A 47,351-nucleotide genomic window follows, 5' to 3' on the forward strand; every position below is an offset into this window, starting at 1 on the left:
GTTCAGGTGCTTAAAAAACCCCTTCAGGCGGCCGGAAGAAAAAATTTTTCATCGTTCCACACCGCTTTTTCGGCCTCCTGACAGGATATTCCGGTTGCCTGAACCCTCGTTTAGTCTGCCTCGCGTGGTTCCGGGTTCCCTTTCGCCATTCCGGCCGCATGATAACCAGTGTGCCACGAGCCTTGATACCGACCATTATTTATATCACTCCTCAAACAGCAGGCCGCGGGGCACCGCAAAGGGCAGTGGCAAGGTATGCCTTATTTACGGGAAATCTGCATACCCGTAAAATTTTTCTCTTGAAACAAACGTATTTGATTTGTATATTAAAGGCAACACACCCGCCACGCCTCTTCCGCTTATGCGAAATGCGCAACCATGGCGGGTTTTCTTTTGGGGTACCGCAAGATGTCGCTCAAACCCTATGACAAACCCCATCTCTCCTATGATGATCAAGTCCAGCTGTTTGTCAAACGCGGCCTCCTGGTGCGCGATCTGAAGGCAGCTGCGGAATTCCTTTCACGTGTAAGCTATTACAGACTGAGCGCCTATCGCTTCCCTTTCTTGCAGCAGAACGACTTGTTTCTACCTGGAACCTCTTTTGAGCAACTCACCAGACTTTACAAGCTCGACGACGCGCTGCGTCAAGCGTTTATCTGCGCGCTTTCTCCCATTGAGATTTACCTCCGCACAAGGGTCACCTATCAACTTACGGCAAAATATGGACCGTTTGTGCAGTACGATCCGTCTGTGTTTAGGTCGACATTTGACCACGCAAAATGGGTTCAAGCGGTGGAAATCGAAATCGTCAGGGGGCATGAGACCTTCTTGGATCATTTCAAGTCAAAATACTCGGGGTTTCCCCGTCTCCCTCTTTGGATGGCCGTCGAAGTGATGAGTTTCGGAAGCATTTCCAAACTGTATGGCGGATTGTTACCCGATCCCCAACGCAGTATCAGCAGCATTTTCGGTATACACCATTCGGTGTTGCACAACTGGATGCACGCACTCACCTACGTTCGAAATGTATGCGCTCATCACAGCCGACTCTGGAACAGGGAGCTGGCAATAAGGCCCGAGATTCCTCGCAAGGCTGCTGAGTGGCAAAAAATTCACATCGACAATACTCGTATCTTTTCTATTGCCGCCGTCGTTGATTGGATAACCACCAAAGCATTGCTCCCGAGTCCTGCAATTGAAAAAATGTTCTCGGTAATCGACGAGATTCAAAAACAAGGCTCACGGTTTCCGGCCTTCATGGGAATTCCATCCGATGTGCAGCTCCGGCCGTTGTGGAAATAGAAGGTGTACTTTCAGGCAAGCCCCCCTCCCCATTCCCCATTAACATCTTGATTACTTGACACTCGGGAACCTGCTCAAATCCGTATGCGGCAGAAACAGCGCCGCCACATAGGCGTCCATGTACCGGTTGTCGGACGACAGGTCGATGTAGGTCATGCGCCTGGCCAGGGCGGCCATCTCGTCGCGCCGCGTCTTTGACAATAGCGAAAGCGTCGCGCCGGTGAGCGAGGAATTGCCCAGGTAGCTGAAGCGGTCGCGCGGGATGTCGGGCAGCATGCCGATGCGCACCGCGTGCTCGATGTTGATGAACCGCCCGAACCCGCCCGCGATTGACACGCGCGAAATGCTCCCGAAGGTGAGGCCGATGTTAGACAGCATGAGGTCGCAGGCGGCGTAGATCGCGCCCTTGGTGCGGATGAGGTTTTCGATGTCGGCCTCGGTGATCACGATCTCCTTGTTCGCGTACGCGGCCGCGGACTTGACAAGGAGGACCCCGCGGGTGCCCTCGACCCGGGGCGCGCGCCATACCGGCACGCGGTCGGTGATCTTGCCGGCCCGGTCGATGAGGCCCTTCGAATACAGCTCGCCGAGCAGCGAAATGAGCCCCGACCCGCAGATGCCCTTGGGCTTTCCGCCGCCGATCACGCCGTATTTCACGTCCTTCATTTTCGGGTCGATGTCGAACGATTCAATGGCGCCGTCGGCCGCGCGCATGCCGCACTTGATGCCCGAGCCCTCGAACGCCGGCCCGGCCGAGCACGCGGCCGCCATGAGGAACTCGGCGTTGCCGATCACGATCTCGCCGTTGGTGCCGATGTCCATGAACAGGCCCACGCCCTTGGCGTCATTGATCATGGGCGCGGCAAGCAGGCCCGACGTGATGTCGCCGCCCACGTAGGAGCCCGCGCCCGGCGCGAACGACACGGCTGCCAGCGGGTGCGCGTTGAGCCCGAGCTCGCGCGCGGTCATGACCGCCGGGCTGTTGACAACCGGAACATACGGGCTTTCGCGGATGGTCTGCGGCGGCAGGCCCAGCAGCAGGTGCACCATGGTGGTGTTGCCCGCGATCGCGACGTTGAACACGGACGATGCCGGCGTTTTTATCTCCTTGAGGCATCCGTCAATGAGGCCGTTGACCGTGGAAAGCACGAGCGTGCGCAGCTCCTCGCGCCGCTTTTCCGTTTTCGCGAACTCGATGCGCGCGATGACGTCGGCGCCGCGGCTGATCTGGGCGTTGTAGTCAGACCTGCTGGCGAGGATCTTGCCGTCCGCCATGTCAACGCAATGCATCGAAATCGTGGTGGTGCCGATGTCGCACGCGATGCCGATGGAGCGCTGCGACTTATCGCCGGGCTCCACCGATTCAACCACAAGACCGGCGCCCTCGTCGCGCGCGCGGACCGTCACCTGCCCGTTCTGGCCGCGCAGCGCCTCGGGCAGCTTTCGCAGTGCGGGAAGGTCGCAGCGGATGGCGCCGGCCTGTTCGGCGGCCTTGCGCAGTTGTTTTTCGAGGCGGCCGAAGTCCGAGGCGTTGTTGTCGGCCGTCGGCGGCTCGACGCTCAGCGAATACGACTTGACAATAGGTGAAATGTCCTTTGGCGCGGGGAACAGTTCGGGCGGGATCGCCATGAGGTCTTTTCCGAGCGCCATTCCCGCCGCCTCTTTTGCACGGTCATGGAGTACGGCGACAACGGCGTCCCCGCACACCGCGGCCTGGCACGACAGGATCTGCAGCGGGCCGTCGGCCGGCGTCACGGAAAACTTCCTGCCCTTGACTTCCACGCATCCCTCGATGAGCTCCACCAGGCATTTGTGGCAGGTGCCCTTGCCCCCGCATTCGAGGTGAAGGCTGGCATCGCCGAGCAGTGCGGCGGCATCGGACAGCCTGGTGCCTTCGGCGATTTCGCCGGATTTTTTGGAAGGGAGAAACGTGATGGTGGGGGGCATGTAGGAAAAATACAAAGCGCCCAAACATTACCTATAGATATTGGTGGGGCAACCACTTCGTGGTTTCCCCTGGCCCCCGGCTTTCCCGCGCCGCGCGACATTCGAGTAGCGAATTTATTAATGAACACGTACTTGTGTTGGGCTTGCCGAGGCATCGAAACGCGGCGCGGGACGATCCGGGGGCACACCCCTTCCTGCAAAGGTGCGCGCGAGTTCGCTCGCTTTACGCTCGCGATGCGTCGCACCTTCGCAACGCAACCGCTGCGGAATACCCCCTCCGCCTACGGCGGTGTCCCCCTTGATAAGGGGGATTATATACTTAACTCCCTTTTCGAAAGAAACGGAGGATAAGGTATTGAACCTTTCACATCCTTCCGCCGACTATAGAAGTATCAAGGAGAGGTCAAAGCGCTTCATTTTCTGAAAATTGAAACAATTTAAAAAAGAGGCAGAATGCGAGCTGCTAACTGGCTTCTAATCGGTCTATTGTTTTTGTTCGGTTACGGCACCACTTCAACAGCGATTCCGATTACCGGTATTACCTTCACTCAAACTTCTTCTACCGTTGTCTCTGGAAACGGCCTGAGTCTCACTCTGTCGATAGACTCGACGAGCTATCAGCCGGGGCAGCAGATTTCTATTACAATTGCTGAAAAGAACACCCTGGCAACGAAAGACAGTATCGAAGCAGCTAATGCATGGTTTGTTCAAGGTCTAAACATGGGCCGCCCTTGCGGGACAAATCATCCTTTTGGAATATCTATCCTGCAAGGAAATTACGATACAACAAACGTGGCTTCCATCACTCCGCTCCACCTTTACGACCCGAATGTAGTGTATTGGTGCCCTCTGCCGCTATCTGTTATTACTGCCTACGATTTTCAACCTTCAAGTGATACAGCTGTCATTTATTCCTATTCCGTGCTGACACCCGACAGCTCATTGCCACCTTGGTCGATGAAAATGATCGGCAAGGTTAGTTCGACAGGATATTGGGCTGGTAATCCCCCAGCAGCGACCTTCATTAACTTTACTCCTGGTATCTACACCGTCGTTGGAGGTGATGAATGGGGTGCACTGGTTATACTCCATTTCACTGTTACACCAGCAACGGCTGTAACATCGCCTCACCAGAAGCTGAATCTTCAGGCAAAAGTAATACCCCAAGGATGCGTTTATAATATTAGAGGAGCGTTGGTATCTTCATCTGGACGGCGAGGACAGATCCCTGGAATTTACTTTATCAAAAGCGGCCGTACTGGACTGTTTACTGTAATCAGGTAATCAAGTATATAATTCCCCTGATAAGGGGGATGTATTTGTCGAATCTCCCGGTATTTAAATTGATATAACAATTGCGGCGGGGAATTTTATTGCCGCGCGTTAGGCAGGACTGGAGGCCGCTATGAAGAGCGGTGCTGCCCGGACCCCGGCGGGCCTCCGCCATCGGGCCGTGGCAGCCCGAGCCGACAGGCGAGACCGGAAGGACGGCCGACCCCCGCGTGTAGGGGCGGTTCGCGAACCGCCCCTACACGCGGGGGGAACGCCCAACTTTTTATTTTTTATTCGCAAACTTCTTCATGAACGGCCCCAGGTCCGACGCCTCCTGGGGCCCCACGAGCACCTCCCAGCCCGGCATCTGCTCCTCGAGCTCGCCGGAGATGGAGGCGACGTAGCCGGGGATGATGATTTTGCGCGAGGCGTATTGCCCGTCAACATCCTTGCTTTTAAGGAAAGCGCCGATCTTCTCGCCGTTGAACTTGCGCGCGGCCCAGGCCGTGAGCACGCTCATGCCCTCGGCGTCCACGATGGCGAGGTGCGCGGGCACGCCCGCGTTCTCGAGCTCGCCGCTCACGATGAAATACGTGAGCGAGAAATTGGTGGTGACCACGAACGGCGCGTCGGGAGCGGGCTCCCCTATCTTATAGATGTTCGCGTCAACCTGGATCGGCTTTTGCGGGTCGGTGAAGATGTTCTGGCGCAGCATGAGCAGGGGAAGGAGAGATTCTTTTTCTGACTTATCAATGACGACGACGGATGCATATTTGCAGATCGCGCTTGACGCATCGGCAACCATATCGGCGGCCGATTGCCTTCCTGTGACGAAATTGATGAGGGGATATCCCATCTGTTTCACCGACGAGGCAATCGCGGCTTTTCGCATTACGGTGTTGTTCTGGATCATGGCCGCGGCATTTTCCGCGGGCACGTCCAGTATGATATTCCTCTGGCCCATGCCGGCGCATTTCTGCGTGAGCTCAAACACACCATCTATTGCGGCGGCGCTGACGCATACCGGCATTTTCGACCGGATTGAAAACGGGACAAGCTCTTCGACGTTTTGATTTGTCACCGCATGCAGAAGCGGCGCGCGCATGGCAACAGCAGTTCCGCATTCAATCAGATTTCTTACGAATTTACTTTTTAGGATGATTGCGCCGGAAAACTTTTGGCTGCAAATCCTGGCCGCATCAACAAACTTTTTAACGTCTCCGCTTTTATTGTTGATGCACAGCATGTCAATGCGGAGCGTCTCGCCCACTCTGACGATTGCGTAGGACTCCATCTCCGCGGCAATTTCTGCCATTTCCTCCTCACTCGCCGAGTCATCCACCTGGACTGCAATAGCGGTCGGGTGCACGAATGTCTTGTCGTGCCGGAACATGACGGTTTCATTCCCCACCGCCGCGGCCTTTTCGCCTGTTCCTATTTTGACAAGTCTGATCGGCGGCTCGCTCGCCGCGCCGATCACGGTTTTGGCTTCTTCCGAAGCGTACGGGCAAGCGGCAAGCTCGGCGTTCTTCTGCGCCAGTTTCATGGCGAACGCCATGCAGGTTGCCACCCCGCATTCCCCGCAATTTGTTTTCGGGAGCAGCTTGAAGATGTCCATGCCCGTGAGTTTCTTAGCCATTAGTAATCCATTTCGTTATTCTAATCAAATTGGGCGTTCCCCCGCTTCGCGGCGGTCGGTTCTCCCTCCGGTCGCCCCTAACGCGGCGGCAGACTTTATCATCTTAAAAAGCCGTTGCTGCGCCGGGCGGGCATTTGTCAATCATCAGTCGACATTCAGATCGCCGGAAATTCCTTCTTTCCAATGCCGCTCGCGGGTGCGCACAACGGAAGAATGAATCGTGCAACTGTCGGTACCCGGCCGCACCCATGAGGGGGAAGACCTCCCCACCATATCACTTATTTTTCATCTTATCAATAATTCTCTTCACTGTCTTGACGGCCTCAGGATAATACATCACCAATAGATTCGTCCCCGCATTAATCAACGCCATTGCGGCACTGATCTCAAGATTCGCCCCTCTTGTCGATGCATCACCCCACATTGAAAATTCCTTACCGCTCGCATTCGCCTCCTTGCATTTTGCCGTCTCGAATCCGATGGTGGAAATGAACGGCATGCCAAGCATCGCGTCGCCGCTAAGCGCGGCCAGCCTGATGCGCTCCATCACCGAATAGCTGTATTCGAGGCCGTAGCCGAGCGCGCCGGTCATGGGGTCGATCACGATTTTTTCAGGCTTCATTCCCATGGTGGTGAGCAGGATGGCGAGCTGCTTGGCCATGTTCACGTCGATGGGAGACTGCGCCACGATGCAATGGCCGTAGCCCATTGCCGCGCCCGCGATGGTCTTGTAGTTGTCGGTCTCGGCCCAGTTGAGCAGCAGGTTTTCACCCGCGAAATCGGCTGCGACCTTCTTCATCACCTCGTTGCGCTTGTCAAAATGCGCGGGCCCGCTCACGATGACGGGAACGCCCACGGCCCTGAGCACGGCGCCGACGGCGTCGGCCGCGTGCTGCGCCGGGCGGTTTCCCTTGTCCGGGTGGCACCCGTCAAGCCGTACGCTTATCGCCTGTGCCCCGAGTTTTTCCACGCAATGGCGCGCCATGGCCGCCGGGTCTGAAAGCATTGTCCCGAAATGATCGCGCAATGCTGTGGGATACTTTTCCGGCGGCGCGTCAAACACCTCCATGGCAATGGCGGGCGGGGCACCCGCTGCGCCTTCCGCGTACCTGAACGGCAATATGCCTTCACCGCCGAGCACGAGGCTCGAGGTGCGCGTGCCGCTGCCTCCCAGGGTCACGCTAACGACTTTTCCGGAAAACGCTTCCTTTGCATGAGAGAACTTTGTCGGCAGAACAATGTCCGGTCCCGCTTGGACTTCTTCTGAAGATGAATCTTTTTCCCGCGTAATGCTTTTTCCCTGCAATGATTCCGCTGAAGCAAGCAGTGATTTTACGGCATCCTGCAATGTCGGATCTGCCGGACCCGACGCGGCCTTGTATGACAAGTCAGCCACCACCGCCCTCAAATAGGCAAGCGACTCATCAACCGAAGCGTTGGGGCCTGGAACCGGCGGAATATCCACAGGCTCCCGGATGTGCGTCTGCTTTCGCGTCGGTGCCCGCTTGTCCGCCACCGGCCTTGAAGCCTCCGCTTTCGGTTCACCCGGTCCAGTTTTTCCGGACTCCCGGCTTGCATCAACTTTTTGCGCCTCGGGGCCCGGCTGCGTAATGTCCCACATGTCAAGAGCAGGGTGCTTTCTCGCCTTGAGAAACGCCATAATCGCGGCGGTATCGGTCCCTACCGTCTCGTCGGCTATCCTGTCGAGCAGGTCCGGCCACTGCGTGCGCTTCGCCGCGATCTCGAGGTCTTCCTTCATCTGCGCCTTCAGTTGCGACGGCATCCATACGATGCGCGAGATCCCGCCTTCGGCGGCAAGAAATTTTTTCGACAGCAGGAAACTCTTGCCGCAGCCGATGAACCCGGGCGTCTGCTGGCCGCCGCCAACGTTGCCGGCGAGCGTGGAGAACTTCATGCCGAGCGGCGTGTCGCCCGGATATTCCCGGTTGACGACGATCACGCCGTTGAGCTCGGGCGAAACGCCGCAGATCGCCTCGAAGCAGCCGCACGAGGTCATGGGGTTCTTCATGATCGAGTACATGGTGATTTCCTCGACCGCCTTGTTGGAATGCTGGTACACGTAGTCGTTGATGTTTCTCCACACGCCGCGCACCGGGTCGAGCAGTTCCCCTTTGGCAAGGGGCTGGTTGGGGCCCGTGGGGTCGATCTCGTAGGCCGCCTTGCCGTCGAGCCAGTTGTAGGCGCCGCACAGGCCGAGCCGCTCGGGCGTGATCACGCACACGTGGTTGGGCGCGAACGACTGGCACAGCAGGCACGAGTAAAAAATGTCGGCGCTTTCGTCGGTCATGGACTCGAGCCGCAAATTGCGCTCGCGGTACACGGCGCGCGCCTTTTTAATGAGCTCCTCCACCGTTGCGGCGTCGGTGTGCAGCGTCACCTGCACCTTGTCGATGATGGCCGGATATTCGGCGAGGAATTTTGCACGGATGATCTCGCCCAGGTGTCTGATGCGGAATCCTTTTGCGAACGCGTCCTTGCTGATGCGCACCCAGATGATGTCGCGCTGGCCCATGTGCCACACGCCCTCCGCGCCGTTGACAAGATGATGTATCTGGCGCTCCAGAATGGGCTCGAAGTCGGGCTGCATCTTGCGTCCCGCGACTTCCACCCAGATGGCGAGCGGAAGCTGCGTTCCGGCGGGAACTTGATCGGCCTCCTTGCCGACCACGGTGATTTTTCCGTCTTCCACCTCTGCGGGTTCCTTCATGGTGCAATATTCAAACGCCGTGGTTTTATTGCCGCCGAACTCCACCTGCACCTGTTCCTTGCGGATGCGCTCCCCCTCGAAAGCGGGGCCGTAGTTCACGGGGATGGGCACCGTGGTGATCTTCACCTTGCAGCCGCGCACTTCGAGCGCTTTCGACACGATCGAGTCGAGCGGCACGTTGCTCACCACGTGCTCGTAGGTGCAGATGCCGGTGGGAAGGATCTGGGGGATCGCCGTGTTTGCAATGGTGGGAAACCCGTAGTTGATGCAGCCGGCCGCGGCCGCGTATTTCTCTTCGTCAACTTCGCCGAGCGCGAGCACGAACGCGAAAACCCTGTTCTTGTTGTAGGCAAGGTTGCGCTTGAAGTCGCCCTTCTTGACGCCGCCGAAAGACAGCGCGGCGCGGCTGGCAAAGCCCAGAGAGTGTATCGCGGCACTGATGTCCTTGCCGAAAGGGACCAGCCGCGTGGGCCAGCCGAGCTCGACGCCCTTTGACGCGAGCTGTTCGGCAAACGATACGCCGTTCACATTACCGGCCATGAATACGTAAAGATTCTTGCCCTGCAGTTCGCGCGCGAGCTTGACAGCCGCGTCTGCGTCACGCGCGGCTCCCACCACGGCGGCAAACCCCGGGGCCGACCCGTCAACAAACTCCACGCCGCGCTCGCGCATGATCACGTCATCCGCCGCGCCGAGCCAGATGCCCTCGGCGGGATCCGGACCGATCACCGTCTTGCATGCCTCAATCACCTCAAAGCCCAGCAGCGTCGCCATGCCCGCGTCAAGCGTGTTTCCGAGGTACGGCAGCCAGTGATGGTCTGCGGGCAGAGGCGGCAGCAGCCTTTCGCATTCGGCAAGCACGGTTCCCATTTGTCCGAGCGTTTTTATCTCAAGGCCGAGCATCGAATACGAGATCGGTAGAAAATACCCGGTGTTGGGAAACGCCACGGCGCATTCGGGCCCCTTGGCCGCAAGCGCCTCCCGCACTTTCTTCCGCGCCTGTTTCACCACGCTATGGGCGCCGCGTATGGCGGATGTGGCGATGAGCTTAGACATCGAGCGCCCTTCTTTCCTTCATGTCAAACAGCATGCGGGCGCGCTTCTTGTTGATGCCGAGCGCTTCGCGCTTTTTGTCGATATGGTCGAGGATGATCTTCACTTGCGTTGACGTGTGCGATCCCCAGGCGAATTTCCCGCCGAAATCTGTTTCGAGCCCGCCGGTAAGGAACGCGTTGAGCTTTTCCCCGCCCGTCACGTGGAGCGGGCTGCCCAGGAGCACGAGCATGCCCGACGCGACAAAGTAATGCCCTATTGCCACCGCCTTCTCGCTCATCCATTCGGGCGCGACGCCGGCCGCGGGCAAATCGCTGATGTCCTCGCCCAGGCCGCCTTCCCTGAGCACGTCGCAGGCCGCGGTGAGGATGCGGCTGTTGTCGACGCATGATCCCATGTGCAGCACCGGCGGCATGCCCACGGCCTCGCACACCTCGGCCAACCCCGGCCCGGCCATGGAGCGCGCGGTCTCGGGCGTGAGCAGCCCGGCCTTGGCGCAGGTGATGGCCGCGCAACCCGTAAGCAGCACCAGCACGTCGTTTTTGATGAGTTCCTTTACAAGCGGCACTATGGTCCCGTCGAGGTCCTTGGTGGGGTTGTTGCAGCCCACCACGCCCGCCATGCCGCGGATGCGGCCGTCGATGATGGCGTCATTGAGCGGCCGGAATGTGGCCCTGAAGTGCCCGCCGAGCATTTCATGGATGGCGCGCACCGAGAACCCCGCGACAAAATCCACCCGGTGGTCGGGGATGGTCACGTTCTTTTTCTTGCGGTTTGCGAAATTGTCGATGGCCATTTTCACGAGGATGCGCGCCTGATCCATGGCGTGCTCCTCGCTGAATTCGAATTTCTCGAACCCATGCGTGTGCGCGAGCGGCGAGGTCGACATCACCCTGGTGTGGAAGCACGACGCCACCTGGCCGAGCGAAGGCATCACGCATTGCACGTCAACCAGCATCATCTCGACAGCGCCGGTCATGAGGGCAAGCTCCTGCTGCAGAAAATTGCCGGCGACCGGCACGCCGTGCCGCATGAGGATCTCGTTGCCCGTGCAGCACATGCCCGAAAGCTGTATGCCGGAGGCGCCCTTGCTTTTTGCGTATGCGGCCATTTCGGCGCTTTCGCACGCGGCGGCCACGCATTCCGAGAGTGTCGGTTCGTGGCCGTGCACGATGATGTTTACCTTGTCTTTTGAGAGCACGCCGAGGTTGACCGAGCAGAGCAGGGGCTTGGGAGTGCCGAACAGGATATCGGACACCGCCGTGGCGATCATGGAGCCGCCCCAGCCGTCGGCGATAGCGGTGGTGAGCGAACCGCATTCAACGTGCTCAAAGGCATGGTCCACGCCCATGTTGGTGCGGTGCAGCAGCTCAACCACCGAATGGTCGATGCCGTGCGGCTGCACGTTGTTCTTTTTCCACAGCGCCCGGCGCTTGAGGGGCGCCTGGTCGAGCGTTTTCATGGGTTCCGCGTTGAACGCGAACTCCTTTTCGAAAACGTTGGCAAGGTCTTTCGCTATGTCAAGCGCCAGCCTGCCGACGGTTTCCACCTTGTACTGCCGCGCCACCTCGAGAAGTTTCTTCTCATCGGTAATTTTGTAGGAATCGGTCCTGCCCTCGGCGACCATCCTGAGCGTGTGCACGAGGTGGCGGCCGTGGTCGGAATGCGCCGAGGTCCCCGCCGCGACCGCGCGGCTCAGGTTGCGCGCCGCGATGGTGTCGGCGTCCGCGCCGCACGTGCCCCGGGGCGTTTTCGCCGAGATCCTGCAAGGCCCCATGTTGCAGATCTTGCAGCACAGACCCTCGACGCCGAATTTACAAACGCTATTCGCGGAGGAGCGGTCCCAGACGGTTTCCAGGCCGCGGTCTTTCGCGGTGTTTCTCATCTGTGAGGTCGCGGGATCGTGCTCACCGCAGGAATTGCATTTTGGAGATCCGGGCATTTATTCCTCTAATAAATAATTTTTCGTAAAAATATAAGAAAGTTGGGCGTTCCCCCGCTTCGCGGGGTCGGTCTCCTTCCGGGCTCGGCTTCGCCTCGTTGCCGGACCGCCCAAAGGCGCCTTCGGCGGAGGATCGGCCGGCAATTCGCTTTAGCTCACCCTCCAGTCCACCTAACGCGTGGCAGAAGAACTATTATCAGTCAACTGTCTGACAATGCGCCACCTGATACCTTTAAAATACCTGGTATATTTTTCTACTTTCAACCTTCAGCTTTCAACTCATTTCTTTTCAACTCTTCAACCATTCAACTTTTCAACTTCTTTATTTGAGGATATCCGCCATTACACCGGACACCGCTTTGTAAATGGCGTTATCCTCTCCTATATCTTTTATGGTTCCGCCTTTTTCATCCATGTCCCTGACTGCTTCATCAAACGGCAGTTGAAACACCTTCTCCATGCCGCATTCCTTCACCGCTTGTTCTTGTTTTTCATTCAAGGATGATCCTTTGTCCATTCGGTTGATGATCAATGCGCGGCGCTTCACCCTCGTCTTTAATTCCTCGACCACCTCGCCCACCCGTCTTGCCGTTTTTAACCCGCGAATTGACGGATCAGACACGACAACGAGCCAGTCCACCTCAAGCAGCGTTCTTCTCGAGAGATGTTCGAGCCCCGCCTCGCAATCCACGACGATAAAGGGGTAACTTTTCGAAATCCGGCCCAGCACGTCGCGCAGCACGTTGTTCGCGAAGCAGTAGCAGCCGGGCCCTTCGGGCCGGCCCATCACGATGAGGTCGAACCCTTCGCTTTCGACAAGCGCCTGGTTGATCCGCGCTTCAAGGAATTGCTGCTTTGCCATGCCGCCGAGCGCGCCCGCCTTTGCGCGCGCGTCCTCGCGCACGCCGCCCACGGTCGCCGCGTATGAAACGCCGAGCGCCTCGTTAAGGTTCGCGTTTGCGTCCGCGTCCACCGCGAGTACGGGCGTTTTCCTATTTGCCAACAACCAGCGCACCATGAGTCCCGCGATGGTGGTTTTCCCCGTGCCGCCTTTGCCGGCGAGAGCGATGGTGGTCATTGATTTTTTCTCTGTGTCTCTGTGGCGGTTTTCATTTTCTTTCCCGCAACGCCTTTGACGTCTCGGCAAGCACCTCGAACACGCGCTCGGCGAGCGGCTCCGCGAGCGATCCGGTCCCGCACGAGGGCGTGAGCATGGACTGCCGGTGGATGAGCCCTTTGTCAACCCCCTTCTCCGCGAGCCTTGCGACGCACGCGTCGTAGCGCGCCACGAGCGACGCCGCCGTCTCGTCCTTTATTTTTTCCGAGGTGGGCACAATGCCCCAGGCGATGATGTTGCCTTCCTCCAGAAAGTCCCCGACATCTTCCGCGTACAAGGCCATGGAGTCTCCAAACCCGTAGGCATCAAAGTTGATGATGTCGACGCCCGCCTCGATGAGGATCGGCCATTCGGTGTTGCCGCAGACGTGGACGCCGCACAGTCCGCCCGCGCCGTGGATCGCCTCGGCCACCTCGTTCACCGCCGACACCACGTCCTCGCGCTTGACCGAGACGTACGTGGACGACCCGAACGCCGACAGAATGGGCTCATCAACAAAGCAGATCATATCGTTGGCAAACTCCTTGAACAGGTTGATCTGCCAGCGGCATTTTGCGGCGAGCCCCTTGATAATGATGTCGCGGAACGCCTCGTTGTAATAGATGGCGCGCTTGTTCTCGTCCACGATGGAAAGCCCGAACGAAAGCGGGCCCGTGGTCTGCACCTTGAGCCACGGCCGCTTCACACCGTCTGCCTTTACTTTGTCAAGGAGCGCGTAGATCCCGCGCGAAAACGCCGGCGATATGGCGAACGCCGACCAGTCGTCGGTCTCCTGCGCGGCCATGTACTTCTCGTAGAAATCGGCCATCTCCGCCGCGTTCCTGTCCTCGTCGCTTGTGTCGAAATACATCCTCCCCTTTTTTTCGTCGATCGCCGCGCGGGGCAAACCCTCCGAATACTGGATCTCCATGTGCTCGCGCAGCCCGAGCCCGGGCAGCTGCGGCCAGATGGGGCATCCTGGTATTTTGTCAAGCACGATGCCGAGCGCCTTTTGCGCGTCGATGTGCGGCAGGCTGCCGATGGCGGTGGCGAGGAAGGTGGTGGAAGTTGACATTTTAACTCCTATTAAAAAATAAAATTAATCTGGCGGGGAGAAGTTTCTCCCCTGGGGTGCGGCTTCCCTCCGCTCTGGCGTTTACTCTGAATACTTTGTTTACAGAGCGGAGGGTGATCCGCACCCACACCCCTCTCAGCAGGGGCTCCGCCCCCGCAACGCCCCCGGGAAAATTTATGCTAAACTCATTATTTGGCCAGCAATTGTAATAAAATTTGCCCGCAAATTTTCTGATCCTGGCAAATCAAATATCGACACCCCTCTACAATCCGCATCGATGAACCGTTCGTCAAACGGAATCTTTCCCAAAACTTTCACCGCAGCAAACTCATCTGTCAAGAGCGCTTTTTCATCATCCTTATTTCTTATTTTATTCAATACGAAAAACAGCTTCTTTTCAAGCCCAATGTCCTTTGACAGTGCAATGATCCTCTGCGCCGTTTCTTTGCTCCGCGTGCCGGGCTCGAGCACGATTATCATCGCGTCAACGCCCGAGGCCGTGGCCCGGCCCAGGTGCTCGATGCCGGGCTCCAGGTCGATCACGACCGTCTCGCCCTCCTGCACTATCAGGTGGCGGATGAGTTTTTTCAGAAAGGCGTTTTCGGGACACGCGCACCCACCGCCGCCCGACTTCACCGCGCCGAGCACAAGCAGCGAAACGCCGTTGCATAAGAGCCCGTATTTCTGCGCCACGTCGGAGACGTCGGGAGACAGCGAGAACATCTGGCCGGTGCGTCCCGGTTTGGCTCCGGTGCGCTGTTCAATGAGCCCGGTCTCGCTTGCAATGGGCCGGATTTTCGTTTTCCGCTCCTGCGAAAGCCCCAGCGCCGATGCAAGGTTGGCGTCAGGGTCGGCGTCAATGGCAAGTACCTTCAACCCCTTTTGGCTGAACACCTTGCACAACGCGGCCGCAAGCGTTGATTTTCCCACCCCGCCTTTGCCGGAAACCGCCAGCTTCAAGCCTTTCATCCTTATTCCTATATATATAAAAGAATGGTATAAAATAATTAACATTACGATATATGATGTCCCGTATTTTTGTTTGGGGTGTTATTAATTTCACTATAATAAAAATCAATCTAGTGGGACGGGCCTCCCCCGCCAATGTATTAATTTCACTCTCAATTCAAAAAAGTACTATATTTCACTAATCCAAAAATCGTCCTTTACAAACATTAAAAGGAAAACGAAATGTACCGGCCACAGATCAAGGTATGCGACTGCACGATCCGCGACGGCGGGCTGATGAACAACTCCAAGTTCACCCTCGAAACGGTTCGCGGCATCTATTCGGCGTGCAGCAGGGCGGGCGTCGACATCATCGAGCTCGGCTATCGCAACAGCAAGGCCCATTTCTCTCCCGACAAGTACGGCGCGTGGCGGTTCTGCGACGAGGACATGCTCAAAAAGGCCACCGAAGGCATCCCGAAGACCGCCAAGATCGCGATCATGCAGGACGCGCACAAGGCCACCGGCGATGACGTGCTTCCCAAATCGGAAAGCGTGGTCGACCTGATCCGCGTCGCCACCTACGTGAAGGACGTCGACAAGGCCATCGCGCTCGCCAACAACGCCACGAAAAAGGGGTACGAGGCCACCATCAACATCATGGCCATATCGCACGTGCTCGAGCGCGACCTCGACGAGGCGCTGCAGCAGATCGAGAACGAGACCTCCATCATCGCCTGCTACATCGTGGACAGCTTCGGCTCACTGTACAGCGAAGACATCGACTACCTGGTGCACAAGTTCCAGCGGTATCTGCGCACCAAGGAGGTCGGCATCCACTGCCACAACCAGATGCAGCTCGGGTTCGCCAACACCATCGAGGGAATCATCAAGAACGTCAACTACCTCGACGGCACGCTCTACGGCCTGGGCCGCGCGGCCGGCAACTGCCCGCTCGAGCTGCTCATGGGTTTCCTCAAGAACCCCAAGTTCAACATCAGGCCCATTCTCGACGTGATCGAAACCACGATCCTGCCGCTCCGCTCGGAAATGGAATGGGGCTACAACATCCCCTACATGGTGTCGGGCATGCTCAACGTGCACCCGCAGGACGCCATGAGCTTTGTCGACCGCCAGCGCGCCGGCGCCAATAATGACAGTTTTGTCAAGTTCTACGAGCGGATGCGGGCGGAAGACGAGGCGTAATTAATTTTTTATTTTGAACTGGGCGTTCCCTCACCGAGGGCGCATGGTGCGCCTCGGTGAGGTCGGTTCTCCTTCCGGTCTCGCCTTCGGCTCGGGCTGCCACGGCCCCTATATGCCTGACGGCGAAGGCCGGGCAGCACCGCGCTCCTGCGCGGCCTCCAGTCACCCCTAACGCGGCGGCATGCCTCCTATTAGTAAAGACAGCTTACTTGCGCCATCGAACATTCCTTCAGCATCCAGCGGTAAAAACAAAGGGCAATTTTTCCTATTTTCAAACTAATTTTAAAACAAGCGGATTCTTTTCTGCTGCTCCACAATATCGTCTTCTTCCACCGTGTAAAGTTAGAGCTTTCACTGCCGGACCGCCAGTCACCCGGATCTCCGCATACCACGAGACTCCGGCGCCAAAGAGGGGGTGTGCCCCCGGATCACCGGCGCGCAGCAATCCATTTTAGCTGCCATCCGCGCGCGCCGGAAGCCGGGGGCCAGGGGGAGGCTTCCCCCGCATGAATTCTTCTCTGATTTTGCAAAGTGGATTGTTACAACAGATGCCGCATGGCAAACACCAGCCTTGGGAATCTTCCCAGGCTCAGGCCGATGATTTTCGTGATGGAGCGCTTGTCAGGGGGGATTTTCGACAGCGCCTCGAACGCATCGTTGTAATCGGCGTCGGGGATCTTGAACAGCGCGTCCTTTGCCTTTGCCAGCTTTTCCTGTTTTTTCCCAAGCACCCTGTACCAGCGTTTCTGATAGTCTTTACATGCGGCAAGCATTTTCCCCGGCGAATTCGCCGAGAGCATTGCGCACGCGCAATGGCCGGCCAGGTTCCCGCTTATCACCGCCTCCATAATGCCGGCGCGCGAAAACGGGTTCACCATGCTCGCCGCGTCGCCCGCCTTGATGAACCTGCTCGCCGCGACCGTCAGCGGCTTTCCGCCGCAGGGGATCGCGCCCGCAAAACGGCCCTTGACGATTGCGGAAGGATAATGCGCCGCGAGGAATGAATCGAGGAGTTTCTTTATGTCAACCTTGCCGCGATGCGACGCACCGATCACCAGCCCGATGTTCGCGCCGTTTGCCTCGCGCGGAAACGCCCAGGCATAGCCGCCGGGCGCCACCGTTGACCCGAGGTGCACATGGATCTCGTCCTGCCTGATGCCGGCGTTCTCGGCGATCACGAAGTAGGCGGGTTCCAGGTCGGGCGGCTTTGAGTGGAGTTTCTCGTTTTTTCCGAACCCCGCTATCGGGCCGGAACCATCGATCACCACGCGAGCCCTTGCCGCGTTCGCGTCTGCAAACCGCACCTCCCGAAGGGAATCCTTTTCAGGACCGACGCCGGCAACGCGGGCATTGAGCCGGATTTCCGCGCCGAGTGCCGCACATCGGGCGGCCAGGTCGCGCTGCATGAGCGCCCGGTTGATGATGCAGCCCGCCTCCTTTGCGAAATGGGAAACACGCGTGTCGTTTGCCGAATGGAGCACCAGCGTGCTTATCTTGAACCGCACCCATTCGGGCTTTACATCGAGCGCGCCGAACAACTGGTCGGTCCACACGCCCTCGGCGCAGGCGATCGGCTTTTCCCACGGCGCCTCGCCGTCAACGAGCAGCACCGACGGCTTGGGCCTTGCCGCCAGCGCCGCAAGCGCGGCACTCAGCCCGGACGGCCCGGCGCCGATGACGATGATGTCGAAAATATCGGGCATGATGAGGCTCTTGTCATCCTGGATGGGGGGTTCGGGTACTCTGAAATTATATCGCGAACGGACGCATGAAGCAAGGATTTAGTGGCGTTTGAAAAGGGTCATTTAATTCTAACTCAAAACCAATGAAGAAAAAAATTACCGGGTTCGGACGGCACGGGCGGCTTTCCCTCCCGCTTCGGGGAATGAAAAACAAGAATGGCAATAATAAAGCCCCGATTCCGTTTATGGGAACCGGGGCTTCATTTTTCTCCAACGAAAAAGCTCTATACCTATTTCATCTCATCCAGCTCTAATACCCTACCGCTATCTCCAGCCATTGTGCCTTGTTGCTCGTGATGTACGACGACCAATTGTTATCATCGTCGTACGGGAAGGCATATTGCAAGTGGTAAAAAGCGCGCCGGTGTATGAAATACGCATAGAAGCTGCAGGGGGTCTTCTTGTAGTGATAATTCCAATCTTTCTGCTGGGCAGCCGGGAGATCCAAAACATGCCGGAATAAACCCGAGGATATGTTCGGATCATTGATGCCGACACACGCTCCCGCGGTCACGTTGCAGGCTTTTTCATAGGCATCCCAGTAATGGGCCTGCGACCCGCCTGTCTCAAATTCCGGCACCGCGCAAGGATTGGTGATCTTCCACGGCTTTGAAATGTTCGCGCAGGTATCCCATTCCGCGGGGACCTCGTTCAAGTATTCGTCAAAGATCGACTGGCGCGGCTCGAAAAACACGGGGTAGATCTCGCCTCTGATCTGGTCAGGGGAGCCGTCCGAGCTGTGCAGGCGCATCGCGAGCGGAGTCCCAAGCCAGTCCACGCGCGTCAGATTGCCTTCGTAGTTGGCGGCTCCGTAGTTGTGCTCTTCGAAGTCCCACACCTTGTTCATGGGCCGGAACGGCGATGAGGTTTTTGCGTTGTAGCCTACCATTATGTATAATCTTCCCGCATTTCCTCCGGGAGCAGGTATCGATTGAGTGGTCATACAAACGGGTGTCCCGCCATCTCCATCGGCCCAATAGATCAAACTGTCCGGAACCTGACCATTGGTCTTATTGACGATCTTGAAAATGAAGTGTCCCGCCGCTTTCGCGGCCGCCGATATCGCGGCGGTATCGCCCCAGAATCCCGCCGTGTCCCCGTCCCAGGTGCTATTCTTTGCCAACGTAAAATCGTACTGGCCCGCGGTCACGTCTATCGGCGTTACGCCGAGGGCATAGCCGGGCTCGGTCGCGCGGATCGTGTCCACGATCGCGGCGAGTTTTTTCATGCTGGCATTGAACTCCGGAGCGCTTTGGGCGGCAACCGCCGCGCCGCGCGATTGCGGCTGGAGCTTGAAAACCGTGGAAACACCGTTAATGGAAACGCGCATCACATAGAACTGTGAAGAAACATCGCGCGTGTTGACGGTCACCGAATAGCTTCCATTCGCCTTTTGGGCATTAACAAGATCTTTTACCAAGCGTCCCGTCATGTCGAACAGGCTGATTCTCACCCAGGCATTGCCCTGAGGCACTGAGAATATCAATTCGCTGCCCATCAAAATCGGATGTGAAAACGCGTTTCCCAGCGGACGGGAGCTTTCCTTGATGACATTGGTCTGGCACGTTGCCGAACCGATATGGTAATAGCCGGTTGAATCGGTGGTGGTGTAATACGGCTCATTGCCCAGGGCATCGGTAAACCTTGTCACGCTGAGCCTAACCAGCGTATTGGTCAATGGTTTACCGCCCTGGTCCGTGACAAAGCCGCAGATGTTCACCGTTTGGGAAAAAACAGTTCCCGCAATTACCGCCAACAACAGAAGACTGACCCCAAGCCTTTTCATCCGGTCCCCCTTTTAAAGTTAAGGAATTAATCGATTAATGAATCGATTGCAACAGTGTTCCGATATATGAAAATTGATTTTCCCTTGAGATAGGACTTCGCCGCCGCGTTTTTTTCCCGCCCCCGCTGTCCATCCGGCGACGTGCCTTACTGGGGAATATACTGCTTTAAGGGGTTTTTGTCAATATGAAGCAAGGATTTAATGGGATAAGATTTAATAAGGTTTAGATGACGTGACGCGGCAACCGGCATTTGATTCCAGATCTTTCCGTCAAGAAGTTTACCGGTTTTTTTCTTGTTTGTCCCACCCCACTGTTTAAAAAAAAACGGCACTCCTGATTTTAAACATTGGTCTCGAACATCAATCACCCAATCATATCGGATCGGCCTTGCCCTTGGCCCTGATTCGCCGCCGACGATCACCCAATCGATGCCGCTTAAATCCATGTTCGGAATCGGGCCAAGCATGGGCTCTATGGAAAGAAATTTGATAAATGCACCTGTCATTTTCAGGTGGTCAATCCGATGAGTAAATTGGGCATTCTCAACGCTCACACCCATCCAGACGTTTTCCGGCCAGTCGATAAATGTGGTTAATTCAGAAAGCCGTTCGGCCCTTTTGGTGAGTATTTGAAATTGATGTTGCGGCGCCTTGCGCATGACGTCGAATACTTTGAGAATGAACTCCAAAGGAACTTTTTCATGGAACAAATCACTCATGGAATTCACAAATACAATGGAAGTTTTCTTCCAGGAATAAGGCGCGGCAAGGACGTGTTCATGACAGGCTACTTTGAAACCTGTTCTATAGTTGGGCTGGCCCATCGCTTGAAGACGTTTTGCCATTCTTTCGGCGTAACAATTCAAACAGCCGGGGCTTGTTTTGGTACAGCCGGTGATGGGGTTCCAGGTGTATTGGGTCCATTCGATGGAGGATTTGGTTGCCATTATTCATCCCGCATTTGTGCGTACTTTTTAAAAATACCTTCAATGATTTTCTTTCCGGTTTCATTTTGCCCGGCGAAATAAAGATAGTATACAATCGAGTTGTTGGAATTCCTCATCGGCATAGGTTCAGGAACGAATTTAAAACCTGCTATCTCTTTCAACCTTTTCCGAAAAGTTTGTTCAAATTCCTCGTTAGAAACTTTTTCATCTCTAGGTTCTCCGAATAAATCTTGCTGTTGGCTTTTAGTATATCCTACTTCCCTCCATGTTTCATCACCCCAGAAGCGATTCATTCGTAAAATTTGCTTATCATCGACTTTTTCTTTTTCGTGTTTTAGGGCATTCCTATTAATATCCATTATGGGAAAATTCAGAAAAATCTCCACAGATTTCATTTCCCCTGCTTTTTTTATTAAATTCCAATCCAGATGTATTCCATAGGGATCAAGGAGACATACAGCCCGTTTATAGTCTTCATATTTAGCTCGGGGGAACACCTTTCCCTCAATAATTTTATTACAATCGCCTGGATATATAAAAACGTTATTCAATTCTTTTGACGCTGCTTCAAGTTCTGCTATTTTCAGGTCGTTTATATCGATAAAATGATACTCATGAAACTTGTTCTTTATTTTCAAGGCATTCACCGGGCTTCCATCAATAATTTCTCCAGTTTGCTTAGAAACATGCTTCCCTGCCCCAGCAAATGCGTCGACATAGATGCATTTAAATTGATATTTCTGTCCCGCCATTATTTTGGTATATGCATCTACGTACTCTTTTATTATACTGAGCTTAACCTCAGACCAGTAGCCGAGTTCGTCATATTTCAACTTTTTCATAACGTCACAACATTATGATCGTTTGTGATTCTTCTATAAAACATATATTTTGCACAAGCAATTTACTTGTCAGCAGGCATTAATATTTTTACCTCTCCTTCCCTATCTTCACCCTCACCCCCTCACTCTGACTTGTAAACTCCGGCGCGTACATGCACTGTATCGTGGTGATGCCGTTCGAGAAATCACCGGCGTGCGTGGCCACGAGCGGGTACTCGAACACGTACGTTCCCTTGTTGAGCCTGCCGAAAAAGAAATTGGTTGCGGCGTCGCGCGTGCTCTCGTAATAGCCCAGGCCGTCCTGCCAGCGGTAGCCGGAAAACACGTTGAGCGGCTCGAAGCCTGATGCGCGCATGTCCTTCATGTGCACGTATTCCATGTCGCGGTCGACGCGCAGCTCGATGCGGACTTTAATTTTGTCGCCGGGCTTGAGCGCCGCGGTGGTGACGGGTGCGATCTTCGGGCCCGTGGGCGTGTTCTGCTCCACGAACAGGGTCTTGTTGATTTTGAGCGGCGTCTCGTGCGGTGTTATCTTGTCAAGCTGCTCAAAGTACTGCCAGTACACCGCGCCCCAGGCAACGCCCGCCTCGCCCTTGGTCACGGTGATGTTGCCCATGGCGGGCTTGACGTCCCCGCCCGACCACGACATCTTGAAATAGCCGGTCCCGGCCTCGGGCGCGGTATTGTCGGGTCTTGCCGCGTCGATCTTCATGTCGCCGAGTGTGATCGACACCGTGGAAGGCCGCGAGAGCCATTGTGCGCCGCGCAAGAGCAGCGCATAGCATGCCTCGGCCGTCGCCTTGGTGGTCTGCCAGTTCTGGGTCTGCTTGCTTTTAAGGAGCCAGGCCTTGAGGTCTTCCACCGAAACGGTGTCGTGCGCGACCTCGTCGAACGCCTCCACCATGAGCGCCTGTGACTCGATGGGCGCCTCGTACCACCACCAATACCCGTTACCCTCGTACATTTCCTTCCAGTACATGCCCATTTCCTCGCTTACAAGCGAGTTTTCCTTGAGCGACCGCATGATTTTGGGCGGAATGGTCTTGTCGTCGTATCTGTTAAGCGCGAGCGCGATCATTCCCTGCATGTAGCGCCGGTTGCGCAGCCAGTATTTTTTCGACTGGCCCAGATAGTAGTCGAACGCCTTCATGTTGTTCTGGCTTATTTCCACGTCCTTGAAATAGCTGCGCGTGTAAAGGTACTGTATCTGGGTCTCGCCCAGGTGGTTCGAATCGGGACAGCAGCCGTAGCGCAGCATGTCCTCGTAGTCCTCGCGGATGCGGTCGTCAAGGTAGCGCAGGCAGCGCCGCATCATGTCCCACAGGGAATTGTCTTTTCGCAACGTGATCATGCCCAGGTGGTCGAGCCTTCCCATGCCGATGGCGATGTACTGCGTGATGTAGCGGTCGTCGGGCATGCCCTCGAACCACGGCCAGCCGCCGTTGGAAAGCTGCAGCTTGGTGAGCCGCGACAGGGCGCGGTCGCGCTCGTTTCCCATTTTGTTAAGGTCAAAGAGCAGCGCCACGCGCTTCTTGCGCTCGCTCTCGTCCTTGCCGTCGAGCAGCCACGGCGTCTCCTCGAGCACGAGCGACTTGAGCTCGGCGTTCTTCTCCAGGTTGGAAAGCAGCGCCTCGGGCTGCTGGGTCCTCCAGGTGTCGAACACCCGCTTGATGCGCGGGCTGGAATTGGCGATGAACGCGGCGATGCTGTTGGCGTAGAACCGCGCGAAGGTCTGCTCCGCGCATTCGTACGGGTATTCCATCATGTACGGCAGTGCCTGGACGGCGTACCACGCGGGATTGGAGGTGAACTCGAGCGTGAGCTTGTAATTGCGCAGCGTGGTGGAGCCGTTGTTCTGCGACACGAGCTTGCTAAAGGTGAATTTCTTGGTCTCCTTTTTCCTGATGGGCAGCGGCATGGCCTCGGTGACGAGCATGCGGTTGGAAAGCACGGGCACGATCTGCTCCTCGCCGTCGGAGAAGTTTCCGGCTTTGGCGACGATGCGCACCGTGACCGCGCCGACGCCCTCGGGGACCGCAAGGTCCCAAGCCAGCGGCGCGCTCCGGCCTTTCTTGGCGGTAAAGGAGATTTGCGCCGCGCTGTTTTTGAAATCGGCGTCCGCGGATTTCGCGGTCGCGGCGTTGAATAAAAAGAGCTGCGCCGTGCCGGCAATATCTTTGTCCGCCATATTGGAAACTTTTGCCGTGAGCGTGATCTTGTCGTTCTCGCGGAAAAAGCGAGGAAGATTCGGCATGACCATGAGGTCTTTCTGGGTCACGAGGGTGTTTTCGCATTGGCCGTATTTGAGGTCCCTGGTGTGCGCCAGGCCGAGCATTTTCCATTTGGTAAGCGCTTCGGGGATCTGGAATTTGACGATGATTTCGCCGTTCTCGTCTGTCGACAGAAGAGGATAGAAAAATGCGGTTTCGTTCAGATTGGTGCGTGCCGCAACTTGGGAAAGGTCCTCTTTTGACCGGGCTTTGTCTTCCTGGGCATTTTTTTGATCTTTCGCCTCGCTTCCTGCAAGAAGGCCCATAACGGTTTTTGGCGTAGCATTGACACTGACTTCCTTTTTCGCTTTTTCTTCCATCTCAGGCGCGGGTGCGGATGCGGGCACGGCATCATAAGCTTGCTCCTCGTAGGCATCCATCCGTGAAGATTTCATCATTGCTCTTCCAAACCCGCCTCCGCCAAATCTTCCGCCGTAACGGTGGTAATAACTCCCCTCAAAATTATACCCGAACCAATTCAGGCGCGGATAATACCGGTAGGGGCTGCCGGGATACTCGTTCCAGTAATCGGCATGCAATTGCGCATTTTCCGCTTCAAAACATTTCGCGATGCTCCATTGTAAACGCGGCCAGAACGAGGGCCAGACGCTGAAATTCCAATAGTGCGGCCTGAACGCGTCGAGCGACGCGTCGTAGAGCGCTGCCACCATTTCGGCAGCCACCTTGTCCTTGTATTTTCCGGCTATTTTCAGCCGCCATTCTTCTTTTTCGCCGGGCGCGAGCTTGCTGCGGAAGGTCTCGAACGAAACGTCGAGCATCTTGTTGGTCCACGGCACCGTGATGGTGCCGTCGTGCCGGTAGCTGCGGTTGTCGCGCACGAACGTGAGGTGGTAGCCCAGGTTGCCGCGGTGCTTTTCCTCAATGGGGATCTCGATGCGCTTCTGGCCGTTGGAAAGCTTGATCCATTCCCTGCCGACAATGCCCTCATTGTGCTCCACTTCAAAGAGCACCCGCACGTCCTCGTAGCCGGAGCCGATGAGCAGCGACGCCTTCTCTCCCGGCTCGCAGGTCTCCTTGAGCGGCGCGAACCAGTCCGCGAGCGGATACGGCACGCCCCTTTCCTTTTCGGAATAGAGCGTGAAGTACCGCACGTCCTTTACCGGCTGGCCGGCGAAGTCGGCGGTGGTGCCCTCGAGCACGTACGCGCCTTGCTGCCACGACGCGAGCCCTTTGAGCGTCAGCTTCTTCTCCCTGTCGGTGTCGAACGTTTTTTCAAAGACCTTGTCGCCTTTCGTCCAGGCGGTGACGTCGAGTTCGTCGGTGAAGAGGTCCGACGGGAAGAGGATGCCGTGTTTCTCCTTTGTCATGGCCTGCGTGTCGGGCATTGCCCAGGTTCTCGCGCGATAGACCTTGCCGGGCGGCTTGAGCTTATAAACAACGATGCTGCCCTTTGCCGCTTCAAACGTTCCGTTAAGGTTTGCCGTTGAAACGTTGAACGTGTCGCTTCCCTCCCTGTTCACCTGCTGCGGCACCTCAACGTTCAGGGTGAGCGAAACATACCCCACGTTCACGCTGCCCACCGCCGACCGTGTCTCGCCCGTGACGTCGGTGACGTCAAAATAGCCGGTGTAGCTGAATGTGGGATTTTCGGTCTTAGGGATGGCCAAATCCGGAATCGCCGAAAAATCGACGGAAAATCCGCCGGTGTCGTTGGTGACCGTGTAGCCGTTTGTGATCTCCATTTCGGACGACCACTGCGCCGGCCGCCACCAGCACCACCACCAGTTGGGGAATCGCGCCTGCCGCACGATGCGGTACTTTACTTTTGCGCCGTCAACGGCCGAGCCCGCGTACGCCCTTGCTATGCCCTCGAGCCGCACTGTCTCGCCCAGCCGTTTGGTGCCCTTGAAGGGGTTCATGGTCACCTCGAACCTTGGCCGCTTGTAGTCCTCCACCGAGAAATAGACGCTGCCGTGGCCGTCGGCGATGTACATCTGGCCGTTGAGCGTTCCGCTCGGCGCCGTGAACGACCCATGGACCGAGCCGTAGTCGTTCGACGTGAGATTGAGGTGCGCCACCTCTTGTCGGTTGACATTGTAGAACCTTACCGTAGTGTTCTCGCCGGCCGCCGCCTCGTTTTTCTCGCCGTCGGTATGCAGCATGATTCCCTTAAAGTAAATGGTCTGGCCCGGCCGGTACATGGCGCGGTCGGTGAAGAAATGCGTCACCGTGACGGTGCGTTTGGACGGCTTGCCGTACCGGTACAGGCTGAAATTCTCATTGAGAAAGAGACGGTCCTTCCCGGTTTTGAATTCAAAGCTGCATCCGTAATAGTCTTTTTCCTGCGGCGGAACGCTGATATGCCCATCGGCATCGGAGAGAAACGTCTGCTTGATGACCTTCTTGTATTCGCGCGCCTGCTGGTCGTAGATCTGCACCCACATGTTCGCGGTCACGCCCTTGAGGCATGAGCCCAGCGTTCGATCGAGCAGATAAAATTCATGGCCGCCGTCCTGCACGGTCCGGTCGATGTAGCTTATTGCCGAGACCTGCGTGGTTGCCCAGCATAGCGCCTGCTTCGCGATCTTGAATTCCGGGTCCGAGGCCGCGAGGACAAGGTAATGGCCCGCCGGCGCGGCAGGCACGTCGAGCTCCACCGAGTGCTGCTGATAATCGCCGGGTTCCGGAACGTCAAGCGTCCACTCCTTGACCGGCTTGAGCCTGGCAAGCTGCCGCGCCAGGCTGTCGGTGCTGTAGCCGCGCTCCGCCATTTTCTGGTACCGCTCCAGTTCGATGGGGACCAGCCGCCAGTAGATTTTGGAAACGTTTTTATATTGCAGCAACGCCGCAAACGGCTTGTCGGGCACGTTCACGTACTCGCAGGTGAAGCCCATCGACTTTTCGCGGATCTGGCCCGCAAGGTTCGCGCACTGGCCCGCGCCGTAGGAGCCGGGAAACGCGGCCACGGCCTTTTCGCACAGCGCAAGCGCGGCCTTGTTCATCCACCGGTACTGCCCGGCAATGCGGTGCTGGTACGTGGCCGCCCATTCGCGGTACAGGCTCGCGATATGAAACGTGACCTCCGCCGAGGCGGAACTCTGGGAAAACCTTTTCTCGAGCCGCTCGAGCGCCTTCAGGTACAGCGAATCTTTTCCCGGAACCACGGCGTGCTGCCGCACGAACGCGAGCCGCTTCAGGTCAACGTCGACGAGCGCGCTGCAGTCATTGTCGTTTGCGTGGAACGCGATGAGGCCCTGCAGCAGGCGGATGGCGCGGAGCTTGAGCGAACCGGTGTCCTGCGACGTGATCGGAAGCGCCGTGAATTCGTCGAACGGTTTGAAATAATCGGCGCTGTTGAGCGTGAACTCGAAGGCCGGCCTGGCGAGATCGCCTTCGTCAAGGGAAAAGAAATCAACGGCCCGGTGCGCGAGAAAATCGTACAGCGTGGGCCGCAGCCTGCCTCCGGCCGACCGTTCGGCAATCACCTCGTCATAGAGCGACAATGGCGTTTTCTTCAGCGCGTCGGCGTCCTTGAGTGAAAGATCGTACTCATTGGCCATGGCGCCCATGATGGTCGCAAGGTCCCAGGTGCGGACGTCCTTGAGGTCGAACTTCTCGGTCTGCGCGCGGTCGGAAAAACGCCACCGGTTGTTCTCGTAATAGTGCCAGTAGCACTCCGCGAGCATGGAATGAAGAAGCGGCGCCGCGGGAAAGGCCGCGGTCGAAAGCTCCCCGTTGAGCCGTTCAAGCGCCTTGACAAACGCGTCTTCCTCCTTGTACGATTCGTAGCGCATCCGGTAAATGACCGCCTTGATCATCTGGTCTGCGTTCGACGCCGCCTTGGCTTTTTTATACACCGTGTCGACGGCGTTGAGCACCGATTGGGTGAGGCCGAGGTTGTGGAGCGAGTCGATGGTCCTCCAGGACCTGGTGAATTTTTCCTTGTTCGCCGCAACAAGGGCCTTGTCCCCTGCGGAGCAGGAAAGGCAGAGAAAGGAAAGCAGCGCTCCGATGACGACGACCATGCCGGAATGGAGTTTTAAGAGGCTCATAAAGGTTCCTGTTGATAATGGTGATGGGTTGCGTAATTTCATGATTATGATTTTTAGACAGGGCTGGAGAGAGAAAGTTCCATTTGTTCTTTATAAAGTTCAAATAAAATCTGGGCGTTCCGCGGCTTCGCCGCGGCGGCCCTTCTTCCGGTCTCAGGCTTCGCCCTCGGGCTGCCACGGCCCCTCTATGCCTTCGGCGAGGGCCAGGCGGCATCGCGCTCCAGCGCGGCCTCCAGTCCGGCCTGGCGCCGGGCATTGAAAACTTTCCCGATTTTACCTACCTCCTCCGCCATCAACGCCGACCCTGGAGCGGAAGGATCAGCCACTTGCACTATCTGCAAGAATGATTACACCATTTTTCCCCTCTATAAGATTATCGTATTATCTCCGACATGTCAAAACCTATTTGCCGCTGTGGAAATTCCCGCAGCTTTGCCTTGAAAAACATATTTTAACAATGGAAAAAACCGCAACGCGCCCTTAGCTCAACTGGATAGAGCATCTGGCTTCGGACCAGAGGGTTGCGGGTTCGAGTCCTGCAGGGCGCGCCAATATAATAAGAAAGCCTTTTGAAGGATAAAATCCAAATATCGGATGAAACAATCAAGGCATCCCGCGAAGTTTACCATCTCTTATTTTCAAAATTAAATTCACAAACAGGAATCCATGTCGGGACGTTTGTTTCCGCCGCCGCGCGACTCGCGGGAACCTGCCTGTTTCGCTCATTCAATTTTAAACCGATTGATGCAAAACCTGGCGCCTGTGTTTTGTCTGAAGAGGCCGACGTTGAAGTCCCACAGCTGGTGAATTTATTGGTTAGTATTTTAAAATCTTACAAAGTCGAAATAAAATCAAACCCAGACCTTAAAACGCCGGCGGAGCGCTTGCCCAAGCTTGACATTGTTCAAATGCAAACAATATTCCAGGAGGAATTCTTTGGGATAATGAAGGACCACCATCTTAACCTCGATGATTCGGCCGTCGCAGGCGTGGTTACCGCTGCCGGGATAATTCATCAAACCCGGGAAAATGTGGCCTTGCCTATTTCGACGGGAGTTGCGATAATGGGGTTCATCAAAGGTTCAGAAACGCTGCCCCGTGCCTTTGAAATGACGAAACAAATGCTTTTATTGCCTCAAGCTATTTCTTCGACTTAAGGCACTTTTCCAGCAGCCCCCTGTCATGCGAAATCAGGTCCCCGTTGGTCACGAGCACCGGCATGGGTTTGGAAAGTAGATACTCCTTGGTAAAATACAGATGCGTGCCCGGCTTTGGATTAGCGGTAATGATTTCTTTTGCGCCCTGCCGGTACACGTAGATGGTCCCGCCCTCGTCGACGAATTTTTCCTTTTCGGTGTGCCAGACGTCGTCGAGCTCGTCCCCTTTTTCGATGTGTTCCAATTTGTAAACACCGCCGCACAGCACACTTGCCGTGGGCCGGATCGCCTGCGGCGGCGCCGCCGGCTGGACCACCTGCGGCGGGACGGGTGCCTGCACCGGCGGTGCCGACGGTTGCGACTGGGTCACCATGATCGCGATGGTGGTGGCAAGCGGCTTGCATTCCGGATTGCTCGCCTCGATTTTCACCGGATGCGGCCCGGGTTTCAGTTTCTGGCCCTTTACCGAAAGCAGCAGTTTATTCGGGTAATCCACGATGAATTTCCGGTCGAGGCTGGTGACCTTGAAAAACGGAAGGGTGTCGGGTGAAATGTGCGTTGACGCGTCAAGGGAATCGAGAACGGCGAATTTCAGATACCTCACGTCGATTCTCGCGGACCGGTACTGCGGCACCGTGTAGGTCCTTGCGTCCTCCCTTTTGATGTAACGCCCGCTCTTCGGAGCCGGTGCCGCGGGCGCAACGGCCGCAACGGTATCTTTCTTTTGTGAAGGGCCCGCGGCGGCCGCCTCGGCCTTTGCGGACTGCTCGGCGGTAAGGGCGCGGGAGGCATACTGCAGGTATCCCGCGACAAGAAGCGCAATTGTCAAGGCCGCGGTCGTGACCGCGATGGCCGCCTTTCTCAGGCGGGACATCCGCTCGCGGCCGACCTGCTCCAGCCGCTGCCGCAGATGGAGTTCAGTCATCTCGTTGAGGATGTTTTTCCCCTTCTTCCCGCTCATGAGGTCGTGGATTCTTCCGTAATAGTCGGGGCCCCTTTTTTTCCTGAAAACGCCGAGCCGCTTGATCAGTTCGTCCAGGGCGGGGCAATGCACCCGTTCTTCGGGTTTCTTGATAAAACCGAAGAAATTTCCGGCCAGCGGCACGTAATTATATCTCCCGCCATTCTTGGTAAACCAGGCGCCGGCGTTTTTTGTCACAAACGGGAAGACATATTTCTTGCCGCTTTTCCCGCCCGACGATTTCACGCAGTCCGCCGCGCCGAAATTTTCCTCAAGTTTTGTTTTGTCAAGCGCCGCGGCCAGATAGTCCTTCAATTTGTTCTTGGACACGTCCTCCAAGAGATAGTTCATGCATAGCGCCGCGCTGGCGGCCAGGGCGGAAAACAGCCTCGGAACAACGGCGAAATAATCCCCCGCCTTTCTCACGTTGAAGCCGATCGCATGAAAGGGGGCGAAGCATTTGCCGAACGAATCGGGCGCGGTCCTCAGCGTCTGCCCCAGAACGCGCTGCTCCGCATCGGTCAATTTGTATTCCTTGGAGAAGCCCGGTTTTTTCCCCGTGAGCATCTCGTACACCATCAGCGCGGTCTCAAAAACGTCGACGGATTCCCGTTGGTATCTCGTGCGGGGAAAAAAGCCGCTCGCGCCTTTGCCGAGATCAACGAGTTCTTCGGGAAGAAGCCCGCCAACCGACGGAGGTATGCTGTTGAAGTAATTCGTCAGGATAATAAGGTCCCGGTCGCTCACCAGGACCCGTTCGAGCGACAGCCCGTTGTGGACGTCAAAGGAGTCGTGGATTTTTTTCACCTCGTTGCACACGTCGAGCGCGAGGAACCCTTTTTCCTGGAGGGAAAACGGGCATTTTGTGAGCACGTCCTTCAATGTCGCATTCGGGGAAATGCTGACGATGTAGATCCGGTGCGAGGCGTCGTAATAAAAGGAGTTGAAGGCGATGTTCCGCAATTCCTTCGCCTTTTCCCTTTTTGACAATATCGTTTTCAGAATGTTGCCGAGGCGCTGTTCCGAATCGTACGTTCCGGTTTCAATGACGACATCCTGGCTCTCCTTGCCGAAAACGCGCTTCCCCATGTACACCTCACCGGGCACGACCTCCTTGGTCACCAGCGTTCGCACCGCGCTGTCGGCGGGCGTGATGCCGTTCTGTATCATCGCGATGCCGGAATAGATGTCAGTCATAGGCGGACACCCCCAGCCGCGCGTCAAGGCCCATGAGTATCGATTCCAGCTCGTCGGCCTTGGCCTTGTAGCGGGGATAGATTTTTTTGATGCCGGTGTACACCTGGTGGAAAAAACTCAGCAGGGAGGCGTGGGCGGCCATGTCGGAGACTTTGTCAGTCTTGAATACGCCGTTCAGGCGTTTTTCGACACTTGACAAAAGCTCTTCAACGGGCGCGCTGCCCTTGCCCCCGATCTTGCAGAGCGACAGGATGACCTGGGTCAGTTTTTTTCCTCCCTTGTCGGCGAACATTTTTTCAAACGACGCGTCGTCCATGAAATGCCGCGCATATCTCCTGCAGCGTTCGGAGCAGATGTCCTGGGTCCGCCGGTAGAGGTTCTTCACCGCCTCCTCCACCGTCGGCTGCCTGCCCAGCTCCCGCTGCAATCTTCCCTTGTGGCTCCTGAAAACGGCCTCATAATACCCTTTCAGCGCCAGCACCTCCGCGACGGCCTCGACCTCGGCCTGCCATGAACGTTCTATGATTTTATTGAACAGTTTCTCGTTGGCGGGATTGAGTTCCGTCAACCCCTTCGAGCTGTTGAGCCCGGTGCCGGACCTGTTTATGTAAAGATCCTTCGCCTCGGTCTGGATCAGCTTGACCGCGAAATTCGCCGACGTTATGATTTTGCTCTCGAAATAATTTTGTCCCGTGAGCTCCGTGAAAAGCACCGGGCCGTTGAGGGAGGAAATATCGGCCTGTTCCGGGACTATTTCGATGTAGTAGTGGGCGGGCGCGTCCGTCAAGCGGTCCTTGTCCTCGCTCACCCGGTATTTCCGGTCGTTCAGGATGCAGTATTTGTCATTCGCCTCTTCGAAGATTTTCGTTTTTTCGGGATTGATGTCGATGCGGGGACGGTCGAGATTGAGCTTGCTGGTATAGTACGGCGTGCCGATGAACGAATCGTCGGCTTTGGTGAGCAGCGTCTTTCCGCTCAGGCTCTGGATGTGGGAAACGCCGAAATCGGTGAGCACCACGATGCCGTTGATGTCGATGAGAATGTTATCGGGTTTTATGTCACGGTGCACGATGTCGTGCTTGTGCGCGACATCCAGCGCGTCGTGCATCTGGATCTGGATGGCGCACACCTCCTCCGGCAAAAGGCCTTCCTCGTGGACATTGATGGTGTCGGCCAGGCTCTGGCCGCGGATGTATTCCATCACGAAGTACAGCTGGTTCTTCTGCGTTGTTCCGGAATCGTAAAGCTGGATGATGTTTTTGCAGTACGGCAGCTTGGCCATGGTCTCGGCTTCCCTGAGAAACCTTCCGATACGCTCCTTTCTGAAATTGCTTTCATCGAGCGGGCCGTTGCAGTTCCCGAGCTGTTTCACCACGTCGTCGTTGCCGAGGAACTTCACGATCGCCTTGAAATCCGGAATGAGTTTGTGCTTCGCGATGTAAAGCCTGCTCATGCCTCCTTCCGCAAAGTACCCTTCGGGGATCCATGTTTCAAAAGAAACCAATGGGGTTCCGATTATGGAAGAGTCCTCCATCCTGAATTCCACGCTGCCGGGATCTATCGTCGCTGCCATGATTTCCTTCCACCATTGCCTGCGGATGATGATTTTCCGTATTTTCGTTCAATATTTAATTATACGGTTTCTTCCTATGATAGTCAATTCGGCATTTTCGTGGAAAAAGCCTTAAAATTTGCCGAATTATTTAATGGAGAATTACGGACTCGGGTATGTGCAGGAAAACAAAAAGGACTTTAGCGGGAATAAGAACATTCACCGCTGAGACGCGGAGGACGCAAAAATTAAAACGGGATTATAGTAGCAAGATATATTCAAATCATTTTTTGATTTTCTATTTGTTTCTCTCGCGGTCTCTATTTCATTCTTCTCTGCCATCTCTGCGTCTCTCCTGTGAGGTTTTTCTCCAATCACCTTAAAACCGCAGCGACAGCCCGCCGGTGAGTATCCCCAGCTGCCCCGAAATCGAGTTCTGCCTGAAGTAAACCTCGTCGTACAACCGCGGGACAAAGCTCCGGTACACATCGAGATACAGGCCGGGCTGGAAGCGGCCGAAGGCAAAGGGATATCCTGCCGCGCGCAAATAGGGGCCGCATCCCCACCGTGAAAGCGTCGCGGGCGGCGTGGCGCCGTCGTCAGCCACCCTCCAGTCGGCAAGCAGGGAAAGAAAAACGCCCAGGCCGATCACGAGCCTCGGATTGTCGCGTCCGCCGGAGGGGTTCTTGAAAAAGTGGAAATTGTAAAGCAGCGGCACGTCGACCAGCAGAAGTGACAGGTCCCTGCCGCCGGTGACGGCGTTCGCCGTGTCCTTGTAATCGATGCTCTGGCCGGTCTGGCCGACATTGATGCCGAGGGAAAGATATTGGCCCAGCACCTTCACCTCCGCGGCGACAGACCCTCCGACCGATGTCCTTGTCGCGCCCGACACCGCGTCCACCCTGTTGCGGCCGACAATGCTGCCGTGATACGCGCCCGCCTGCACGAGCCAGGTGATGTTGTCTTTAAAAGAGCCCTGAGCATGAATGGTTCCCGGAGCAAGTCCGGCGATCATTGACAACGCAATAATGCTTTTGTAAACCCGCCGCATGCCGAATCCCCCCTTCTTATAATGAAGCCATTGCTCCATTTTGGCAACAGGAACATGTCCTGGATAAGAAATACTATATGCAGCTTCCTAAAAAAAGATTAGTCCCGAAATGTCCCCGCCAACCGCCTGCCTTCATATTTTTCATCTCCCTGCCATCTTGTCGCTCCCCTATCGTATTTTTCAAATAATAACTCCTCATAAGAAACTATGCAGCAACTGTTCCCCAAGAAATCCTTCGACGACGGCGTCAAGGAAGAAATACGCAACGCCATCAACATCGCCGACGTGGTGGGCAGGCACGTTGCGCTCAGGCCCGCAGGCCAGAACCTGAAAGGCCTGTGCCCGTTTCACAAGGAGAAAACGCCGTCATTCACGGTGTCGCCCGCAAAGGGCATCTTCTATTGTTTCGGGTGCCACAAGGGCGGCGACGTGTTCAAGTTCCTCATGGAGCTCGAAGGGCTCACCTTTCCCGAAGCGCTCAGGCTCCTTGCCGACGAGGCAGGCATCAAGCTTGCGCCTTCGCGCCTGGAAAGCGCGGTGCCGGCCTCAGGCCAGGCCGCAATTCCGAAAGACGAGCTGCTCAAAATAAACAACCTGGCGCTTGATTTTTATTACCATCAGACGCGCAACCACAAGCAGGCCGTAGACTATTTCGTTTCGCGCGGGCTTTCCAAGGAAACCATCAGGGAGTTCAGGCTCGGTTACGCGCCGCCGGGGTGGTCTGCGTTTCTCGAACACGCAAAAAGCAAGGGCGTCGGCGAAAAGCCGGTGGTGCTGGCCGGGCTTGCCATTGTCAAGCAGGAAACCGGCGGCGCGTACGACCGGTTCCGCGACCGTATCATCTTTCCCATTTTCGACACGTCAAAGCGGCCGGTGGGGTTCGCGGGCCGCGGGCTCACGGCCGACGCGACGCCGAAATACCTCAACTCGCCGGAAACGCCGCTGTACCAGAAGAGCAAGATCCTGTACGGGTTCCACGTCACCCAGCAGTTCGTGCGCGAGAGCAAGAGCGTGATCATCGTGGAAGGGTACATGGATTTCCTGGCGCTCTACCAGGCCGGAATAAAAAACGTGATCGCCACGTCCGGCACCGCGTTCACCGACACGCACGCGAGGATCCTGCGGCGATTCACCGACAAACTTTTTCTTGTGTTTGACGGCGATGCGGCCGGCATTCTGGCCGCGCAGCGCGCCATTTTCGTGCTCGCGCCGTACAACTTCAACATACGCGTGCTCACCATCCCGGAAGACGAGGACCCCGACGAATACGTGAAGGCGCGCGGGCCACAGGCGTTCAATGAGCTTCTGGAAAAATCTTCGAAAGATTACATGAAATTCATCATCGCAAAGACTGCGGCCGACAACAGGGCGGAAACGCCGTACGGTAAATCCGCCGCTCTCAATGCGCTTGCGCCGCTGGCGCAGGCCCTGTCCGACGCGGTGGTGCAGCGCGAGTTCGTGAAGCAAATGGGCGAGGCGCTTTCTCTCACCGAAGACGTGATTTACCAGCGCATCAGGCAGCGCCAGGGACCGGCCGCGCCCCGGCCAGTGCGGCAGGAGTCCGAAGACACGGCGGCAGCCTTTTTCGGCACTATCGAGGGGAACTTCATCCGATTATTGCTGGCCAATCCGCATCTGGTGCTCGAGGCGCGGCAATTCATTGCTCCCGAAACGTTCACCGATAAATTCTCCGGTGAATTATATTTAACTGTTCTAAGGAGTTACGACGAGAGTCCGGACCTCGTAACGCTTTTGAAAAATGTGCGCGATGACGAGACGGGCCGGATGCTCAGTTTCGCTTTTGCAAACGAGGCGGATGCCGGGAACCCGAACGATGAGCTTGTCCATGTCATGCGGCGTCTGCAGGAGAAATTCATCAGGTCGAAAATAAAGGCGAACCAAGAAATAATGAAAAAAGATCCGGGCCAGCGGGCCGTTCTCTTGGAAAAAAACAGGGATCTGTCCTTACAACTGAAAGATCTCACCTGACAATAATGGCCTCAAACGACTCCCCAAACTCCCCGTCGGCCGGAAAAATAGCGGCACGGCTGCGCAAGCTCGCGTCGCTCCAGGGGTTCATCACGCCCGACCAGCTCGAGGAGCTCGCGCCCACCCTTGACGAGCGCGACAAGCTCGAGGCGATCTGCGAACGCGAGAACATCAGCATCAACGCGCTGGTTGCGGAGAAGAAGGAGCCGCTCCTCGACCGCAGGCCGCGCCGCGTCATCTCGGTGCGCCGCATTCCCCGCTACGCCGACCCCACGTGGGTCTATCTCAACAGCGTTGGCCGCGTGCCGCTCCTGTCGCGCGACCAGGAGGCCGAGTATGCCATGCAGATGGAGGCGGCGCAGGAGAAGCTCTTCGACATGGCGTTCCGCTCGCCGGTCGCGCTCGAGAGCCTGTACCGCATCGCCACCGAGCTCAAGCGCGGCGTGCTCGAATGCGCCGACGTGCTGCAGATTGAGGAGGACCTGTTCGACAACCCGTCGGAATGCGAAAAGCTCCGCGCCGCCTTTCTGCGCATGGTGGCCCACGTCAAGAACAAGAACCGGCAGCTCGACGGCCTCACCCGTAAATCCAGGGTACTGCGCTCGGTAAAGTCGTCGGGCGAGGCCCGGCAGAAAATGGAATCGTTGCGCAAAGAAAGCATCGAGCAGTGCCGGCAGCTCAACCTCAACACCAAGCAGGTGCAGCATATTCTTGACAAATTCAAAGAGCACCTCAAGGAAAAGGGCCAGGAGTCGCAGCTTTTGGAATTCAAGAAATGGGAGGACGCGCGCAACCAGGCCAAGTGCGCGATCATCGAGGCCAACGTGCGGCTCGTGGTGAGCATCGCCAAGAAATACACGCTGCGCGGCATGGAGATCATCGACCTGATCCAGGAGGGCAACCGCGGGCTCATCAAGGCCGTGGAGAACTTCGACTACCGCAAGGGCTACAAGTTTTCCACCTATGCCACGTGGTGGATCAAGCAGGCCATCTCCCGCGCCATCAACGACAAGTCGAAAACCATCCGCATCCCGGCCAACACCCTCGACCTCGTCAACAAGACCATCCGCTACTGCCGCAAGCGCGTCACCGAGGTGGGCACCGAGCCCACGCACGAGGAAATCGCGCGGGCGCTCGGCTACTCGGTCAACAAGGTGCAGATGGCGCTCGAATACTCCATGGACCCTATCTCGCTTGACATGGAGATCGGCAGCGACGGCAGCACTACCTTCGGCGAATACATCGAGGACACCAAGGCGGAGGACCCGGCCCAGCGCATGTCGCTCATCAGGCTGCGGGAGCAGATCAAGACCGTGCTCGATTCCCTCGCCGACAAGGAGCGCGAGATCGTGGTCATGCGCTTCGGCCTCGACGACGGCCGGATAAAGACCCTCAAGGAGATCGGCGAGGCGTTCAACATCTCCCGCGAGCGCGTGCGCCAGATCGAGACCAAGGCGCTCGCCAAGCTCAAGCACCCCAGCCGCACCCGCCAGCTCGCCGCGTGGAAGGAAGACCGCGACGAGATGATGATGGGCGACATGTAGACCGCTGAGACATCTTTCGCACAAAAAAATTTCAAACTCTGGTGGGGACACCACTTCGTGGTTTCCCCTGGCCCCCCGCTTTCCCGCGCGGCGCGGGACGATCCGGGGGCACACCCTTTCCAGCGAAGGGGCGCGCGAGGTCGCTCGCATACGCTCGCGAAGCGTCGCCCCTTCGCAACGCATCCTCAGCGGTATGCCGCTTCGCGGCGATAAAAAACAATTTCCAGTCGCTGTTTTTTCTTGATTTACGACCCGCAATTTACACTGCCAAGTCCACAATTAACAGGTCCTGCCTATCGAGATTTAAAAAATAATGTCCTACTCACTTATCCCATTTTTATCCTGAAGATATCGAATTGCCATATCAACCCTTATCTCAATTACGTTGCGCATAGGTCAACTGCCATTATCACTCCTCCTTCTCATTGGTCTATTACATGCAACTTTTTTCACGGACCCGCAGCCATTGTTTTTTGTCCACAGCATTTTCTCTAGATATAATCTATTTTTATCGAATGAAAATCACCTTCATCTATCCCAAATTCGAAAAATTCCTCGAGACCTATCCCGAGCTTGCCGAGTTGCCCGCCATCGCGGCAACCTGGGCCTTCCGCATGCCGCCGGCCCTGGGCATCCCCATTCTCGTGAACCTTCTGCCGCCCGATGCATCGTGGCGCGTGATCGACCAAAATATTGAGCCGGTTGATTTCAACGACGATGCGGATCTCATCGCCATCAGTTATTTCACACCGCAAGCGGGTTTTGCGTACGAGATCGGTGACGAATTCCTGCGGCGCAATAAGACCGTTGTCGCGGGCGGCATGCATCCTTCAACAATGCCGGCAGAAGCGGCGCGGCACGCCTCGAGCGTGTGCATCGGCGAGGCGGACACGGTGTGGCCGCAGATCATTGAAGATTTTAATAACGGCCGCCTAAAAAAAATTTACAAACCTGAATCCGTGCCCGCCCCGGAGCAGATTGCGGCCGCAAAACCGGGCATCTTTGACGTTGAAGAAAAGTACGACTGGCACGCGTCGCTCGTGTCGATCACGCGCGGATGCCCGTTCGGCTGCGAATGGTGCAATATTCCTCTTTATCAAGACACCAGGATTCGGCTGCGGCCCATGGACGCCGTTGCCGCCGAAATCGAAAAACTCGCGGGAAAGGAATTCTACGTCACCGACGACATGGTGATGCTCAACCGGCCCCGCATCACCCGGTACATTATTGACTTATGCGAGCGCATACGGCCCTTCAAGGTGCGGATGTTCCTGTCCTGCTCGCCCGCCATGCACAACGACCCCGCGTTCCTCGACGCGCTCGCCACAGGCGGCGCCGCGAGCATGTACACCGTTTTCGCGAGCGACCCGGTGAGCCAGCGCTTTTACCGCCGCGAGCCGGCCGTGTGGCGGCGCACGCTCGATGTGGCAAAGCAGCTCGAAGACCGCGGAATACGGTTTTTCGGCTCGTTCGGCGTCGGGTTCGACACCATGGGCGAAGACCAGTTCGACACCATTCTTGATTTCTGCGAACAGGCGCATGTCAAAACCGCGGAGTTCTTCATTGCCACGCCGTTTCCCGCCACGCCGTTCTGGAAGCGCATCGAGTCGGAGAACCGCTTTCTGCTCCCCCGCGACTGGAACAAATATAACTGCGCGAACATCGTTTTCCGGCCGAAATTGATTTTGGAGGAAGAATTGCACGATGGATTTATAATGTTATGGAAAGAATTTTTTAAAAACGTGGACCTTGAGGAATCGCTGTCGTCGTTCAGGCAGAAGGCGGAGAACATTTTGAAGTCGAGGGAGTATTCACAGAAAGTAAAGGATGCGGTGAAAAGAGGATTAAATAAAGATCGATAAAATGGGCGTTCCCCGTTTGTAGTGGCGAAAAATATTTCGCCTCTGCAAACGGGTCGGCCCTCCTTCCGGTCCACCCCTTCGGGTGCTTCTCCCTCGTCAGGGATTTCCAAGGGTCACAAGGGTCGTCGTCCTTCGGCTCGGGCTGCCACGGCCCCTATGCCCTCGGATCGCCGCCGCGCAGCGGCGGAAGCCGGGGGCCAGGGGGAACCCGCGTAGCGGTGCCCCCACCCGGATATTTGAAAGTAATATTGAATAATATTCTTTATTTAACTATTTTATCCCAACATTTACATTTCCCAATAAAAATTTACACCTCATTCAAGGCGCATGAAAAACGACAGGGCGGTGGTGACAGGGCTGGGAGTGGTCTCGCCCATCGGGACCGGCGTTGAAGCGTTCTGGAATGCCGCTTGTAAAGGCACGAACGGCATAGCGCCGCTTACCTCGTTCGACACCACCGGGTTCCGCACCAGCGTCGGCGCCGAGGTAAAGGATTTCTCTGCAGGGTCTTTTCTTGCGCCCTCGCAGGTTTCCTCAATGGGAAGATCGAGTCAGTTTGCGGTAGCCGCGTCGAAAATGGCGCTTGCCGACGCAGGTCTTGACATAGCGAAACACGACCCGTACCGCACGGGCGTCAGCTTCGGCACCACCATGGGAGAGCCGCAGGTCCTTGAAGAAGGGATCGAGAGGCTCTATGGGGCAACAGGATCCGCGGATGCTTTACCCGAAGACCTTCCCCGCAAATATCCGTGCGGCGTGATTTCCGCGAACGTGGCATCGGCGCTGGGCGCGTGCGGCCCGGTGATCATGATTCCCACGGCCTGCGCGGCCGGCAACTATGCCATCGGTTACGCGCACGACCTTATCCGCCGCGGCATGGCCGACGTCGTAATCGCGGGCGGCAGCGACCCGATTTCCAAAATCGCGTTCACCGGCTTCAACCGGCTGCTCGCGACCGCAAAGGAATGCTGCAGGCCGTTTGACAAAAACCGCGACGGCATGGCCGTGGGAGAAGGCGCGGGCTCGCTCGTGCTCGAATCGCTTTCCCATGCGAAAAAACGCGGCGCGAAAATTTACGCGGAGGTGCTCGGCTACGGCCTCGGGTGCGACGCGTTCAAAATGACCATCCCCGACCCGTCGGGCAGCGGCGGCATTCTGGCGCTCACCACCGCGCTTGCACATGCGAACATAGGCCCGGACGCGGTCGATTACGTCAGCGCGCACGGCACCGGCACCGAGGAAAACGACAGGACCGAAACGCTCATCATCAAGACGGTGCTCGGCGAGCGGGCGAAATCGGTTCCGGTGTCGTCGCTCAAGTCGATGATCGGCCACACCATGGGCGCCGCCTCGGCCATCGAGGCCGCCGCGTGCTGCCTCACCATGAGCCACGGCGTCATCCTTCCTACAATCAATTACCGCACGCCCGACCCTGAATGCGACCTTGACTACGTGCCCAACGCGGCGCGCAGCGCATCCATAAACATCGCCGTCTCCAACGCCTATGCGTTCGGCGGCAACACGTCATCGCTCGTTCTCGGCAGGTTCAAAGGATAATCCGGACGCATGGAACCGAAAATCGTCATAACAACGGCGAGCGCGATCCACTGCCTCGGCAGAAATCTTGATGAGATTTCAGCGTCGCTTGCGCTGCCGCCCAGGACAAGTTACCTGAAGGATTTCGGGTTCCATTCGCTTTCCAAGGACACCCCCTGCTTCCGCATCGGCGATTTTGAGCCTGAGGCTATTTTGGGAAAAAAAGGCTTGCGTACCAAGGACCATGCCACCAAACTCCTGCTGTCCGCCATCGAGCTCGGGTTCAAGGACCTGTTCGAATCAACGCCCGAACCGGCGCGGCCCGGCCTCTGCATCGGCACCTCGTTCGGCAGCGTGCAAAGCATCGGCGACTTTCTGTCGGACGCGATCATCAACGGGTTCCATAATGTAAATCCGCAGGCGTTCGCCAACACCGTGATCAACGCGCCGACCTCAAACGCCAACATCCGCTACCTGTCGCGGGCCTTGAGCTCCACCGTGTCCACGACCTTCAACGCCGGCCTTGACGCGCTCGCGTACGCGGCGATGTTCCTGCGGCGGGGGTACGCGTCGTGGCTCATTGCCGGCGGGCTTGAAGAACTGAGTTATTACGCCCTTATCGGACTTGACAAAAACGGATCGCTTTCCGCATCAGGCGTTTGTGCGCCCTTTGGCGCAACCGCCGACGGCACCGTGGCGGGCGAAGGGTGCGCCGTGTTCTGCCTCGAAACCGAGGAGCACGCGAAATCGCGCGGCGCGCACATCATCGCGGAGCTCGCGGGCATCGCCTCCTGCTTTGACCCGAAAAAAGGCCCCCAAGGCTTTAATCTTGCCGGCGACGGCTGCCGCCACGCAATGCGCCAGGCCTGCGGCGACGCGGGCATTTCCCTTTCCGACATCGCCTTTGTCGCGGCAAGCGCCGGCGGCGTCCCGGATGGAGACACCATGGAAGCCGGCGCGCTCGCCGGGCTTTTCCCCAAAACTCCTGTTGCCGCATACAAGGCCAAAACCGGCGAATGTATCGGCGCGTCGTCGTGCATCAGCACGGCCTGCGCCCTTGCGGACATGAAGGCCCAAAGAGTCTCCGGCATCGGCAACGCCTATCCCCTCAGCCTCCCCGTCAACCTGGTTTTTGAGACCAGAACCGGGGTCCCTGCCGAATTTGTTTTGATCAATTCCTTTTCCTGCGACGGGTACTGCGGAAGCATTGTTCTTAAAAACCGTTCGTAAAAAATAGTATATTAAGACGTGCCGATCCGGTTGCGCAACCGGCAATAAGGTAATGCTATCACCGTAAAAACTTTTCCTATAGTTCAGGAGAGATGATGAATCCGGCCGAAATCAAGGCAGTCATCCGCGGGCTGATCACCGAGATCGCGGAAGACATGGAAATTGACACAGCGAAAATCACCGACACCGGCCATTTCATCAACGACATGGGCCTCGACTCGATGGCGCTCCTCGAAGTGCTCGCCACCATGGAGAAGAAATTCGGAATCACCATCCCGGAAACGGAGTTCCCCAACATCGTGACCATCGATAAGTGCGCGGAGACGGTGGAAAAGTATTTGAAGAATAAGAAGTAGCCCGCCAATATTTTTAATAAATCATTTCAATTATAATTTGGGCGTTCCCCCGTGGAGGGGCACAACACGCCCTAACGCGGTGGCGGAGTTCCTTTTAGTTAACGCGCTCATGAAGCCGATCGGGCTGAAGGTGCAGTAAAAGAGGTTTTTAGAATGAATAATACTTTGCAGCATGATCTCATCCCGAGAGAATATCAAGCCAGGTCCAACTCGTCAACTCGTTTACTCGTCTACCCGTCAACTCATTAACGCTCTAACGCTCCAACGCATCAACGGGCCTGCCCGCGCACCCGCCCCTTCATGCACAACTAATTATTGTAGGAACAACTTTACATAGTGTCCCGGCGGGCGATGTGTTATTTTTGAAGAACTTGTCTGTTTCGGGCATAGATGACAAGGCTTTTTTCTGTCAACCGTCAACCTTGTAATCATGAATCTCAGCAGCTTTCTCTTATCGCCGGAACTTTTCGAATCGCTGCCGCACAAAAGCCTTGAGGAACTCCGCAGCTACATTCTCACCAAAGGCGAGGAATGGTTCGACGGTTGCCCCGAGGAGGCCGTGGTCATCAAGAAAAACCTCACGCGGCTCGGCGTCCCGCACGATAACGCGCTGGTATGGCAGGTGCAGACCCATGTGCTGCTCCATTATTACGAAAAACTCCTACCCTTCTGCCTTGCGCCGCGGGATTTCCATGGGTATCTCATGGAGCGGGTCGCCATGCCGCCTGAGTTCGCGGCGCTGAAGGCGGACCTCGGCCGCGGCAACGGCGTGGTGCTGGCCGTGTGCCATTTCGGCGCGGTTGAATGCCTCGGGCCCGCGCTGGCGGCGCGGGGCATGGGCATCACCGGCGCGCTCAGGTTCTCGACCATGCAGTTGTCAACCACTACCGCGGACCGTGCCGCCGAGCTCGCAGCGAGCGGGCTGTTCGCGCCCGTTCATTTCATAGAAATCGGCTCGGGCCAGTCGCGGGTTGCGCTGGACATGGCGGCGGTCCTGCGCAGGGGCGAAATGCTCCTCGCCGTGTTTGACGAAAAGACGAATTATTCGGTGCCGGTCTCGCTGTTCGGCAAACAGGTATTGGGCGGGGCGGGGCTCGACCGGCTGGTGCGGTTTGCCCGGGAAGGGTCTGCCGTGTGGAGCGCCTTTGTGGTGCGGAGCGACAGCGAGTCCTACGAGGTGCGCCTGCGCAGGCACAAGGGCGACGGGCCGGAGCTTATCCAGTCGCTGTACAACGGCCTCGAGGCGGTCTGCGCTCCCCATTGCGCGCAGTGGTACTTTCTGCACGAGGAAATCCCTTTTGTCAAATAAGTACGACGCCATCATCATGGGTTCGGGCATCGGCGGCCTCACCGCCGGAGCGCTCCTTGCCAAACAGGGAATGCGCGTCGCGGTGCTCGAGCAGCATTCCCGGCCCGGCGGCTGCTGCCAGGGATTTTCGCGCCAGGGTTTTTCGTTTGATTCTTCGGTCCATTCGGTGTGCATGGCCGAAAACGGGTTCGTATGCGGCATGCTCAGGGAGCTTGGCGTCCGCGACGACATAGCCGTTGTCCCGAATTCAAGCACGGCGCGCATCATGAGTCCGGATCTTGATTTTATTCTCCCCGCCGATCTTGCAGCCCTTACCGCATCACTTGCCAATAATTTCCCGTCAGAAAAGAACGCGGTGGCCGATCTTCTGAGTGACATGCAGAAGCTGTTTACAACCTATAAGGGCGCACTTGCACAGGACAGCCAACGACCGGCCGCCGCGTCCGGCATTGCCGCCGCAACGCAATCGTACGGTGACTATATCGGGCGGTTCATCAAGGACGGTAATTTGAAATATCTTTTCGGCGCGATCTGGCCGTTCGGCGGATCGTCGCCGTCATACGCGCCGGTGTACAACGCGCTCATTTTCATCGCGCATGCGGTCGAAGGCTCGCATTACGTCAAGGGTGGGTTTTCGAACCTGGCCGAGGTCCTGTGCGCCGCGATCACCCGCAGCGGCGGCGAGGTCAAAACAAACTGGCGCGTTACCGGCATGGACATTGATGCCGCTAAGGCAGTGCGGGCGGTGCGCAACGCGGCAGGAGAAGAATTTTCCGCGGGTGTATTTATTTCAAACATCAGCCCCTATACGCTCCATCATCAGATCATTCCGGAAAAATCACGCAACCAGCTGTGGCTGCGGCGGCTTGCCAACCTGAAGCCGTCCGTAGCGGCCGTCTGCGTGTATCTGGGGACCGACGGCGACGCGTCGGACATCGCGAAAGACAATCTCACCTTTTGGTTCGGCTCGAACGACCACGACGAGATGTACCGGGGCATCATGAACGGCCCGCGGGACGAGACAAACCACCTGCTGATCATCCGGCCGCCGGGAGAGAAAAACGGCACCATCACGCTCATCCATTTTGTAAAGCCGGAAACAAAGGCCGACTGGGCCTCACAAAAAAGGAAAATCGCCGGCGCCATGATAAAAAAGGCCTGCCATGTTTTGGGCGATTTTTCCTCAAGGATCCGCGTCAAGGAATCCGCCTCGCCCGCCACGTTCGAACGGTACACCGGCAACACCGGCGGCGCGTGCTACGGATTCGAAAACGTAAAGGACCTTTACGGGCAGTCAAAGCTGCCTTTCGCCACCTACCTTTCCAATCTGTACCAGGTGGGACACTGGACAATAGCCGGCGGCGGGATTTACAATGTTATGATGAGCGGCAAGGTCGTGGCGGAAATAATTTTAAAACAGTTCAGCGTTGGGAGTGGAAAGTTGAAAGATTAATGAAAACATTTCTCAAAAGGATCTCGTCAGGTTTTTCCTGCTTTCAACTTCGAACTTCAAACTTTCAACTATCCTTTTACGTCAAAAAATGAAATCAAATGAAACTGCGATTGTTATATCCTAAATTCAAGAAATTCCTCGAAGACCATGCCTCGCTTCGCGAGGAACTCAAGGGCCACGTGATCGGCGACTACACCATGCCGCCGTCGCTTGCGCTGCCGATCATCGCCGCGCTCACACCACGCCCGGTCGGAATCAACCTTACCGACGACAACATCACGCCGGTTGATTTCGACGAGAAGGTCGACCTCGCGGTGATAAGCTGCTTCACGCCGCAGGCGCAGCGCGCCTACGAAATCGCGGACGAATTCAAGAAGCGCGGCACGAAAACCATCATCGGCGGCGTTCACCCGACCGCCCTGCCGGACGAGGCGCTCGCCCATGCCGACGCGGTATGCGTTGGCGAAGGGGAGCAGGTATGGCATGCCATTCTTTCCGACTTGCAAACCGGCTCGTTGAAAAAAAAGTACAGCGCCCAGTCGTATTGCGATCTCGCCAAAATGCCCGTCCCCCGCCGCGCTATTTTCTCGCCCGACAATTATCGCTGGAAGGCGCACCTCGTGCAGGTGATGCGCGGGTGCCCGGCGCCCTGCGCCGGCTGCCCCGTGCCCTACATGGGCGGCACCCTGTTCCGGCTGCGGCCGGTGGAAAACATCATCGCCGACATTAAATCAATGCCGTACAAGGAACTTTATTTCACCGATGACACCGTGATGCTTCCCGGAAAAAAACCGATGAAATTCCTGTTGAAGATCATGGAGCGCACCGCGGAAATGGCGGATATAAAAATCTTTCTCGCCTCCACCATGATGATGACGCCGGACCTGGAATTCTACCGCAAGCTTAAAAACGGCGGCACCGCGTCCATCTACACCGTGTTCGGCTTTGACAAGAACTCCCAGCTACTGTTCGACAAATCCTGCACGGCAGACCATTGGAGCGCTGCGGTCGACCTGGTCCGAATGATCGAGGACATCGGCATACACTTTTTCGGCTCGTTCGGCATCGGGTTTGACAACCAGGACAAGGGCGTGACCGAGCGCATCCTCAAATTCACGCAGGACGCGCGCATCGACCTGGCGGAATTCTACATCCCCACGCCGTTTCCCGGCACCAAGTTCGGCGAACGGATAGCCGCGGAAAACAGGCTCCTGCACCGGAACTATTCGCTGTGGAACCACGCGAACGTGGTGTTCAAACCCAAGAATTTCACGGAGACCGAGCTGCTCGATGCGTTCCATTTTGCGTGGAGGGAGTTTTATAAGGATAAAAAGCCGGAGAATACGGTGAGGAGTTTTACGTTGAATGAAAAAAAGAGTTGATTTTTGATAATAATAAAATGCTGGTAGGGCCTGGCCGGCCCTAAAACCCGCCAAGGAAAATGCTTAATGATATATTTCTATTACCCAATACTCTACTAATCGGCCATTTCCCGTAACCGAGGTGAGATTTTCTCCCCGTCCTATGGAAAAATACCATCCGTTATGCCGCCTTCCTGAAATAATAATGGCGTAAACCAGAAAGGACAGACATCTTCAAGCTGGCTCCTGTCTTCAGGGTTCCATAACCACAAGGAATTCGCTGTACGATCCCGATGCGGTCGGCAGACGGAAGCGTCATATTCGCCATAGAGGCAATGGGAATAGGTACCATAGGCTGCTTGTAAATATATTCCCGAAAAAAAAAGCCTCCTGCCCCCACGCGTTGCCACCTTTTCTTTACTTGTGCCTGAAGACCTTTCATGGTATAATAACCTTGTGTAGTCTGGGCCATTTTTTTCAACTGCTTGACCCTCATAATTCACACGCCTGCTTTTACTCAACCCGTGTTATGGCTACAGCTCAAACTATCTTTCAAATGTTCTTTAAGATCTGTAGGCTTGCCAGGATTCCTACCTTCTCTGCCAGGGCAATTTTTATTTCTCCGGAGATCTATTACTTGATCAGGACCGGTCTGACAATCGTCGCAGCCCCGCATGTGATTCGAGCTATGAAGGCTCCATGTGCAAGCTTCGTGCATAAGGAGACTACACGAGTTTGCCCGGTAGCAATACTCCAATGTCCCATAATCCGGCCGAAGCAATCGAAAAGTGTAACTGCTATGGGCTTGCCATTGTCCATTTTGAGGTTTCCCGCATTGATTATGAGAAAACCGTTTCTGACGGTTATTACATCCATATTCTTGATGCCTGATGATGCCTGGTGAAATTCGGTTTTCACAGCAAGTGCGTCGCTGTAGTCGGGATATGAACCGGAAGCGGTGGTATAAACGTTCTCCGCCAGTGGA

Annotated in this window: 30 protein-coding genes and 1 tRNA gene; 14 read left to right on the forward strand and 17 right to left on the reverse strand. The window is 56.5% G+C overall.

All coding sequences use genetic code 11. From position 1 onward, the window contains the following. Positions 1–378: 378 nt before the first annotated feature. Positions 379–1,302 carry an Abi family protein gene (locus VLX68_12375; protein HUI93035.1) on the forward strand — a complete coding sequence of 308 codons (924 nt, stop codon included), beginning with the start codon at positions 379–381 and terminating at the stop codon, positions 1,300–1,302. A 51-nt stretch (positions 1,303–1,353) separates the two neighbouring features. Here VLX68_12375 and VLX68_12380 read toward each other — a convergent pair whose 3' ends face one another. Next, entirely contained in the window at positions 1,354–3,249 is a 1,896-nt protein-coding gene (locus VLX68_12380) for an ASKHA domain-containing protein (protein HUI93036.1), read from the reverse strand. A 453-nt stretch (positions 3,250–3,702) separates the two neighbouring features. On the opposite strand from VLX68_12380, the gene VLX68_12385 reads away from it, so the two are divergent. Continuing rightward, positions 3,703–4,533 (forward strand): hypothetical protein, encoded by an 831-nt coding sequence (locus tag VLX68_12385; protein ID HUI93037.1) that lies wholly within the window; start codon positions 3,703–3,705, stop codon positions 4,531–4,533. 271 nt (positions 4,534–4,804) lie between these two features. On the opposite strand, the gene acsC is transcribed toward VLX68_12385, so the two are convergent. The 6 genes from acsC to VLX68_12415 all read right to left on the reverse strand — a co-directional run bounded on the left by acsC (position 4,805) and on the right by VLX68_12415 (position 15,023). Further along, the gene (gene acsC / locus VLX68_12390; protein ID HUI93038.1) at positions 4,805–6,160 is read right to left on the reverse strand and encodes an acetyl-CoA decarbonylase/synthase complex subunit gamma; all 1,356 of its coding nucleotides are present in this window, start codon (positions 6,158–6,160) and stop codon (positions 4,805–4,807) included. Between the two features lie 274 nt (positions 6,161–6,434). Then, on the reverse strand, positions 6,435–9,944 hold the full coding sequence (gene acsB, locus VLX68_12395; GenBank protein ID HUI93039.1) for an acetyl-CoA decarbonylase/synthase complex subunit alpha/beta: 3,510 nt from the start codon (positions 9,942–9,944) through the stop codon (positions 6,435–6,437). Next, complete coding sequence (gene cooS, locus VLX68_12400) at positions 9,937–11,883, reverse strand: anaerobic carbon-monoxide dehydrogenase catalytic subunit (GenBank protein ID HUI93040.1); 1,947 nt, start codon at positions 11,881–11,883, stop codon at positions 9,937–9,939. Before cooS ends, acsB begins: the two co-directional genes overlap by 8 nt. A gap of 322 nt (positions 11,884–12,205) precedes the next feature. After that, positions 12,206–12,961, reverse strand: a complete 756-nt coding sequence (locus VLX68_12405) for an AAA family ATPase (GenBank protein HUI93041.1) — start codon at positions 12,959–12,961, stop codon at positions 12,206–12,208. A 31-nt stretch (positions 12,962–12,992) separates the two neighbouring features. Then, on the reverse strand, positions 12,993–14,054 hold the full coding sequence (locus VLX68_12410) for a hypothetical protein (protein ID HUI93042.1): 1,062 nt from the start codon (positions 14,052–14,054) through the stop codon (positions 12,993–12,995). 174 nt (positions 14,055–14,228) lie between these two features. After that, on the reverse strand, positions 14,229–15,023 hold the full coding sequence (locus tag VLX68_12415; GenBank protein HUI93043.1) for an AAA family ATPase: 795 nt from the start codon (positions 15,021–15,023) through the stop codon (positions 14,229–14,231). Positions 15,024–15,245: 222 nt separating this feature from the next. Between VLX68_12415 and VLX68_12420 the strand changes: the two genes are divergently transcribed. Then, a complete protein-coding gene (locus VLX68_12420; GenBank protein ID HUI93044.1) occupies positions 15,246–16,208 on the forward strand; it encodes an aldolase catalytic domain-containing protein in 963 nt (320 codons plus the stop codon). Positions 16,209–16,747: 539 nt separating this feature from the next. Here the strand turns inward: VLX68_12420 and VLX68_12425 are convergent. From VLX68_12425 to VLX68_12445, 5 genes are all read right to left on the reverse strand, one after another. Continuing rightward, positions 16,748–17,911, reverse strand: coding sequence for an NAD(P)/FAD-dependent oxidoreductase (locus VLX68_12425; protein ID HUI93045.1), 1,164 nt, complete (start codon positions 17,909–17,911; stop codon positions 16,748–16,750). 289 nt (positions 17,912–18,200) lie between these two features. Next, entirely contained in the window at positions 18,201–19,736 is a 1,536-nt protein-coding gene (locus VLX68_12430; GenBank protein HUI93046.1) for a beta-1,3-glucanase family protein, read from the reverse strand. 146 nt (positions 19,737–19,882) lie between these two features. Beyond that, positions 19,883–20,683, reverse strand: coding sequence for a phage Gp37/Gp68 family protein (locus tag VLX68_12435; protein HUI93047.1), 801 nt, complete (start codon positions 20,681–20,683; stop codon positions 19,883–19,885). Continuing rightward, entirely contained in the window at positions 20,683–21,525 is an 843-nt protein-coding gene (locus VLX68_12440) for a three-Cys-motif partner protein TcmP (protein HUI93048.1), read from the reverse strand. Before VLX68_12440 ends, VLX68_12435 begins: the two co-directional genes overlap by 1 nt. Positions 21,526–21,613: 88 nt before the next feature. Beyond that, on the reverse strand, positions 21,614–27,808 hold the full coding sequence (locus tag VLX68_12445) for an alpha-2-macroglobulin family protein (protein ID HUI93049.1): 6,195 nt from the start codon (positions 27,806–27,808) through the stop codon (positions 21,614–21,616). Positions 27,809–28,282: 474 nt separating this feature from the next. Between VLX68_12445 and VLX68_12450 the strand changes: the two genes are divergently transcribed. Together VLX68_12450 and VLX68_12455 are read left to right on the forward strand one after the other, a co-directional pair. After that, positions 28,283–28,359, forward strand: a tRNA-Arg gene (locus VLX68_12450). An 18-nt stretch (positions 28,360–28,377) separates the two neighbouring features. Then, complete coding sequence (locus tag VLX68_12455; GenBank protein ID HUI93050.1) at positions 28,378–28,965, forward strand: hypothetical protein; 588 nt, start codon at positions 28,378–28,380, stop codon at positions 28,963–28,965. On the opposite strand, the gene VLX68_12460 is transcribed toward VLX68_12455, so the two are convergent. The 3 genes from VLX68_12460 to VLX68_12470 form a co-directional block, all read right to left on the reverse strand. Further along, positions 28,949–31,123, reverse strand: coding sequence for a serine/threonine-protein kinase (locus VLX68_12460; protein HUI93051.1), 2,175 nt, complete (start codon positions 31,121–31,123; stop codon positions 28,949–28,951). The genes VLX68_12455 and VLX68_12460 overlap by 17 nt on opposite strands. After that, a complete protein-coding gene (locus VLX68_12465) occupies positions 31,116–32,696 on the reverse strand; it encodes a serine/threonine-protein kinase (GenBank protein HUI93052.1) in 1,581 nt (526 codons plus the stop codon). Before VLX68_12465 ends, VLX68_12460 begins: the two co-directional genes overlap by 8 nt. Positions 32,697–33,054: 358 nt before the next feature. Beyond that, positions 33,055–33,726, reverse strand: a complete 672-nt coding sequence (locus VLX68_12470; protein HUI93053.1) for a hypothetical protein — start codon at positions 33,724–33,726, stop codon at positions 33,055–33,057. A 207-nt stretch (positions 33,727–33,933) separates the two neighbouring features. Here VLX68_12470 and dnaG point away from each other — a divergent pair, with 207 nt between their 5' ends. The 9 genes from dnaG (at position 33,934) to VLX68_12515 (ending at position 46,387) form a co-directional block, all read left to right on the forward strand. Continuing rightward, positions 33,934–35,715 (forward strand): DNA primase, encoded by a 1,782-nt coding sequence (gene dnaG, locus VLX68_12475; protein ID HUI93054.1) that lies wholly within the window; start codon positions 33,934–33,936, stop codon positions 35,713–35,715. A 5-nt stretch (positions 35,716–35,720) separates the two neighbouring features. Beyond that, positions 35,721–37,259, forward strand: a complete 1,539-nt coding sequence (locus VLX68_12480) for a sigma-70 family RNA polymerase sigma factor (protein ID HUI93055.1) — start codon at positions 35,721–35,723, stop codon at positions 37,257–37,259. Between the two features lie 515 nt (positions 37,260–37,774). Continuing rightward, positions 37,775–39,121 carry a radical SAM protein gene (locus tag VLX68_12485; protein HUI93056.1) on the forward strand — a complete coding sequence of 449 codons (1,347 nt, stop codon included), beginning with the start codon at positions 37,775–37,777 and terminating at the stop codon, positions 39,119–39,121. Positions 39,122–39,448: 327 nt separating this feature from the next. Continuing rightward, entirely contained in the window at positions 39,449–40,678 is a 1,230-nt protein-coding gene (locus VLX68_12490; GenBank protein HUI93057.1) for a beta-ketoacyl-[acyl-carrier-protein] synthase family protein, read from the forward strand. Positions 40,679–40,687: 9 nt separating this feature from the next. Further along, positions 40,688–41,887, forward strand: coding sequence for a beta-ketoacyl synthase N-terminal-like domain-containing protein (locus VLX68_12495; protein ID HUI93058.1), 1,200 nt, complete (start codon positions 40,688–40,690; stop codon positions 41,885–41,887). A 92-nt stretch (positions 41,888–41,979) separates the two neighbouring features. Next, positions 41,980–42,243 (forward strand): acyl carrier protein, encoded by a 264-nt coding sequence (locus VLX68_12500; GenBank protein ID HUI93059.1) that lies wholly within the window; start codon positions 41,980–41,982, stop codon positions 42,241–42,243. Between the two features lie 430 nt (positions 42,244–42,673). Then, a complete protein-coding gene (locus tag VLX68_12505; protein ID HUI93060.1) occupies positions 42,674–43,552 on the forward strand; it encodes a hypothetical protein in 879 nt (292 codons plus the stop codon). Further along, a complete protein-coding gene (locus VLX68_12510; protein HUI93061.1) occupies positions 43,542–45,005 on the forward strand; it encodes an NAD(P)/FAD-dependent oxidoreductase in 1,464 nt (487 codons plus the stop codon). Before VLX68_12505 ends, VLX68_12510 begins: the two co-directional genes overlap by 11 nt. Positions 45,006–45,103: 98 nt before the next feature. Continuing rightward, positions 45,104–46,387 (forward strand): cobalamin-dependent protein, encoded by a 1,284-nt coding sequence (locus VLX68_12515; protein HUI93062.1) that lies wholly within the window; start codon positions 45,104–45,106, stop codon positions 46,385–46,387. A 160-nt stretch (positions 46,388–46,547) separates the two neighbouring features. Here the strand turns inward: VLX68_12515 and VLX68_12520 are convergent, their stop codons facing one another. Both VLX68_12520 and VLX68_12525 read right to left on the reverse strand, forming a co-directional pair. Next, positions 46,548–46,862 carry a hypothetical protein gene (locus VLX68_12520; protein HUI93063.1) on the reverse strand — a complete coding sequence of 105 codons (315 nt, stop codon included), beginning with the start codon at positions 46,860–46,862 and terminating at the stop codon, positions 46,548–46,550. A 137-nt stretch (positions 46,863–46,999) separates the two neighbouring features. Next, the coding region (locus VLX68_12525; protein HUI93064.1) for a hypothetical protein at positions 47,000–47,351 on the reverse strand (352 nt) is incomplete at its 5' end.

The sequence above is a fragment of the Chitinivibrionales bacterium genome (assembly GCA_035516255.1).
Classification (GTDB): domain Bacteria; phylum Fibrobacterota; class Chitinivibrionia; order Chitinivibrionales; family FEN-1185; genus FEN-1185.

Excerpts from the sequence above, each read along its gene's own strand:
- VLX68_12470 (HUI93053.1), bottom strand. The coding sequence starts at position 33,726 with ATGCGGCGGGTTTACAAAAGCATTATTGCGTTGTCAATGATCGCCGGA.
- VLX68_12440 (HUI93048.1), bottom strand. The coding sequence starts at position 21,525 with ATGAAAAAGTTGAAATATGACGAACTCGGCTACTGGTCTGAGGTTAAG.
- acsB (HUI93039.1), bottom strand. The coding sequence starts at position 9,944 with ATGTCTAAGCTCATCGCCACATCCGCCATACGCGGCGCCCATAGCGTG.
- VLX68_12480 (HUI93055.1), top strand. The coding sequence starts at position 35,721 with ATGGCCTCAAACGACTCCCCAAACTCCCCGTCGGCCGGAAAAATAGCG.
- dnaG (HUI93054.1), top strand. The coding sequence starts at position 33,934 with ATGCAGCAACTGTTCCCCAAGAAATCCTTCGACGACGGCGTCAAGGAA.
- VLX68_12520 (HUI93063.1), bottom strand. The coding sequence starts at position 46,862 with ATGAGGGTCAAGCAGTTGAAAAAAATGGCCCAGACTACACAAGGTTAT.
- VLX68_12405 (HUI93041.1), bottom strand. The coding sequence starts at position 12,961 with ATGACCACCATCGCTCTCGCCGGCAAAGGCGGCACGGGGAAAACCACC.
- VLX68_12465 (HUI93052.1), bottom strand. The coding sequence starts at position 32,696 with ATGGCAGCGACGATAGATCCCGGCAGCGTGGAATTCAGGATGGAGGAC.
- VLX68_12435 (HUI93047.1), bottom strand. The coding sequence starts at position 20,683 with ATGGCAACCAAATCCTCCATCGAATGGACCCAATACACCTGGAACCCC.
- VLX68_12415 (HUI93043.1), bottom strand. The coding sequence starts at position 15,023 with ATGAAAGGCTTGAAGCTGGCGGTTTCCGGCAAAGGCGGGGTGGGAAAA.
- VLX68_12490 (HUI93057.1), top strand. The coding sequence starts at position 39,449 with ATGAAAAACGACAGGGCGGTGGTGACAGGGCTGGGAGTGGTCTCGCCC.
- VLX68_12515 (HUI93062.1), top strand. The coding sequence starts at position 45,104 with ATGAAACTGCGATTGTTATATCCTAAATTCAAGAAATTCCTCGAAGAC.
- acsC (HUI93038.1), bottom strand. The coding sequence starts at position 6,160 with ATGGCTAAGAAACTCACGGGCATGGACATCTTCAAGCTGCTCCCGAAA.
- VLX68_12430 (HUI93046.1), bottom strand. The coding sequence starts at position 19,736 with ATGAAAAGGCTTGGGGTCAGTCTTCTGTTGTTGGCGGTAATTGCGGGA.
- VLX68_12410 (HUI93042.1), bottom strand. The coding sequence starts at position 14,054 with ATGTCAACTTCCACCACCTTCCTCGCCACCGCCATCGGCAGCCTGCCG.
- VLX68_12495 (HUI93058.1), top strand. The coding sequence starts at position 40,688 with ATGGAACCGAAAATCGTCATAACAACGGCGAGCGCGATCCACTGCCTC.
- VLX68_12460 (HUI93051.1), bottom strand. The coding sequence starts at position 31,123 with ATGACTGACATCTATTCCGGCATCGCGATGATACAGAACGGCATCACG.
- VLX68_12500 (HUI93059.1), top strand. The coding sequence starts at position 41,980 with ATGATGAATCCGGCCGAAATCAAGGCAGTCATCCGCGGGCTGATCACC.
- cooS (HUI93040.1), bottom strand. The coding sequence starts at position 11,883 with ATGCCCGGATCTCCAAAATGCAATTCCTGCGGTGAGCACGATCCCGCG.
- VLX68_12445 (HUI93049.1), bottom strand. The coding sequence starts at position 27,808 with ATGAGCCTCTTAAAACTCCATTCCGGCATGGTCGTCGTCATCGGAGCG.
- VLX68_12420 (HUI93044.1), top strand. The coding sequence starts at position 15,246 with ATGTACCGGCCACAGATCAAGGTATGCGACTGCACGATCCGCGACGGC.
- VLX68_12485 (HUI93056.1), top strand. The coding sequence starts at position 37,775 with ATGAAAATCACCTTCATCTATCCCAAATTCGAAAAATTCCTCGAGACC.
- VLX68_12385 (HUI93037.1), top strand. The coding sequence starts at position 3,703 with ATGCGAGCTGCTAACTGGCTTCTAATCGGTCTATTGTTTTTGTTCGGT.
- VLX68_12505 (HUI93060.1), top strand. The coding sequence starts at position 42,674 with ATGAATCTCAGCAGCTTTCTCTTATCGCCGGAACTTTTCGAATCGCTG.
- VLX68_12425 (HUI93045.1), bottom strand. The coding sequence starts at position 17,911 with ATGCCCGATATTTTCGACATCATCGTCATCGGCGCCGGGCCGTCCGGG.
- VLX68_12380 (HUI93036.1), bottom strand. The coding sequence starts at position 3,249 with ATGCCCCCCACCATCACGTTTCTCCCTTCCAAAAAATCCGGCGAAATC.
- VLX68_12375 (HUI93035.1), top strand. The coding sequence starts at position 379 with ATGGCGGGTTTTCTTTTGGGGTACCGCAAGATGTCGCTCAAACCCTAT.